Annotated in this window: 51 protein-coding genes and 1 riboswitch (2 of these 52 cut by a window edge); of the genes, 29 read left to right on the top strand and 22 right to left on the bottom strand. The window is 70.1% G+C overall.

Annotation, left to right across the window (positions count from 1 at the left end):
• On the bottom strand, positions 1-526 hold the 5' portion of the coding sequence (locus LF262_RS11895) for a FadR/GntR family transcriptional regulator (protein ID WP_235780603.1). 179 nt of this gene lie to the left of the window's left edge; only the first 526 of its 705 coding nucleotides appear in the window; the start codon lies at positions 524-526; the stop codon falls past the left edge of the window.
• 223 nt (positions 527-749) lie between these two features.
• On the opposite strand from LF262_RS11895, the gene LF262_RS11890 reads away from it, so the two are divergent.
• From LF262_RS11890 to LF262_RS11875, 4 genes are all read left to right on the top strand, one after another.
• Positions 750-3,635: an FAD-binding and (Fe-S)-binding domain-containing protein gene (locus LF262_RS11890; RefSeq protein ID WP_235780602.1), complete on the top strand. Its 2,886-nt coding sequence runs from the start codon at positions 750-752 to the stop codon at positions 3,633-3,635.
• Between the two features lie 91 nt (positions 3,636-3,726).
• Entirely contained in the window at positions 3,727-4,662 is a 936-nt protein-coding gene (locus tag LF262_RS11885) for a (Fe-S)-binding protein (protein ID WP_235780601.1), read from the top strand.
• The gene (locus tag LF262_RS11880; protein WP_235780600.1) at positions 4,659-6,176 is read left to right on the top strand and encodes a lactate utilization protein B; all 1,518 of its coding nucleotides are present in this window, start codon (positions 4,659-4,661) and stop codon (positions 6,174-6,176) included. The genes LF262_RS11885 and LF262_RS11880 overlap by 4 nt, the downstream gene beginning before the upstream one ends.
• Complete coding sequence (locus LF262_RS11875) at positions 6,173-6,826, top strand: LutC/YkgG family protein (RefSeq protein ID WP_235780599.1); 654 nt, start codon at positions 6,173-6,175, stop codon at positions 6,824-6,826. The genes LF262_RS11880 and LF262_RS11875 overlap by 4 nt, the downstream gene beginning before the upstream one ends.
• A gap of 35 nt (positions 6,827-6,861) precedes the next feature.
• Here the strand turns inward: LF262_RS11875 and LF262_RS11870 are convergent, their stop codons facing one another.
• The 6 genes from LF262_RS11870 to LF262_RS11845 form a co-directional block, all read right to left on the bottom strand.
• A complete protein-coding gene (locus LF262_RS11870) occupies positions 6,862-7,692 on the bottom strand; it encodes an ACT domain-containing protein (RefSeq protein WP_235780598.1) in 831 nt (276 codons plus the stop codon).
• 110 nt (positions 7,693-7,802) lie between these two features.
• Positions 7,803-8,348: an NUDIX hydrolase gene (locus LF262_RS17230; protein ID WP_372462770.1), complete on the bottom strand. Its 546-nt coding sequence runs from the start codon at positions 8,346-8,348 to the stop codon at positions 7,803-7,805.
• Between the two features lie 4 nt (positions 8,349-8,352).
• On the bottom strand, positions 8,353-9,480 hold the full coding sequence (locus LF262_RS11860; RefSeq protein WP_235780596.1) for a hypothetical protein: 1,128 nt from the start codon (positions 9,478-9,480) through the stop codon (positions 8,353-8,355).
• A gap of 88 nt (positions 9,481-9,568) precedes the next feature.
• The gene (locus tag LF262_RS11855; protein WP_235780595.1) at positions 9,569-10,768 is read right to left on the bottom strand and encodes a cation:proton antiporter; all 1,200 of its coding nucleotides are present in this window, start codon (positions 10,766-10,768) and stop codon (positions 9,569-9,571) included.
• Between the two features lie 6 nt (positions 10,769-10,774).
• Entirely contained in the window at positions 10,775-11,257 is a 483-nt protein-coding gene (locus LF262_RS11850) for a cation:proton antiporter regulatory subunit (protein WP_235780594.1), read from the bottom strand.
• Between the two features lie 67 nt (positions 11,258-11,324).
• Entirely contained in the window at positions 11,325-12,704 is a 1,380-nt protein-coding gene (locus tag LF262_RS11845; RefSeq protein WP_235780593.1) for an MFS transporter, read from the bottom strand.
• 105 nt (positions 12,705-12,809) lie between these two features.
• Here LF262_RS11845 and LF262_RS11840 point away from each other — a divergent pair, with 105 nt between their 5' ends.
• The 6 genes from LF262_RS11840 to mnhG are packed head-to-tail and all read left to right on the top strand — an operon-like array spanning position 12,810 to position 19,197.
• Positions 12,810-15,878 (top strand): Na+/H+ antiporter subunit A, encoded by a 3,069-nt coding sequence (locus LF262_RS11840; RefSeq protein ID WP_235780592.1) that lies wholly within the window; start codon positions 12,810-12,812, stop codon positions 15,876-15,878.
• Entirely contained in the window at positions 15,875-16,381 is a 507-nt protein-coding gene (locus LF262_RS11835; RefSeq protein WP_235780591.1) for a Na(+)/H(+) antiporter subunit C, read from the top strand. Before LF262_RS11840 ends, LF262_RS11835 begins: the two co-directional genes overlap by 4 nt.
• On the top strand, positions 16,378-17,952 hold the full coding sequence (locus LF262_RS11830; RefSeq protein ID WP_235780590.1) for a Na+/H+ antiporter subunit D: 1,575 nt from the start codon (positions 16,378-16,380) through the stop codon (positions 17,950-17,952). The genes LF262_RS11835 and LF262_RS11830 overlap by 4 nt, the downstream gene beginning before the upstream one ends.
• A complete protein-coding gene (locus LF262_RS11825) occupies positions 17,949-18,536 on the top strand; it encodes a Na+/H+ antiporter subunit E (protein WP_235780589.1) in 588 nt (195 codons plus the stop codon). Before LF262_RS11830 ends, LF262_RS11825 begins: the two co-directional genes overlap by 4 nt.
• Positions 18,533-18,811 (top strand): MrpF/PhaF family protein, encoded by a 279-nt coding sequence (locus LF262_RS11820; RefSeq protein WP_268933816.1) that lies wholly within the window; start codon positions 18,533-18,535, stop codon positions 18,809-18,811. Before LF262_RS11825 ends, LF262_RS11820 begins: the two co-directional genes overlap by 4 nt.
• The gene (gene mnhG / locus LF262_RS11815) at positions 18,808-19,197 is read left to right on the top strand and encodes a monovalent cation/H(+) antiporter subunit G (RefSeq protein ID WP_308190530.1); all 390 of its coding nucleotides are present in this window, start codon (positions 18,808-18,810) and stop codon (positions 19,195-19,197) included. Before LF262_RS11820 ends, mnhG begins: the two co-directional genes overlap by 4 nt.
• A gap of 134 nt (positions 19,198-19,331) precedes the next feature.
• Here mnhG and LF262_RS11810 read toward each other — a convergent pair whose 3' ends face one another.
• Entirely contained in the window at positions 19,332-19,592 is a 261-nt protein-coding gene (locus LF262_RS11810; RefSeq protein WP_235780588.1) for a DUF4235 domain-containing protein, read from the bottom strand.
• Positions 19,593-19,684: 92 nt separating this feature from the next.
• A riboswitch (TPP riboswitch) is annotated at positions 19,685-19,824 on the top strand.
• Positions 19,825-19,865: 41 nt separating this feature from the next.
• Here LF262_RS11810 and LF262_RS11805 point away from each other — a divergent pair.
• The 6 genes from LF262_RS11805 (at position 19,866) to LF262_RS11780 (ending at position 26,429) form a co-directional block, all read left to right on the top strand.
• Positions 19,866-20,465: an ECF transporter S component gene (locus tag LF262_RS11805; RefSeq protein ID WP_235780587.1), complete on the top strand. Its 600-nt coding sequence runs from the start codon at positions 19,866-19,868 to the stop codon at positions 20,463-20,465.
• A 10-nt stretch (positions 20,466-20,475) separates the two neighbouring features.
• A complete protein-coding gene (locus LF262_RS11800) occupies positions 20,476-22,020 on the top strand; it encodes an ABC transporter ATP-binding protein (protein ID WP_235780631.1) in 1,545 nt (514 codons plus the stop codon).
• Positions 22,017-22,847: an energy-coupling factor transporter transmembrane component T family protein gene (locus LF262_RS11795; protein ID WP_235780586.1), complete on the top strand. Its 831-nt coding sequence runs from the start codon at positions 22,017-22,019 to the stop codon at positions 22,845-22,847. Before LF262_RS11800 ends, LF262_RS11795 begins: the two co-directional genes overlap by 4 nt.
• A 287-nt stretch (positions 22,848-23,134) precedes the next feature.
• Positions 23,135-23,518 carry a VOC family protein gene (locus LF262_RS11790; RefSeq protein ID WP_235780585.1) on the top strand — a complete coding sequence of 128 codons (384 nt, stop codon included), beginning with the start codon at positions 23,135-23,137 and terminating at the stop codon, positions 23,516-23,518.
• A 112-nt stretch (positions 23,519-23,630) separates the two neighbouring features.
• Positions 23,631-25,172 carry a UDP-N-acetylglucosamine 1-carboxyvinyltransferase gene (locus LF262_RS11785; RefSeq protein ID WP_235780584.1) on the top strand — a complete coding sequence of 514 codons (1,542 nt, stop codon included), beginning with the start codon at positions 23,631-23,633 and terminating at the stop codon, positions 25,170-25,172.
• Between the two features lie 189 nt (positions 25,173-25,361).
• The gene (locus LF262_RS11780; RefSeq protein ID WP_235780583.1) at positions 25,362-26,429 is read left to right on the top strand and encodes an NADPH:quinone reductase; all 1,068 of its coding nucleotides are present in this window, start codon (positions 25,362-25,364) and stop codon (positions 26,427-26,429) included.
• 140 nt (positions 26,430-26,569) lie between these two features.
• On the opposite strand, the gene LF262_RS11775 is transcribed toward LF262_RS11780, so the two are convergent.
• Positions 26,570-27,067: a glutathione peroxidase gene (locus LF262_RS11775; RefSeq protein ID WP_235780582.1), complete on the bottom strand. Its 498-nt coding sequence runs from the start codon at positions 27,065-27,067 to the stop codon at positions 26,570-26,572.
• Positions 27,068-27,240: 173 nt separating this feature from the next.
• Positions 27,241-28,467: an FAD-dependent oxidoreductase gene (locus LF262_RS11770; RefSeq protein ID WP_235780581.1), complete on the bottom strand. Its 1,227-nt coding sequence runs from the start codon at positions 28,465-28,467 to the stop codon at positions 27,241-27,243.
• Positions 28,468-28,617: 150 nt separating this feature from the next.
• Here LF262_RS11770 and LF262_RS11765 point away from each other — a divergent pair, with 150 nt between their 5' ends.
• Positions 28,618-30,840 carry an ATP-binding protein gene (locus tag LF262_RS11765; RefSeq protein ID WP_235780580.1) on the top strand — a complete coding sequence of 741 codons (2,223 nt, stop codon included), beginning with the start codon at positions 28,618-28,620 and terminating at the stop codon, positions 30,838-30,840.
• A gap of 93 nt (positions 30,841-30,933) precedes the next feature.
• Here LF262_RS11765 and LF262_RS11760 read toward each other — a convergent pair whose 3' ends face one another.
• From LF262_RS11760 to LF262_RS11735, 6 genes are all read right to left on the bottom strand, one after another.
• A complete protein-coding gene (locus tag LF262_RS11760) occupies positions 30,934-32,022 on the bottom strand; it encodes a DUF2891 family protein (protein WP_235780579.1) in 1,089 nt (362 codons plus the stop codon).
• A gap of 13 nt (positions 32,023-32,035) precedes the next feature.
• Complete coding sequence (locus tag LF262_RS11755) at positions 32,036-32,392, bottom strand: 5-oxoproline transporter, DUF979 family subunit (protein WP_308190532.1); 357 nt, start codon at positions 32,390-32,392, stop codon at positions 32,036-32,038.
• A gap of 132 nt (positions 32,393-32,524) precedes the next feature.
• Entirely contained in the window at positions 32,525-33,205 is a 681-nt protein-coding gene (locus tag LF262_RS11750; RefSeq protein ID WP_235780577.1) for a GntR family transcriptional regulator, read from the bottom strand.
• A gap of 32 nt (positions 33,206-33,237) precedes the next feature.
• On the bottom strand, positions 33,238-35,004 hold the full coding sequence (locus tag LF262_RS11745) for an acetyl/propionyl/methylcrotonyl-CoA carboxylase subunit alpha (protein ID WP_235780576.1): 1,767 nt from the start codon (positions 35,002-35,004) through the stop codon (positions 33,238-33,240).
• Positions 34,997-36,964 (bottom strand): 5-oxoprolinase subunit B/C family protein, encoded by a 1,968-nt coding sequence (locus tag LF262_RS11740; protein ID WP_235780575.1) that lies wholly within the window; start codon positions 36,962-36,964, stop codon positions 34,997-34,999. The genes LF262_RS11745 and LF262_RS11740 overlap by 8 nt, the downstream gene beginning before the upstream one ends.
• A 47-nt stretch (positions 36,965-37,011) precedes the next feature.
• Entirely contained in the window at positions 37,012-37,767 is a 756-nt protein-coding gene (locus tag LF262_RS11735) for a LamB/YcsF family protein (RefSeq protein WP_235780574.1), read from the bottom strand.
• A 239-nt stretch (positions 37,768-38,006) separates the two neighbouring features.
• Between LF262_RS11735 and LF262_RS11730 the strand changes: the two genes are divergently transcribed.
• Together LF262_RS11730 and LF262_RS11725 are read left to right on the top strand one after the other, a co-directional pair.
• A complete protein-coding gene (locus LF262_RS11730) occupies positions 38,007-39,269 on the top strand; it encodes an MFS transporter (protein WP_235780573.1) in 1,263 nt (420 codons plus the stop codon).
• A 65-nt stretch (positions 39,270-39,334) separates the two neighbouring features.
• Positions 39,335-40,123 (top strand): putative hydro-lyase, encoded by a 789-nt coding sequence (locus LF262_RS11725; protein ID WP_235780630.1) that lies wholly within the window; start codon positions 39,335-39,337, stop codon positions 40,121-40,123.
• A gap of 3 nt (positions 40,124-40,126) precedes the next feature.
• Here LF262_RS11725 and LF262_RS11720 read toward each other — a convergent pair whose 3' ends face one another.
• On the bottom strand, positions 40,127-42,769 hold the full coding sequence (locus tag LF262_RS11720) for an ATP-dependent DNA ligase (RefSeq protein WP_235780572.1): 2,643 nt from the start codon (positions 42,767-42,769) through the stop codon (positions 40,127-40,129).
• A gap of 45 nt (positions 42,770-42,814) precedes the next feature.
• Here LF262_RS11720 and LF262_RS16960 point away from each other — a divergent pair, with 45 nt between their 5' ends.
• Both LF262_RS16960 and ku read left to right on the top strand, forming a co-directional pair.
• Positions 42,815-42,943, top strand: a complete 129-nt coding sequence (locus tag LF262_RS16960) for a hypothetical protein (protein ID WP_268933815.1) — start codon at positions 42,815-42,817, stop codon at positions 42,941-42,943.
• 103 nt (positions 42,944-43,046) lie between these two features.
• Positions 43,047-43,964 carry a non-homologous end joining protein Ku gene (ku, locus tag LF262_RS11715; RefSeq protein WP_235780571.1) on the top strand — a complete coding sequence of 306 codons (918 nt, stop codon included), beginning with the start codon at positions 43,047-43,049 and terminating at the stop codon, positions 43,962-43,964.
• Positions 43,965-44,114: 150 nt separating this feature from the next.
• Here the strand turns inward: ku and LF262_RS11710 are convergent, their stop codons facing one another.
• Positions 44,115-44,966 (bottom strand): Rieske (2Fe-2S) protein, encoded by an 852-nt coding sequence (locus tag LF262_RS11710; RefSeq protein ID WP_235780570.1) that lies wholly within the window; start codon positions 44,964-44,966, stop codon positions 44,115-44,117.
• Positions 44,967-45,100: 134 nt separating this feature from the next.
• Here LF262_RS11710 and LF262_RS11705 point away from each other — a divergent pair, with 134 nt between their 5' ends.
• Both LF262_RS11705 and LF262_RS11700 read left to right on the top strand, forming a co-directional pair.
• Positions 45,101-45,367 (top strand): hypothetical protein, encoded by a 267-nt coding sequence (locus tag LF262_RS11705; RefSeq protein WP_235780569.1) that lies wholly within the window; start codon positions 45,101-45,103, stop codon positions 45,365-45,367.
• 42 nt (positions 45,368-45,409) lie between these two features.
• The gene (locus LF262_RS11700) at positions 45,410-45,685 is read left to right on the top strand and encodes a hypothetical protein (protein ID WP_235780568.1); all 276 of its coding nucleotides are present in this window, start codon (positions 45,410-45,412) and stop codon (positions 45,683-45,685) included.
• Positions 45,686-45,717: 32 nt separating this feature from the next.
• Here LF262_RS11700 and LF262_RS11695 read toward each other — a convergent pair whose 3' ends face one another.
• Together LF262_RS11695 and LF262_RS11690 are read right to left on the bottom strand one after the other, a co-directional pair.
• Positions 45,718-46,380: a response regulator gene (locus tag LF262_RS11695; RefSeq protein ID WP_235780567.1), complete on the bottom strand. Its 663-nt coding sequence runs from the start codon at positions 46,378-46,380 to the stop codon at positions 45,718-45,720.
• Complete coding sequence (locus LF262_RS11690; RefSeq protein ID WP_235780629.1) at positions 46,377-48,119, bottom strand: ATP-binding protein; 1,743 nt, start codon at positions 48,117-48,119, stop codon at positions 46,377-46,379. Before LF262_RS11690 ends, LF262_RS11695 begins: the two co-directional genes overlap by 4 nt.
• 210 nt (positions 48,120-48,329) lie before the next feature.
• Between LF262_RS11690 and LF262_RS11685 the strand changes: the two genes are divergently transcribed.
• From LF262_RS11685 to LF262_RS11675, 3 genes are read left to right on the top strand one after another with little or no spacing between them, the layout of a single operon-like run.
• A complete protein-coding gene (locus tag LF262_RS11685) occupies positions 48,330-49,160 on the top strand; it encodes an ABC transporter ATP-binding protein (protein WP_235780566.1) in 831 nt (276 codons plus the stop codon).
• A 5-nt stretch (positions 49,161-49,165) separates the two neighbouring features.
• Entirely contained in the window at positions 49,166-50,065 is a 900-nt protein-coding gene (locus LF262_RS11680; protein ID WP_235780628.1) for an ABC transporter permease, read from the top strand.
• A 2-nt stretch (positions 50,066-50,067) separates the two neighbouring features.
• A complete protein-coding gene (locus LF262_RS11675) occupies positions 50,068-51,123 on the top strand; it encodes an ABC transporter substrate-binding protein (protein WP_235780565.1) in 1,056 nt (351 codons plus the stop codon).
• Between the two features lie 206 nt (positions 51,124-51,329).
• Here the strand turns inward: LF262_RS11675 and LF262_RS11670 are convergent, their stop codons facing one another.
• Together LF262_RS11670 and LF262_RS11665 are read right to left on the bottom strand one after the other, a co-directional pair.
• On the bottom strand, positions 51,330-52,103 hold the full coding sequence (locus tag LF262_RS11670; protein WP_235780564.1) for an SDR family NAD(P)-dependent oxidoreductase: 774 nt from the start codon (positions 52,101-52,103) through the stop codon (positions 51,330-51,332).
• A gap of 19 nt (positions 52,104-52,122) precedes the next feature.
• Positions 52,123-52,971, bottom strand: coding sequence for a sugar phosphate isomerase/epimerase family protein (locus LF262_RS11665; RefSeq protein ID WP_235780563.1), 849 nt, complete (start codon positions 52,969-52,971; stop codon positions 52,123-52,125).
• Between the two features lie 176 nt (positions 52,972-53,147).
• On the opposite strand from LF262_RS11665, the gene LF262_RS11660 reads away from it, so the two are divergent.
• The 3 genes in view from LF262_RS11660 to LF262_RS11650 are tightly spaced (at most 23 nt apart) and all read left to right on the top strand, a layout consistent with a single transcriptional unit that may run on beyond the window.
• Positions 53,148-54,488, top strand: a complete 1,341-nt coding sequence (locus LF262_RS11660) for an MFS transporter (RefSeq protein ID WP_235780562.1) — start codon at positions 53,148-53,150, stop codon at positions 54,486-54,488.
• Positions 54,489-54,511: 23 nt separating this feature from the next.
• On the top strand, positions 54,512-55,462 hold the full coding sequence (locus LF262_RS11655) for a transketolase (protein ID WP_235780561.1): 951 nt from the start codon (positions 54,512-54,514) through the stop codon (positions 55,460-55,462).
• Positions 55,459-56,166, top strand: partial view of a transketolase family protein gene (locus tag LF262_RS11650; RefSeq protein ID WP_235780560.1) — the 5' portion only. 300 nt of this gene lie beyond the right edge of the window; only the first 708 of its 1,008 coding nucleotides appear in the window; its start codon is at positions 55,459-55,461; its stop codon lies beyond the right edge, outside the window. The genes LF262_RS11655 and LF262_RS11650 overlap by 4 nt, the downstream gene beginning before the upstream one ends.

Genomic DNA, 56,166 nt, shown 5'->3' with positions numbered 1-56,166 from the left:
CGCGCATTGACTCCATCATCGTGCTCACCACTACGTTGCCGGCGAGGGCGCTGAGCGCCACGTGGAACTGGGCATCGAGGAGCGTGAAGATCTGCGAGGGCAGCGCGTCGTCCTCCATCGCGTCGAGGAGGCGCCGGGCGTCGTCGAGCTGCTCGGGGGTCCACGGCGCGGCGGCGGCGTGCTCGAGTGACCAGGTCTCCATCATCATGCGCGCCTCGACCACGTCCTTGAGCGGCAGCCCGCTGCTCGCAACGTGCATGCGCAGGGCCACCCCCAGAGCGGAGGACGGGTCCGAGACGACGATCGTCCCCGAGTTCGGCCCGGATCCGGTCGCACTGCGGACTATGCCCATGACCTCGAGCGAGCGGATCGCGTCGCGCACGGACGCCCGCGAGATCCCGAACTGCTCCGCAAGCGCGCGTTCTCCGGGCAGCCGGTCTCCAAGCTTGAGCGTCCCGGAGCGGAGGCTGTCCTCGATGTGGCGCAGCACGACGTCGTGGGCGCGGTGCGTGGCGGATTCAGACATGGCTCAATCTTGCCCCACGCGGGGAACGTCGGCGGCACGACGCGGGCCCCGCCCCGGGCGCGCGGCGGAACCGGGGTGAGGGCGTTCCGCGCTGGGACCGCGTTCTACGGGAGCTCCATCCGAGCACCGGCGTGGACTGGAGGAACACGAGCGCGCTCCACTTGTGACGAGTAGCACAAATGTGGTGTCATGAGGTCCGACCACATGTTTCGGAAGGACCCCCATGACGAAGCGCACAACGACGAGCGCCCACCCCGGCGGCCCAGCCCACCCCAGCCCGAGGGCCACCCCAGGCCAAGGACCCCTGTTGGCGCAGGAACTCGCAGCCGCGATCGGTGCTGAATCCGTGACGACGCGGCCACTCGACCTGCACGCCAAGGCCCACGACGCCTCGCACTACCTCCTCGTTCCCTCGGTGGTCGTGTCTCCCCGGACCGACCGGGATGTGGCCGCCCTCCTTGCCACGGCCGCGCGGCACGGCACCCCTGTGACGTTCCGCTCGGGCGGCACGAGCCTCTCCGGGCAGGCGATTACCGCCGGGCTGCTCGCGGACACCCGCCGAAACTTCGGCGGCATGGAGGTGCTTGACGGGGGAGCACGGGTCCGCGTCCAGCCCGGCGCCACGGTCCGTTCCGTCAACGCCCGCCTCGCGCGCCACCACCGGGCGCTCGGCCCCGACCCGGCGAGCGAGATCGCGTGCACCATCGGCGGGGTCGTGGCCAACAACTCCTCCGGCATGCACTGCGGCACCCAGGCCAACACCTACCGCACCCTCACGTCCATGCGGTTCGTCCTGCCCTCGGGAACCGTCATCGACTCCGGTGACCCCGCGGCGTCGTCCGTATTCGCCGAGCGAGAACCCGAGCTGCACGATGGGCTGGCCCGGCTGCGGAGGCGCATCCTCGCCTCCGGCGACTCGGTGGCGCGAATCCGCCACTTGTTCTCGATGAAGAACACCATGGGCTACGGGCTCAACGCGTTCCTGGACTTCGAGAACCCGCTCGACATCTTCGTCCATCTCATCATCGGCTCCGAGGGGACCCTCGCGTTCGTGGCCGAGGCCGTGTTCGCCACAGTCGAGGTCAAGCCGCAGGTCGCGGCCGGGCTCCTTGTCTTCCCCGGCGTCCGCGCGGCCGCCGCCGCGATTCCCGAGCTCGTCGCCGCCGGGGCGGACACGGCCGAGCTCATGGACGCCGTGTCCCTGCGCGTCTCGTCCCGCCTGCCGGATTGCCCCGAGCAGATCCGTACACTCGAGCTCCCAGACCCGGCGGCCCTGCTCGTCGAGTTCACGGCGGGCAGCCCTGACGAGCTCGCAGACCGGACCGCGTCTGCGGACGCGCTGTTCGGGGGGCTCGGCCTCGCCCAGCCGGTCGCCATGACGCGCGATCCGCGAGAGCGTGCCGCCCTGTGGAAGGTCCGCAAGGGCCTCTACTCGACGGTGGCGAGCGCCCGGCCCTCCGGCACGAGCCAGCTCCTCGAGGACATCGCCGTGCCCTCCCCGGCCCTCGCGGACACATGCCACGACCTCGCGGGGCTCCTGGCGCAGCACGGTTACCGGGACCCCGTCATCTTCGGCCACGCCAAGGACGGCAACCTGCACTTCATGCTCAACGAGGACTTCTCCACCGGGGACACGCACCGGTACGAGGAGTTCACCGAGGAGATGGTGGACCTCGTGCTCGGCGCTGGTGGGACGCTCAAGGCCGAGCACGGCACGGGCCGCATCATGGCGCCCTACGTGCGCCGCCAGTACGGCGACGAGCTGTACGAGGTCATGAAGGAGGTCAAGCGCCTCGCTGACCCGCGCGGCGTCCTCAACCCGGGAGCCGTCCTCTCCGACGACCCCCGCTCCTACCTCGCGGACCTCAAGGTGACGCCCACGGTCGAGGAGGAAGTGGACCGGTGCGTCGAGTGCGGCTACTGCGAGCCCGTGTGCCCGTCCCGCTCGCTCACGCTCACCCCACGCCAGCGCATCACTCTCCGTCGCGACGCCGAGCAGGCCCGCGCCGAGGGCAACGAGGAGCTCGCCCGGCAGATCATGGACGGCTACGACTACTCCGGAGTCTCCACCTGCGCCGTGGACGGCATGTGCGGCACGGCCTGCCCCGTGGGGATCAACACCGGCGATCTGGTCCGCCGCCTGCGCGCCGAGGCCGCGGGCCCTGTCGAGTCTGCCGTGTGGAACGGCGCGGCGCACGCCTGGAACGCGGCGTCCCGGGCGGGGGGCGCGGCGTTGAGTGTTGCCAAGGCGCTGCCGTCCGCGCCCATCGAGGGGACGACGCATCTGGGGCGGAAGCTGTTCGGCGAGGGGCTCCCCGCGTACGACGGCGGCCTCCCGGGCGGCGGCGCGGCCCGTCCCCGGCGGCGGGACGAGGCTGCCGAGGCAGTGCTGTTCGCCGCCTGCATCGGCACAATGTTCGGGCCTGAGGAGGGCGGACATCCCGGTGGCGCGTCGGGGGCGTTCATGGACGTGTGCGACCGCGCGGGCGTTCGCCTGCGCACGCCTGAAGGCCTCGGCTTGATGTGCTGCGGCACGCCGTGGAAGTCCAAGGGCATGACGGCCGGCTGGGAGCACATGCGCTCCGTGGTGGTTCCCGGCCTCGTCGAGGCCACTGAGGGCGGGCGGCTGCCCATCGTCGTCGACGCCTCCTCGTGCGCGGAGGGGCTGGCGATCATGCTGCGCTCGGCCGCCGAGGGCTCGGGGCTGCGCGTCGTGGACGCGATCGAGTTCGCCGGGGGCCTCCTGCCGCGCCTGACCGTGCGCCGCCGGATCCCGTCCGTGGCGCTGCACCCGACGTGCTCGAGCACGATCGCCGGGACCACAGCGCAGCTCGCGGCGATCGCCGGGCACATCGCGGACGAGGTCTTCACGCCGGTCGAGGCCGGCTGCTGCGGCTTCGCGGGGGACCGCGGCCTCCTGCACCCCGAGCTCACGGCCTCGGCGACGGCGCCGGAAGCGGGCGGCCTCGCGGAGGCCGAGCGTGATCGGGGCGGTCGCTTCGCAGAGTACGCCTCCTCGAACCGGACGTGCGAGATCGGGCTGACCCGCGCCACGGGCCGCCCGTACCGCCACATCCTCGAGCTGCTCGCCGGGGCGACGAAGCCTTGAGTTCCGGCCCGTGACGGATCCCACACCCTATGTTATGGTCAGACCACATTTGCCCGCGGCGCCCGAAGCGCCCCGGCCGAGAGAGGACACCATGAGAATCGCGCTCTTCGCGACCTGCATCGTGGACGCGATGTACCCGAGCGTCGCGCAGGCAACGGTCGAGATCCTGGAGCGGCTCGGCCACGAGGTCGTGTTCCCCTCCGGGCAGGCCTGCTGTGGCCAGATGCACGTCAACTCGGGCTACTTCCCCGAAGCGCTCCCCGTCGTGGCGAACCATGTGCGCACGTTTGAGGCCGGCTTCGACTCCGGGGAGTACGACGTCGTCGTCGCCCCCTCCGGGTCATGCGTGGCCTCGGTGAAGCACCAGCACGCAATGGTCGCGGACTGGGCGGTGGAGCACGGCACGAAGGGCGCCGATTCCACCCTTGCGGGGCGCGCCGACGCCGTGGGCGCCCGCACCTACGAGCTCGCCCAGCTCCTCATCGACGTCCTCGGCGTCACGGACGCCGCGGCCCAGCTCGGCTCGTACCTCCCGGGCACCATCACGTACCACCCGTCCTGCCACGGCATGCGACTGCTCCACCTCGGGGACCGCCAGCGCTCGCTGCTCGCCACAGTCGCCGGCCTCGAGGTCGTGGACCTACCCGAGGCGGAGCAGTGCTGCGGGTTCGGCGGCACCTTCTCGATCAAGAACGCGGACGTCTCCTCCGCCATGCTCGCCGACAAGGTCGCGAACATCTGCGGCACCGGCGCCGGCGCGTGCGCGGGCGGCGACGCGTCCTGCCTCATGCACATTGGCGGCGGCCTCCATCGCGAGGGGCGCACCGCGCCGTCCGGTCGCCCTGTGCGGACCATCCACCTCGCGGAGGTGCTCGCCTCCACCCGGGAGAACCCGCTCAGGTGGGACGGCGAGCTCGCGCTGGCCGGCACGCCCTCGCGGGCCGACAGCCCAGCGCAAGGCGCACGATCTGCGCCAGGGGGAGCGGCGCCGTCGTCCGTCTCCACTGCTACAGGAGGCACGCGATGACCGCCGTGGACCTGGGAATGCCTGCCCTGCCCCCGCGCGGCTTCGGCAACATCTCCGAGACTGAGCCGTTCCCCGCCGCCGCCCACCGCGAGCTCGACAACACCCAGATGCGCGCCAACCTGCGCCACGCGACGCACACGATCCGCGACAAGCGCCTCAGAGTCGTCTCCGAGCTCCCGGACTGGGAGGCTCTGCGGGACGCCGGCTCGGCGATCAAGAGCGAGGCCATGGCGCGCCTGCCCGAGCTGCTCGCGCAGTTCGAGGAGCAGTTCACCGCGCGCGGCGGGACGGTTCACTGGGCGCGGGACGCCGCGGAGGCGAACCAGATCGTCGAGCGGCTTGTCCGGGAACGCGAGGCCACCGAGGTGGTCAAGGTCAAGTCGATGGCCACGCAGGAGATCGGACTCAACGAGTACCTCGAGGAGCGCGGCATCGCCGCGTTCGAGACGGACCTCGCGGAGCTCATCGTGCAGCTCGGGCACGACAAGCCGTCCCACATCCTCGTCCCGGCGATCCACAAGAACCGGACCGAGATCCGTGACATCTTCCTGCGCGAGATGCCGGACGTCGACCCCTCCTTGACCGATGAGCCGCGGCGCCTGGCGATGGCGGCCCGCGCGCACCTGCGGCGCAAGTTCCTCTCGGCCCGCGTGGCCATCTCGGGGGCGAACTTCGGGATCGCGGAGACCGGTACCCTCGGCGTGGTCGAGTCCGAGGGCAACGGGCGCATGTGCGTGACGCTCCCGCAGACGCTCATCACAGTGATGGGGATCGAGAAGATCCTGCCGCGCGCCGCCGATCTCGGGGTGTTCATGCAGCTGCTGCCGCGGTCCTCGACCGGGGAGCGCATGAACCCGTACACGTCGCTGTGGACCGGGTCGACGCCCGGCGACGGCCCTTCCGATGTGCACGTGATCCTGCTCGACAACGGCCGTACCCGTGCGCTCGCCGACCGCCACGGGCGTTCTGCCCTGCACTGCATCCGCTGCTCGGCGTGCATGAACGTGTGCCCTGTCTACGAGCGGACCGGCGGCCATGCCTACGGATCCACCTATCCCGGGCCCATTGGTGCGATCCTCTCGCCGCTGCTCACCGGTGTCGAGGCCGAGGAGAACAAGTCGTTGCCCTATGCGTCGTCGCTGTGCGGGGCGTGCTTCGATGCGTGCCCCGTCAAGATCAACATCCCGGAGATCCTCGTGCACCTGCGCGGGGAGGACGTCGAGTCGCGGCGGTCGCGGCCCGGTGCGCGGCGGCTGCCGTCGCAGTTCGACCTCGCCATGGCCGGCGCGTCCTGGGCGATGTCCGACGGCGCGCGCATGGGCGTGCTCGAACGTGGGCTTCCGCTGGGGAAGGTTGCCGCGGGCCGCGACGGGGTGATAGGGAAGCTGCCCGGCATCGGCGCCGGCTGGACGCAGAGCCGGGACATCCCGGCGCCGCCTGCGGAGTCGTTCCGACAGCAGTGGAAGAAGCGTGACACGTCCGATGGAACGCCCGCAGAAGGGGAGACCAAGTGAGCGCCCGCGAGGACATCCTGGCCAGAATCCACGTGGCCCTCGCCACCGGCGCCGAGGTCACCCCTGCGGGGCCTGAGGTCACCCCTGCGGGGCCTGAGGTCACCCCTGCGTACCGTATCGCCTCGGGTCTCACCGAGGATGAGCTAGTCGCCCGGCTCGTCGATCGTCTCGAGGACTACAAGGCCCGGGTCGAAGTCGTTGAACACCAGGCACTCGCAGAGGCGATCCGCATCCGCCTCGAGGGCAAGAACTTCGTGGCACCCCATGGCCTTCCCGGCGAGTGGCTCCACCCGACCATTGCCGAGAACGCGCTGGCCGATTCGCGGGAGGCGCCACTCGGCGTCGAACGTCTCGACGCCGTCGACGCGGTGCTGACCAGTTCCGCGGCGAGCATTGCCGAGACCGGAACGATCGTATTGGACGGGTCGCCCGATCAGGGCCGGCGCGCAATCTCCCTTGTGCCGGACCACCACGTGTGCATTGTGCCGGGGGCGACGATTGTGGGCACCGTGCCGGAGGGGTTCGCGCGCCTCGACATCACCCGGCCGCTCACGCTCATTTCGGGACCGAGCGCCACGAGCGACATCGAGCTCGAACGAGTCGAGGGTGTCCATGGGCCGCGGATGCTGGACGTGCTGATCGTCCGTTAGGCCTGACGTGGCGCGTGTACGAGGTGATCTCGGCGTCAGGTGGCGCGCTGGTGCTCGACCACTTCAGCCAGCTCGGCAAGCCGGGCTGCCCGGGCCTCCTCGGCAGGAGTGAACGGGACGCCGGGCCGGATGAGCACGAGCGGCGCGTCCCACGGGGTCGGCACCTTGAGCACGGTCCGGGCGGCGTGCCAGGCATCGGGCACCACCCGGTCCGCGGGCACGCGCTGCGCCGCGAGCAGCTCCGCGGCCGCGAACGGCAGCTCGGCAGGCATGGCCGCGACCCGTGCGGCGAGCGAGAGCGCCCGCGTGGGACCGTCGACGAGGGCAAGAGGCGTGGTGGGCCAGACCCGCGCGCCCTCGCCGCCACCGTCGCCGAGGGCGTCCAGCAGGTCGGCCTCGGTCAGCCCTCCAGGGGCCGAGAGGACCAGCTCGTCGACCACGCCGCCCCGCACGGGCTGCGCTTGGATCGTGAGGATGTTGACCCCCAGCCCCGCGAGCGCATGCGTGAGATGCTCGAGGGCGCCGGGGGAATCCGCGAGAGTGGCGCGTGCGCGCCACAGGGCGGGGGCGACGTCGAGCTCGCGCCGCCTCCGCAGCGCCGGTGCGTGCAGCCACGAGCGGAACAGCCGCCGTGCCCCGGGCTCCGCCACCCAGATGACGAGCGCGGTCGCGGTCACCGCCAGCAGCAGCACCTTCACCACGAGCGGCCAGCCGGTCGCGACCACGAGGGCGTGCACCGCGAGCTCGATCGGGAGCATCGCTGCCACATTGGCGAGCGTGAGTCTGACCTTGGGCGGCTCGGGGTACCGGCCGCACACATCGCAGGCCAACTCGGACGGCGGGGGCGCATGCGTGAAGGTGCTCATGCCATTATCCAAGCCGGGCGGTGTTTCGCCTCGATTGCAGGGGCGTTTAAGTCCGACGCCGCGTGGCTGGGTTCGCGGGTCGGCGCCGGAGCCGTGCCCCGCTGGTCGTTCTACCGAGAGCTCAGGACGAAGGACACGGCGGCTAGCGTGTGAGCGTCGCGGATCGTGTCCCGCGCGACCAGCCCAGCAAGGTCCTCGAGGGGCACCCAGCGAAGCTCCTCGATTTCGCCATCTCTCGGACCTGCTGGTTCCCCGTCTGCAACTTCCACCCACACGACCCCGACCCGAGAAGGGTAGATGGACGAGTCGAGGATGTAGCTGCCCAGGCTGTGAGCGGAGAGTGGGCGCAGGCCTGTTTCCTCGACGAGCTCGCGGACGCCCGCGGTGACGCTGGCGTCCCGGCAGTTCGCCAACTGGTCTCCAGGCTCACCGAATCCCCGGGGGAACTCCCACAGTTCCTCAGCGGCAGCCAGACGACGGCTCCGCACCAGCACGACCGATCTGTTCCGATGAGCAACGACCACCGCACCCGGCTGCCCCCTTTGGACAACAAGCCGGTGCACCGGGTACTGCAAGGCGTGTCCGACTTGGCGCTGGAACTCGATGTGGGGCGGCCCGTTCCAGGTATAGACGGCTTCAAAGGCCTGCGGCTCCATGCGCTCAGACTCCTCTGAAGAACACGACGTCCATGTGCTGTTCGACCTTGAGCAGCGAGCACAGGATCTTGACGTCGCTCCACGGCATTGTGGCCAGAGCGACCGCTGCGAAGGCGAGCCATGGCCCGCTCAGTCCGAAGAAGTCGACGGCGAATCCCGGGATCGCGGTGACGATGGCAAAGAGGGCAAGTGTCAGCCTCAGGTAGCCCGCAATCTTGACCGATTGCCGATTCGGTGCCGTGAGGACGGCGAGCGAGCTGAAGGCGACGCCCCGCAACCGTGCGGTGGTCGGGTCGTCTCGGAGGGCGGCTTGCGCCGTGCCGAGGGTCGAAAGGGCGAGTGCGAAGGCGCCGGCTGTGCATTCCTTCATCGTGTCGGCGAAGTTGCTCGGTATCCTGAGGACTATCGACTCCGAATTTCCCTGTTCGCCGGCCGCGCTGGCATCGCCGGAGAGCTTTATCCAGTTCGCCCTATTCCACCGTGCTATGTGCTGGGAATAGTTGCGGCTCCATTCCTCATGGAGCGTGGCCAAGTCTTCCGAACGCGCCGAGTTTTCCTCGGGATCGTCCAGGGACCCGAGGGCCGTTCTTTCCTCGGCCATGATCCTGACGTAGGAACTCCTGGAGGCGACCTTCGAGACCCTCTGGAGCAGGTCGACGCTCGCAGGGTGCTGGAGGCCCGGCTGGATGCGCTCATCTTCGAGCCTGAACTCACGCACATTTTCACCGACCCGCTCGTAGTCCATCGTTCCGCTCTCGGTGGCGGCCACCCAGGGTTCCCATTTCCCACCTAGCGCGTGCATCGATGCATATCCTGATGGCCGTGCCAGAGACTGCCAGATGAAGTGCGGATCCTGCCGCTTCCTGGCGAGGGACGAGCGGAGGTCCTCGCCGATCCCCGTCACTGTCAGCGGAAGCGCGGTGGGGGCGAGCCCCAGCTGGGCGGTGACCCCGTGAGGGCCCAAGCGAAGGAAATACCATCCGTCCAACAGCATCGACTCGGTGATCAGCACTCTGCCCGAGAGCGCGAGCGCTATCCGGAGCATGCCCGTCAACTCTGCAATGGCGGCTGACGGCGATGCCGCACGCTCAAGCGTGTCCCACTGCGCCAGACTGTCGAATTCGGCAATCATGATTCTGTCGAACAAGGTTTCACGGCCTCTCTGGTGGTCTTCGGGCGGGTGGGTGCTCTGCTCCGGTCGGTCCGTGACCGGATGCCTGTCAGCTCAGCGGTCCAGACCGGGAGGGGACGGCGCGCCGGCGGGGCTGCCGGATGGCCTTCACGAGCGGCTCGACGAATCGGGCCGCTAGCGGTCCGAGGACCGCCATCAGGAGCACGTAGGCGGTGGCCATCGCCGCGAGCTCCCCGTTGACGGCGCCGGTGGCGACGGCTAGGCCTGCGATGACGATCGAGAATTCGCCCCGCGCGATGAGGGCGGCGCCCGCGCGCGCCCTGCCGGGGACGGCCACGCCGGCGCGGGCCGCGGCCCACCAGCCCGTTGCGAGCTTGGTCACCGCCGTGACGAGGGCCAGCAGGAGCGACCAGCCGAGCACGGGCGGGATGGTGGTCGGGTCCGTGTTCAGGCCGAACGCGACAAAGAAGATCGCGGCGAAGAGGTCCCGCAGCGGTTCCAAAAGGCGGGAGGCGAGGTGCGCGGTGGTGCCCGAGATGGCAATTCCGAGCATGAAGGCCCCCACGGCTGCGGAGACCTTCATCGCGGAGGCGAGGCCTGCCACGAGCAGGGCGAGGCCGAGCACGTTCAGCAGGAACACCTCCGAGTTCTCGCTGTGCACGGCCTTGGAGACGTGGTGCCCGTGCCGGAGCGCGACGACGAACACGAGGGTCACCACCACGAGCGATATGCCTACGGTCTGCAATCCACCGAGGAAGCTCACGCCCGCGAGGGTGGCCGTGAGGACTGGCAGGTAGATGGCCATCGCGAGGTCCTCGAACACGAGCACGGCCAAGATCGTGTGCGTCTCGCGGTTGCCGAGCCGCCCGAGGTCTGTGATGACCTTCGCGACGATCCCCGAGGACGATATGTACGTCACGCCTCCCATGACCAGTGCCCCGACGCCACCCCACCCGAGCAGCAGCGCCAGGCCGGCCCCCGGCAGGAAGTTCAGCACGAGGTCCACGACGCCGGCCTGCCACGACTTCTTGAGCCCCGTGAAGAGCTCCTGTGCCGTATATTCCAGCCCGAGCATGAGCAGGAGGAGGATGACGCCGATCTCCCCGGAAAGATGCGCGAAGTCCCGCACACCGCCCAAATCGATGAGCCCTCCTGCCCCGAACACGAGCCCGCCGATGAGGTAGAGCGGGATCGGCGACATGCCGATCCGTCCAGCGAGGCGCGCGAGGAGGCCGAGGGCGAACACGACCGCCCCGAGCTCGATGAGCGTGAGTGCGAGTGGGTCCATCGCGGCTCAGCCGTTGCGGAGGATCCGGGCGGCCTGGTCGAGGCCGTCCTGGGTGCCGACGGCAACGATCAGGTCGCCCGCGCGGAGCACGACGTCGGGTCCCGGCGAGGCGAGGACCTCGCCTTCGCGCATGATCGCCACGATCGAGACGCTCGTCCGGGTGCGGATCTGGGCCTTGCCCATGGGCTGGTCGCGGAAGGGGGATTCGGCGCCGATGTGGAACTGGCGTGTCGAGATGCCGGGGAGATCACGGTGCTCTTCGGCGAGCTGCATCACGATCCGCTGACCGCCGAGAAGGTTTCCGAGCGTCGTGGCCTCCTCGCCCGTGAGGGGGATGCTCGCCTGGCACGTGTCCGGATCGTCCCAGGCGGAGACGATGAGCTCGGTCTCGCCGTCCCGGTGGGTGACGACGCCGAGCCTGCGCCCCGACTGCGTCATGAAGTCCTTGCGGACCCCGAACCCAGGAAGGTCAGTCTCGTCAACGTTCATGGCTCAACTCTAGTGGCGGGTGGGCTGGCGCACGACGGCGAGCGGCCGCCGTCGTGCGCCCGTCCGCTCACGCTGGCGGAACCACCGCAGTGGCCACCCGCGCCGGCGGCTTGACCGGCAGGAGCACGAGGAGCCCGGCCAGCAGGACAGCCATGATCCCGACGATCCCCCAGCGCTGGGCGCTCCCGGGGGCGACGAACGGCGTGGCGATAGTGATGCACAGGCTGAACAGCGCGGGCGCGAGGAAGCTCACGGCGCGGCCGGTCGTGGCGTAGAGGCCGAACAGCTCGCCGGCCTCGCCGTCCGGTGCAAGCCGCGCGAGGTAGGCGCGGGCCGCGGACTGGGCTGGCCCTACGAAGAGGCATAGGAACAGGCCGAAGACCCAGAAGGTGAGCCCGCCGGTCCACAGGAATCCGCCGAGGTGGTACTCGGCGTTCCCGAGTGCGAGTACGGCGCCGGCCGCGACGAGGAGTCCCACCAGCGAGCCGACGATGACCCGCTTCGGCCCCAGCCTGTCGTCGAGGAAGCCGCCAGCGATCGCGCCGAGGGCCGCGACGACGTTGCCGAAGATCGCGAAGAAGATGACCTGCGAGAGGGTGAACCCGAACGTGCCCGCCGCGATGACGCCGCCGAACGTGAAGACGGCGGCGAGCCCGTCGCGGAAGATGGCTGAGGCGGCGAGGAAGTAGATGGTGTGCGGGCTGGTCTTCCAGATCGCGCGGATGCGGCGGAAGAGGAGCCCATAGGAGGCGATGATCCCGAGGCGTGCCGCGCGCTGCCGGGGCACCTCGGGCACTGCGAACATGACGGGCAGCGAGAACAGGACGATCCAGGCCATCGAGAACAGCGCAACGAGACGGATGTTCAGCGACTCGTCGGTGGAGGCGCCGAACCAGTGGAATGCGGGCTGGACGAAAAGGGCCAGGACCAGCAGCAGCGCCACGATCCCGCCGAAGTACCCGGCCGACCATCCGAGCCCGGAGATCCGCCCGATGGTCTTGGGGGTGGCGATCTGCTCGAGCATAGCGTTGTAGTTCACCCCTGCGAGTTCGCTGAACACGTGGCCCGCCGCGAGGAGCGAGGCACCGTACAGGAGGAACTCAGGGTGCGGGTACGCGAAGAAGCACAGCCCCGTGAGCAGCGCGACCACCCCGGTGTGGATGCCGAGCCACAGCTTCCTGCGCCCACCGGCGTCCGAGCGCTGGCCGGACACCGGCGCGAGCAGCGCGATCCCCAGCCCCCCGACCCCCAGTGCCGCGCCGAGCACGGCCGAGGCGTGGTCCTCGCCGCCGAATGCCTTGGACGTGAGGTAGACGGTGAAGACGAACGTGGTCATCACGGCGTTGAATGCGGCGGATCCCCAGTCCCAGGAGGCCCACGCGAGGACCTGTCCGCGGCGCACAGGGCGGCCGTGCCGTTCGAGCTCGGAGACGCCGGACGCGTGCATACTCAGAACTTTATCGGTTGATAGACTTCTGGGACTGAACCCAACTCTTTGTGCCGCCACACCCAACGCATAGACAATTGAACCTTCAACCGAGCGGAGTCCTTTGTGCTGCCAGTACTCGCCCTGCATTTCGTGGTGGCGGCTGGCTCGCCGTGGATCTTCCGACGGGTGGGGCGAGGGGCGTTCTTTCTCCTCGCCGCGGTCCCGGCCGCCTCGCTCGTGTGGCTCGCCTTCCAGCACACTGCGGCGTACGACGCCGGCCCGGCGGCCTCGGGCGCGGCAGGCGCCGGGGGAGTGCCGCAGGCGGCGCGCGGCATCATGGAGTCCTGGGACTTCATCCCGACCCTGGATGTGCAGATCGCATTCCGGCTCGACCCGCTCGCCTGGGTGCTCTGCCTGCTGGTCCTGGGCGTGGGAGCGCTTGTCCTGCTCTACTGCGCCCGCTATTTCAATCGGGACGACGAGGGCCTGGGCGGGTTCGGCGGACAGATGCTCGCGTTCGCCGGCGCCATGTTCGGCCTCGTCACCGCTGACGACCTGATCGCCCTGTTCATCTTCTGGGAACTCACCTCCGTCCTGTCGTACCTGCTCATCGGGTACGCCAATGTCCGCCTCTCCGCGCGGCGCTCGGCAATTCAGGCCCTCATCGTCACGACGGCGGGGGGCCTCGCGATGCTGGTTGGGCTGATCCTCCTCGGCGAATTGGCAGGAACGTACCGCGTCTCCGCGGTGCTCGAGAAGGCGCCCGCACTCGTCGCGGACCCCGCCACGGCAGGCCCGGTCGCGGTTGGCGCGGTGCTCGTGCTCGTGGGCGCGCTGAGCAAGTCCGCCCTCGTGCCGTTCCACTTCTGGCTCCCGGCCGCGATGGCAGCGCCGACTCCGGTCTCCGCGTACCTGCATGCGGCCGCGATGGTCAAGGCCGGTGTGTACCTCGTGGCGCGGCTTGCCCCCGGCTTCGCGGGGACCGCCTACTGGCAGCCCGTGGTCCTTGGCGTCGGGCTCGCAACGATGCTGGTGGGTGGGTACCGGTCGCTGCGGCAGACGGACATCAAGCTCATCCTCGCGTTCGGCACCGTCAGCCAGCTCGGGTTCCTGATCGCCGTCGTGGGCCTCGGCACACCCGCCGCGGCACTGGCCGGCCTCGCGATGGTCGTGGCCCATGCCCTGTTCAAGGCCGCGCTGTTCCTGGTGGTCGGGATCATCGACCACCAGACGGGCACTCGCGATCTCCGTCGCCTTTCCGGCGTCTACCGCCACTCCCGGGTGCTTGCCATCACCGGTGCGCTCGCCGCGGCATCCATGGCGGGCCTGCCCCTGTTCGGCGGCTTCGTGGCGAAGGAAGCGGTCTTCGACGCGTTCGCGCACGCTCCGCTCGGGGACGTGTGGGGCGGCGTCGTGCTGGTGGGGTTTGCCGTCGGCTCTGCCGTCACCGTCGCGTACAGTACACGGTTCGTGTGGGGCGGGTTTGCCCGCAAGCGCGGCGTACCCGACACCCCGTTCACGCCCATCACCCCGCTCTTCGTCGCGGCCCCGGCCGTCCTCGCGCTCGCGGGCCTCGTCTACGGCCTCTGGCCCGCGCCGGTAGACGCCTGGGCGGCCCCCTACGCGGCGGAAGTCGCGGCGGGCGCGGCCGCGGCGACGCACGACGCCGCAGGGTCGGCTGCCGCTGGCCAGGCTGTGGTCCTGCACCTGGCGGCATGGCACGGGCTCGGCCTCCCGCTCGCGCTCTCGGCGGCCGGATGGGCTCTCGGCGCGATCCTCTTCTGGGCGCGGGATGCGGTGGGCCGCGCCCAGGACCGCCTCCGTGCGCCCGTCGACGCCGAGCGAGGCTACCGCGCCATCGTCGGCGCTGTGGACGATGCGGCCATCTGGGTCACCGGCCGCACCCAGCGCGGTTCACTGTTCTTCTACCTCGCGGTGATCCTCGGGGTCGCGGCACTGGTGCCGATCTCAGCGCTCATCCTCGGCGGGGTCGCGCTCCCAGCGCCCGAGCGGCTCAGGGTCGTGGACCCGGGTTCCCCGCTCACGCCCGTGATCGGCCTCGCCATCGCTGCGGGTGCCATTGCGGCGCTCAGGGCGAACAAGCGTTTTCTCGCCGTGCTCATGGTCTCCATCACCGGCTACGGGATCGCCCTCATCTTCGCGCTGCAGGGTGCGCCGGACCTTGCCGTGACCCAGATGCTCGTCGAGACGATCGTGCTCGTCGCGTTCGTCCTCGGCATGCGCAGCCTCCCGCCGCAGCTGCGGGACCGCACGGGCGGGAAGTACCGCGCCGTCCGGATCGCCGTCGCCGTGGTCTTCGGCGCCGTCATGGTGATCGTGGGCCTCGTCGCCATGGACGCGCGCATTGCCGAGCCCGTGTCGCTCCACTTCCCCGACCTCGCGTACACGGGCGGGGGCGGGCTCAACATCGTCAACGTCACCCTCGTGGACATCAGGGCCTGGGACACCTTCGGGGAGATCTCCGTGCTCGCGCTCGCGGCAACGGGAGTAGCAAGCCTGATCTTCATCAGGCACAGCGGACGCGGGCTCGGCGCCACGGCGGACGTTGCGACCGGGAGCGTCGGCCGGACGCGCGGCGTGGCGGCCGAGTCCCGGGGGGCGGCCGAGCTCGCCGTCGCCCGCAGGTTCGCGACCATCGCGCGCGATGCATGGCTCGTGGCTGGGCGTACCCTGGCGCCCGAGCGGCGCTCGATCATCTTCGAGGTCATCACGCGCCTCACCTTCCACTCGATGGTCGTGTTCTCGGTCTACCTCCTGCTCGCGGGGCACAACTTCCCGGGCGGCGGCTTCGCGGGCGGCCTCCTGGCCGGGCTCGCGCTCACCGTCCGCTACCTCGCCGGCGGCCGCTTCGAGCTGCACGAGGCGGCCTCCGTGAGCCCCGGTGTGCTCCTCGGCGCGGGCCTCGGCACGGCGGCGCTCGCGGGTGTGATCCCGCTCTCCCTCGGAGGCCAGGTGTTCCAGAGCGCGATCCTCGAGCTCTGGCTCCCGGTGTTCGGCGCCGTCAAGTTCGTGACCTCGACCATCTTCGACATCGGTGTGTACCTCGTGGTCGTCGGGCTCGTCGTCGACGTCCTGCGCAGCCTCGGGTCCCGCATCGACGAGCACCTCGAGTCCGCCGAGCATGCGGCCCACCACGGCGCGCGCATCGAACACGAAGGAGCAGAGCAGTGACCGTGAACCTCACCCTGGCGATCATCGCGGGGCTGCTCTTCGCCACCGGCATCTACCTGCTCCTCGAGCGCTCCCTCACGCGCGTGCTGCTGGGCCTCATGCTCCTGACCAATGGCGCCAATGTCCTGCTCCTGGCCACGGGCGGCGCGGCAGGGCCCGCCCCGCTCATCGTCAAGGGCACGGACCCCTCCGCGTACAACGATCCCCTTCCGCAGGCCCTCATCCTGACCTCGATCGTGATCTCGTTCGCGGTGACAGCGTTCATGCTCGCCCTCATCTACCGGACATGGCAGCTCGGAAGGATCGACGTGGTCGCGGACGACATCGAGGACCGCCGGGTCGCCGCCCAGGCCAGCTGGGACGCGGAGGACGACGCCGATGTCCCGGCGGACCTGTCCGAGTTCCCCAGCCCCGAGGCGGCGGCGGCAGCAGACCACGCGGCCCTGTCCACCCCCAGTCCGAGAGCCCACGCGTCCCAGCGGAAGGAGGCCGCGCGAGAGTGAACATCGCCAGCCTGGCGCCGCTCGCCGTCGCCCTTCCCATCTTCGGTGCCGCCCTCGCGTTCCTGCTGCTGCGCCAAGAGCACGCCCAGCGGACCGTCACGATCTCAGTCCTGACCCTGACCCTCGGCCTCGAGTGCCTCCTCCTCGTCTCCGTGTGGGACGGCGGCACAACGGCCGTGACCCTGGGCGGATGGGCGCCGCCGTACGGGATCACGATGGTCGTGGACCAGTTCTCCTCGCTCATGCTCGTCATCTCGACGACCGTGAGCCTCGCCGTCCTCGTCTACGCGACGGGCCAGGGCATGGCCGACGGCGACAAGGACGGCCCCGTCTCCGTGTTCCACCCCAGCTACATGATCCTCGTCGCCGGCGTCTCCAACGCGTTCCTCGCCGGGGACCTCTTCAACCTGTACGTCGGGTTCGAGATCCTCCTCACCGCGAGCTACGTGCTCATGACCCTCGGCGGGACCGGGCCGCGCATCCGTGCGGGGGTGACGTACGTCGTCGTGAGCGTGGTCTCGTCGCTGCTCTTCCTCGTCGCGATCGCCATGGTCTACGCGGCCACCGGCACGGTCAACATGGCGGACCTCGCCGTCAAGCTCGGCCAGCTCGACCCCGGCCTGCAGACGGTCCTGCACTCGATGCTCCTGGTCGGCTTCGGGATCAAGGCGGCCGTCTTCCCCCTGTCCTTCTGGCTCCCCGACTCCTACCCGACCGCGCCAGCGCCGGTCACCGCCGTGTTCGCCGGCCTGCTCACCAAGGTCGGCGTGTACGCAATCATCCGCACGGAGACGCTCCTCTTCCCCGGGGACGCCCTCAACGTCCCACTCCTGGTCGTGGCGCTGGCCACCATGGTGGTCGGCATCCTCGGCGCCCTTGCGCAGACGGACATCAAGAGGCTCCTGTCCTTCACCCTGGTGAGCCACATCGGCTACATGGTGTTCGGCACCGCCCTGAGCTCTGTTCTAGGCCTGGCCGCCGCGGTGTACTACGTGGTTCACCACATCACGGTCCAGACCTCGCTGTTCCTCGTCGCGGGGCTCATCGAGCGGCGCGGCGGATCGTCCTCCATCGATCGGCTTGGCGGCCTCGCCAAGCTCTCGCCCCTGCTCGCCCTCCTGTACTTCCTGCCCGCCATGAACCTCTCCGGCATCCCGCCGCTGTCCGGATTCCTCGGCAAGCTCGGCCTCCTCCAGGCCGGCGTGCGGCTCGGGACGCCGCTCGCGCTCGTGCTCGTCGCGGCAGGCGTCGTCGTGAGCCTCTTGACACTGCTCGCGATGGCCCGTGTGTGGAGCAGAGTGTTCTGGCGCCGGCCCCAGGACGCCGAGGCGCCCGCGCCGGCGCTCTTGGCTCCCCCCGCGGCCACCGCCCTGCCCAAGTCGATGGTCGGCGCGACGGCGGGGCTCGTGGCGGTGGGCCTGGCGCTCACAGTGTTCGCCGGGCCGCTGTTCCGCCTCAGCGAACAGGCCGCCCAGGAGATGCTCGACCGGGCCGGATACATCTCCGCAGTCCTCGGCACCGAGGCGGCCCACGCCGCCCGGGCGCCCGCCCTACCGGGAGGCCACCGATGATGCGCCCCAAGGCTTCCCTGCGGGTCGAGCTGCCGCTGCTCGTGTGGCTCGTCGTGGTGTGGGGCGCGCTGTGGCAGGACCTCTCGGCTGGGAACCTGCTGTTCGGCGCCATCTTTGCGCTCGTGGTCACGCGGCTGTTCTACCTGCCGCCCGTTGAGCTGAGCGGCCGGTTCAACGTGCTGCATGCTGTGCGCTACGCGTTCGTGTTCGTCTGGCACGTGATCGTGGCCAGTATGCAGCTCATCTGGCTCGCCGCCGTGAAGGGCCCGCACATCCGCAGCGCCGTCGTGGCCGTGCCCCTGCGCAGCCATGCGGACCTCATGGTGACCGCCACGGGCCACGTGATCTCACTCGTGCCCGGCTCCCTGGTCGTGGACGTCGACCGGGCCAACGCCACCCTCTATGTCCACTACATCAATGTCAATGACGCGGCTGATGCTGAGCGCGTGCGGCGAGAGGTGCTCGCGGCCGAGGCCGAGCTCATCCGAATCATGGGCACCAAGGAGGAACTCGAGCTGGTGAACGAAGAACAGCACCTCGAGCGGATGCTGTCCGCGGAGCCGGGCGAGGGAGGGCGGCGATGACTGGCGCAGTGATGGGCTGGGTCCTGGTGATCTGCGGTGTCCTGCTCTCCCTCTCAGCCTTCGGGGCGATCATCCGGATGATCCAGGGCCCCGCCCTCCTTGACCGAGTCCTCGCGGCGGACGTCCTCCTGGCCGTTGTGGCCGCCGGCCTCAGCGTCGACATGGCCGCAAACCGGCACACCAACCACCTCGCGCTCGTCGTGGCGATCACGCTCATCGGCTTCATCGGCTCGGTGACTGTGGCGCGGTTCGTGCATGAGAGGAGGCGCCCGTGAGCGCCGAGGCGCTGGACGCCGTCCTCACGTGGACAGTCGGAGTGCTCATGGTGGCCGGATCGGCCATGTCCCTCGGGGCTGCGATCGGCCTGCTGCGCTTCCCGGACCTCATCACGCGCATGCACGCCGCTACGAAGCCGCAGGTGCTCGGATCCCTCCTCCTGCTCACGGCTGTGGGGCTGCAGTTGCGGGCGTGGTCGCTCGTGCCTGCGCTGATGGTCGCGTGGATCTTCCAGCTGCTAACCGTGCCGGTGTCCGCGCACATGGTCGGCCGGGCAGGCTACCGGACCAAGCACTACGACCGCTCGCGACTTTCAGTGGACGAGCTCGAGGAGGTTGTGGCCCGCGTCGAACGCGGCCCTGGATCCGAGGACGGCGCTCCCTGACCATCTGGCGGCCGCCGCAACCCGACCGCCCGTTGAGCAGGCGTGCGACGCGACACGCCGCCGTTCCGGTCGACGCGCCGGTATCGCGCGCGCAAAGCCGGTCGGAATCCACCGGAGGTGACCCCCAGACGGAATCAGGTGAGCTCGGGGGTCTTCTTGAAGTTCGCGATAGCGCGCTGCGTGTAGCGCTGCGTGAGCGTCTGGATCACGGCGCCGACACCGGCCGAGACGAGTGCGAACACGAGCGTGTCCCGCAGGCTCTCCTCGAGGTTGGTCGCGTCCTTGGGGGGCGTGTTGCCGGTGCTCTTCTCCCACACGAAGTCCACGAGCTTGGTCGCCACGATGCCGGCGCCGATGCTGATGGCAGTGCCAAGGAGCTTGATGAGGATGCTCATGCTGGCCAGCCTAACGCGAGCACGCACCGATTGGCGCCGCACATCCCGCCGCGCCCGGATACTCGGGGGCTGACACCGCGTAGACTGGGGGACACAAACGACAGGGGAGCGTCGCCCCCACACCGGCAAGCGTGCCGGGCCGCGGGAGCATGGGCGCTGAGAGTGCGGTATACCGCAGACCCTCGAACCTGCTCCGGCTAGTACCGGCGAAGGGAGTCGAGATTCTCAAGGCAGCGTCGACTGCCCTCCCCTCCTGAATACAGGAGGACATCAATGTCTGGAACCATGCGCAAGGCGCCGGGACGGAAGAGCTGGCGCGTCGTCGACATCGTGGTGGCCGCCGTCGTCTCGGTGGCGTGCGGCGTCATCTTCTGGCTCTGGGACCAGGGCTACGTGGGCGTGCAGGCGGCCACGGCAGCGTTTGCCCCTCTCGGGGGCCTGTATGCCGGCGGCTGGGTGATTGCCGGCGTGCTCGGAGGCCTGATCATCCGCAAGCCCGGCGCAGCGCTGTTCTGCGAGATCCTCGCTGCGGTGGTCGAGGCGCTCCTCGGCTCGCAGTTCGGCCTCGCGGTGCTGCTCTCGGGCCTCGTCCAGGGTGTTGGCGCGGAGATCGGGTTCGCGGTCTTCCGCTACCGCCGCTGGAACCTCGGCGTCGCGCTGCTCGCCGGCGCGCTCTCGGGCCTGGCCCTGGGCGTCTCCGAGGTGATCATCTACTTCCCCGAGTGGGAGTTCGGTTGGCAGGCGGTGTACGTGGTCCTAGCCGTCATCTCCGGCGCGGTGATCGCCGGTCTGCTGAGCTGGCTCGCCGTCAGGGGCCTCGCGAAGACGGGCGCACTCTCCGCGTTCGCTGCCGGGCGCGCCGCGGACGTCTGACGTGTCTGCAATGGGGCCTGGCACCGGCCCTGCCGGTGTGAGGGCCCGCGGCTGGGGGTGGCGGCACGCGGGCCGCAAGGCCTTCGCCGTCCACGGCCTGGACCTGGACATCGCCCCGGGTGAGCGCGTCCTGCTCCTCGGCGCGTCCGGCGCCGGCAAGTCCACGCTCCTCCACGCGCTCGCGGGGGTGCTGGGCGCGGCGGAGGAGGGGGAGGAGCACGGCGAGCTCACGGTCGACGGCGTTCCCGCGCCCGAGGCCCGCGGCCGCGCCGGCCTCGTCCTGCAGGATCCGGACGGGCAGATCGCGATGGCGCGTGTGGGCGACGAGGTCGCGTTCGGCTGCGAGAACCTCGCCGTGCCCCGCGAGGAGATCTGGCCTCGCGTGCACCGCGCCCTCGACGACGTTGGCCTCGCGGTCCCCCTCGGCCACCCGACCTCGAACCTCTCCGGCGGCCAGAAGCAGCGCCTGGCCCTCGCGGGCGTGCTCGCCATGGAGCCCGGCCTCGTTCTCCTGGACGAGCCGACTGCCAACCTCGACCCGTCCGGCGTCACCGAGGTCCGCCGGGCCGTGCGCCGCAGCCTCGACCGCACCGGAGCCACGCTCGTGGTCGTCGAGCACCGGGTGTCGGTGTGGGCGGAGCTCGTGGACCGGGTCGTGGTGCTCGACCCGTCACGCGGACCGGCATCCGGGGGGCTCGCCGCCGACGGCTCACCCGGCGCCGTGCTCGCCGATCCGGACGCACGACGCCGCCTCGCGGCCTCCGGCGTCTGGGTCCCGGGATGGCACCCGCTCACCGGGGAGGCCGCGGCGGTCACCCTTCGAGACGAACGGGACCGGCCCGGTGCCGGGGACGGTGCCGACGCTGGACTGCTCGCCGCGGGAGGGCTCGCCGTCGGCCGTACCCGGAAACACGCCGTGGTGACAGGGATTGACCTCACGCTGCGTGCGGGCCGTTCGGTGAGCGTCACCGGGCCGAACGGCGCGGGGAAGTCCACGCTCGCGCTGACGCTGGCCGGGCTCCTGCCCACTGTGGGCGGCCGGCTGGAGGCGCTGCCTCCGCTCGCGGTCGGAGCCGGCCCGAGCCCTCACCGGTGGCGATCGAGCGAGCTTGTCACCCGGATCGGGAGCGTGTTCCAGGAGCCCGAGCACCAGTTCCTCACGCCGCGCGTGATCGACGAGCTCGAATTCGGGCCGCGTCGGGTGGCCGGCCTCGGGGAGCGCGAGGTGCGTGCCGCCGTCGACCCGCTCCTCGAGCGCCTGCGCCTGTCCGCACTCGCGGGTGCGAACCCTTTCACCCTCTCCGGTGGGGAGAAGCGGCGGCTCTCGGTGGCCACCATGCTTGCCACGAGCCCCCGGATCCTCATGCTCGACGAGCCGACGTTCGGCCAGGACATGCTCACGTGGGCGGAGCTCGTGCGGCTGCTCGCGGAGCTCCTCGGGCAGGGCACCTCCCTGCTCGCCGTCACCCATGACGAGGACTTCACCGCTGCCCTCTCCGACTCCGTGTACCGGGTGGACGGCGGCCGCGGGGCGCCCGTGGGGGCCGCTGCATGAGCGCCTCGAGTGCCGACCTCGGTATCCTCACGCCGGACGTCGCCAATTCGCCGCTGGCCCGCGCCAACCCTGTCGCCAAGCTCGCTGCGGGGCTGTGCATCACGGTCGCACTGCTGTTCAGCGTTGACTGGGTCTCGGCGTCCGTGGCGCTCGCGTGCGAGCTCGCGCTTGTGCCCATGCTGGGCGTGCGGCCCGGGACACTGCTCAGACGAACGTGGCCGTTGGTCGTCGCGGCCGCGCTCGCCGCGTATTCGACCGCGCTGCTCGGGGCCAAGACCGGGCAGGTGTGGCTGCAGCTCGGGCCCGTGACGATGACCGAGCACTCGGTGCTGGCCGGTGCGGCGATCGGCCTGCGCGGCCTTGCGATCGCGGTCCCGGGCGTGTTCCTCCTGTTCTCCACCGACCCGACGGACCTCGCCGACGGGCTTGCGCAGAAGCTGCGCCTGCCCAGCCGGTTCGTGCTCGGCGCGCTCGCCGGGATGCGGCTCGTCGGGCTCCTCGTGGACGAGTGGCGCACCCTCGGGCTCGCCCGGCGTGCCCGCGGAGTGGGGACCGGGCACAGCCCCGTCGCCCGGTTCCGGGCGTTCCTGGGGCAGGCCTTCGCGCTGCTCGTGCAGGCGATACGCCGCGCCACCCGGCTCGCCGTCGCGATGGAGGCCCGCGGATTCGGGGGGACGGTGGACGGGAAGCCCGCGCCGCGCACCTGGGCCCGGGAGTCCAGCTTCTCGCGGCTCGACGCCTGGGTTGTCGCAGTCGGTGTGGGCATCGCCGCGCTCGCGGTCGGTGCGGCCGTTCTGGCGGGGACGTGGAACGTGGTCTGGGGGTAGCGCGCGGTGTGGCCCGCGGGGTTCGGCTAAATTCTTTGGGGGGCGGATCCTGTGTGCGGGACTCCCCAGGTCTTGTGCGGAACTCCCCAGTTTTCAGTTGACCTCGGGGGCGACATTCCGACGGGTGGCCCGACTCGCCGCGCATTGAAGGTTGAAGCTGGGGAGGAGGGCACGCGCACCCGCCGGGCGCACGACGGCGACCACTCGCCGTCGTGCGCTCTGGTGCCCCGGCCGCGGCGGTGGGATCGTTGCTGCGGGAGGAACCGACCAACCGCAAGGAGCCCACGATGTTCCAGCCCACAGACTCGTTCTCCAGCTTCAGCGTCGACGACGTCGAGAAGGCCCGCGCGTTCTACAGCGGGACGCTCGGCTTCCAGGTCGCCGACCAGATGGGCGGCCTGCTCATCACGGTCCCCGGCGGACAGGTCGTCTACGCGTACCCGAAGCCAAACCACGAGCCTGCGACCTTCACAGTGCTGAACTTCCGCGTCGCCGACCTCGACGCGGGGATCGCCCAGATCGAAGGCCTCGGGATCAGTCTCGAGAAGTACCCCAGCACCCCCGACATGCCGCTGGACGAGAAGGGCGTGCTGCGCGACCCGGAGACCGGGAACGGCATCGCCTGGTTCAAGGACCCGGCCGGGAACGTCCTCGCGATCATGGCAGGGTAGCGCACCCGGTTTATCTCACCAAAACCGGTTACTTGTTGGTCTAGACCGCTTTTTGGGCCATGTAAGCGCTTGATTTGAGGTTGCATATAGCACCTGTGATATTTTTGGACCCATGGCACAACAGACTGCTGAGACCGTTGGCGTCCTCCTGCGTGAGGTCCGCTCCCACAGGGGCTGGACTCAGGGACAGCTCGCCTCCGAACTGGGGACCAGCCAGAGCGCGGTCGCGCGCATGGAGCAGGGCAAGCAGAACCTAAGCCTGAGGATGATCCAGCGGATCGAGGACATCCTCGGCCAGCGGATCGTCAACGTCGGGCCGCCCAAGATGACCCATCTGCGGGTCGAGGGCGGCCACCGCCTCTCCGGTGCGGTGGACGTCAACACGTCCAAGAACGCCGGCGTCGCGCTCCTGTGCGCGTCCCTCATCAACCGCGGCACCACTACCCTGCGCCGCCTCGCCCGCATCGAGGAGGTCAACCGGATCGTCGAGGTCCTGACCTCGATCGGTGTCGAGTGCAGGTGGCTCCCGACCGACGACGGCGAGCAGCCCCGAGACCTGCAGGTCCGCCGCCCCGCCGTCCTGAACCTCGAGGGCATGGATGTGGAGGCGGCCCGCCGCACCCGCAGCGTGATCATGCTCCTCGGCCCGCTCCTCGATGAGCGAAGCGAGTACAAGCTTCCCTATGCCGGCGGCTGCGACCTCGGCACACGCACGGTCGAGCCCCACATGCAGGCCCTGCGCCAGTTCGGCCTTGACGTCGAGGCGAGCGCCGGTTTCTACACCGTTCGCGCCCCCGAGGCCGACTCCGCCGACCGTACCTTCGTCCTGACCGAGCGCGGCGACACGGTCACGGAGAACGCGATCATGGCCGCGGTGCACCGTGAGGGCCTGACGGTGATTCGCAACGCGAGCCCGAACTACATGGTCCAGGACCTCTGCTTCTACCTGCAGGGCCTCGGAGTGGAGATCGAGGGGATCAGCACCACCACCCTCCGGATCCGCGGCAAGGCGCGCATCGACGTCGACATCGACTACTGGCCCTCCGAGGACCCAATCGAGGCGATGAGCCTCATCACCGCCGGGATCGTGACGAATTCCGAGGTCACCGTGCGGCGCGTGCCGATCGAGTTCATGGAGATCGAGCTCGCGACCCTCGCCACCATGGGGCAGCAGCTCGAGGTCTCGGGTGAGTACATGGCCCGCAACGGCCAGACCCGTCTCGTGGACGTCACCGTCATCCCGTCCGAGCTGCACGCCCCGACGGACAAGATCCACCCCATGCCCTTCCCCGGGCTGAACATCGACAACCTGCCGTTCTTCGCCGTCATCGCCGCGAACGCGTCCGGCCAGACCATGATCCACGACTGGGTGTACGAGAACCGTGCCATCTACCTCACCGAGCTCAACCGGCTCGGTGCGAACGTCCAGCTCCTCGACCCGCACCGAATCTATGTCAACGGGCCCACCAAGTGGCGCGCGGCAGAGGTTGGCTGCCCGCCCGCGCTGCGGCCGGCCGCCTGCATCCTCCTCGCGATGCTCGCCGCCCGCGGAACGAGCGAGCTCCGGAACATCTACGTGATCGAGCGCGGCTACCAGGACTTGGCCGAGCGGCTCAACTCGATTGGCGCCAAGATCGAGTACTTCCAGGACTGACCCGTGACCTTGAGGGGTCATGTCCCTAGGTTGAGGGGTCATGTCCCTGTGAACTGCTCCCTGGAAGTTGGACTGAAGATTTCAGTTCCGATCTCCAGGGAGCAGTTCAGACCCACTCCCTAGGGATATGACCCCTCATCGTTGGGACATGACCCCCTGACGCGGTGCTCGGTGGGGGAGGATGGGGGCATGGCTGACACTTCCAGCGCTCCGCAGATCCCCAGCGCCCCCGGACAGACCTACCGCGCGGTCCAGTATCGCGAGACCGGGCCCTCCTCGGTCCTGACCCTGCGCGAGCGTGAGCTCGCCGAACCGGGCGAGGGCCAAGTTCGCGTCCGGATCGCGGTGGCGGGCGTGAACCCCACCGATTGGAAGGCCCGCGCTGGCGGCACCTACCCCGGCGCCCTCGAGAGCTGGCACGTGCCCGGCCAGGATGCGGCGGGGACGGTCGACGCCGTCGGGCCCGGTGTCTCCGGCCTCGAACCGGGGCAGCGGGTCTGGCTCTGGGACGTCGCCTATGGCGGCACCGAGGGCACGGCCCAGGAATATGTGAACCTGCCGGCGGAACACGCCCAGGCCCTCCCGGATGCCGAGTCCTTCGACACGGGCGCGTCGCTCGGCATCCCCGCCCTTACGGCCCACCGCGCCCTCACCTCGAGCGAACAGGGCCCCGCCCGCCTGGGCCGAGGTGCGCTGGCCGGGAAGACGGTGCTCGTCACCGGCGGGGCCGGTGCCGTTGGGCATGCGGCGATCCAACTCGCCAGATGGGCCGGCGCGCAGGTCATCGCGACGGTAAGCAGCGACGAGAAGGCGGCGCTCGCGCGGGCGGCGGGGGCCGGCGTCGTCCTCAACTACCGCGAGCAGGACGTCGCAGCGGAGGTGCGCCGTGTGGCGCCGAAGGGCGCGGACGTGATTGTGGAGGTCAATGCCGCCGCGAACATCGGTGCCGATCTCAAGGCCGTGGCGCGCGGCGGGACCGTCGCGATCTATGCCGCCACCGGCGACGAGACGCTCACCCTGCCCATCCGCACCTCGATGGGCCTGAACGTCAGACTGCAGTTCATCCTCACCTACACCGTCACGGACGCGCAGAAGCACGACGCCGTAGCCGCCGTCGGCGCCGCGCTCGCCGACGGCGCGCTGCGGGTCGGAGAGGAGCACGGGCTTCCGTTGACTCGGTTCCCCCTCGCGGAGACCGCCGCTGCCCACGACGCCGTCCAGGCCGGGACGATAGGGAAGGTCCTCGTCGACGTGTGAGCCGCCAGCAGCGCCGCGTGGCAGGCGGTTGGCGCGAAGGTGTGCCTCGCGCGTCGCGCGGGGGGCCTGTCTATGCCGTCATCATGTCGGCGTGAACGGCGCCGAACCGGGGGGAGGGAACCGCGGTCGAAGAGGCCTGGTCAATTGTCCACGGCGCCGCTCGACAGCGCGCTCTCGATGAGGGCGACGATGGCTGCGTCATCCGGGAGGGTCTGCGGGCGGAAGCGGTGCACCGCGCCGCTCGGCAGCACGAGGAACTTCTCGAAGTTCCACTGGATGCGGCCGGCCCTGCCCGCGGAGTCGGGCGTCTTCGTCAGTTCGCGGTAGAGCGGGTGGGCGCCGCGGCCGTTGACCCAGACTTTGCCCATGATCGGGAACGTGACACCCCACGTCGCCGAGCAGTACTGCCCGATCTTCTCAGCGTCGCGGTACTCCTGGAGGAACTGGTTGCTCGGGAACCCGAGCACCGTGAAGCCGCGCTCGCCGTACGCCTTCTGGAGTTCCTCGAGCGCCTTGTACTGCGGCGCGAGGCCGCACCTGCTGGCCACGTTGACCACGAGCCGGACCTTGCCCGCCCACTCGCCGAACGTCGTCCTGCGGCCATCGAGTGCTGTGAGCTCGATGGTGTCGAGTTCCACGCGTTCCTCCCTCTCCCTATTCCCATCAACGAACATTCCGCCGCAAGGGTTCATCCCCGCGGCTGTTCGATTGTCGGGGGGCCGAAGTAGCGTAGCTCAAGGCCGAGCCCGTGAGGCGTGGCGGCGGTTCCGCGATGGTCCTGAAACCGTCGCCCTGACCTCCTGAGGGATGACTACGCGGCCGAGGCCGCATGGGGTGCGGCGTCGGCCCGGGACACATCGGGCCCGGTGTCCAGGAGGCCGGAGAACCCGAGGGCCATCTTTGACGGGACTGCCGTGCGGGAGAGGACCCGAAGTGCAAGGTTCCGGAGCGGCTGGGCAGGCGGTGGAGCGTAGAACATGCGGTTCATCCGGTTGGTCGCGGCGATGACGCCCTGGGCGGCAGCCTTCCGATGCGCGGCATAGGTGTCGAGGATGGTTTCGCTGCGGTGTGGGGAACCCCCGTCGGCCAGGGCGCTGTCCACGGCGGCAGCTGCGTAGAAGGCGTCCCGGATCCCGAGGTTCATGCCCTGGCCCGCTGCCGGGCTGTGCGCGTGTCCAGCATCGCCGGCAATCAGCACCCGTCCGGCGCGGAACGTCGAGGCGAGCCGATGGCGATACTGGAAGTGCGAGGTCCACACTACGCTGTCGATCACGAGGCGCCCCCCGATGGAGGCTGGGCGCGGACCGCGTGCGTCCAAGAAATCCTGGAGCTCGTCGTCGGATGGCGCAGTCCGTTGTGCCGGGGCGTTGACGACGAGACGCATGAGGCCTCCCGGCAGCGGTGCGAGTACGGCAAGGCCCGCGGGCCCCATGGTGGCGTTGATGTACTCGAAGTCTGCAGGACCCGACAGGATCACGTCGGCCAGAATCATGTTCTGGTCGTCGAACGCCTCTGCTCCGGTGTCCTCGTAGCTGACCCCGATCGCCTCGCGCACGGTACTGTGCATGCCGTCAGCCGCGACGAGGTAGCGGCCGCGCACCGAGGATCCGTCTTCGAGCACGGCTGCAACACCGGCGTCGTCCTCCACGACCCCCCTCGCGCGCCCGGCGACGAAACGAACGCCGCCCTCATGTGCCCGCGCGCGGAGGATGGCCTCGGTGCGTGGCTGCGGGAGGCTCGCGGTGAAGGTGAAGCGGCTCGGTAGGTGGTCATTGCTCATGCGGGCCAAGACCCTGCCGGGGCTGCGGAACTGCATACCACGGATCCGCAGGCATTCGCCCAGGATCGCGTCCGTACAGCCAAGGCGCTCAAGTACCTCAAGCGTTCCCGGGTGCACGGCGAGGGCGCGCGTGCCAGCGGTGCGGTCTTCGCCCGCATCAATGACAACCGCCGTCCTCCCTATCGTCTGCAGCGCGACGGCGGCCGCGAGCCCCGTGGGCCCGGCGCCGACGACGACGGCGTCATGACAAGCAGTCATGGTGAGTTCCTTCCCTGAGGGCAGTGCGCCCGGTTTCGTCTCTGGCCATGACGCTACGCGCGCCCTGATGCGCGTACATCGGTGGTACCACCCATGCGGTACCCATCGATCCGTGTGGACATGGTCCGGGGCGGCCCAGATACTGGCCCTATGACAACGGCAGCTGCGCCGCCGGCTCCGCGGGCGCGGGTTCCTGCCCCCGCGAGCAGCTTTGTCGGGCGGGAGGCTGAGCTGGCGGAACTCGCCGGACGCCTGGCCTCGGGGCGCCTGGTCACGCTGACCGGCCCGGGGGGTGCCGGCAAGACGCGTCTGGCGGTCGAGGCCGTCCGCCTCGATCCGCTCCTGGCCGCGGATGCCGTCTTCGTGGATCTCACGCGCGTGGGCGCTCGGGCCGCAGTCGCCTGCGCGACAGCAGAGGCCGCGGGGCTCCGTGTCCCGGAGGACGCGGCGCTCGATGCGCTCGTCTGGTCGCTTGACGGGGGTGGGCCCGCGCTGATCGTCCTCGACAATGTTGAGCATGTCCTCGACGAGACGGCGGCATTTGTCGCGCACCTGCTCGAAGAAGCGCCCACTGCGCGCGTCCTCGCGACGAGCCGGCGGCCCCTGCGCGTCTCTGGGGAAGAGGTTATGCCCGTCGGCCCGATGGACGACGAGGACGCCCAGCGGCTCTTCTGGGAGCGCGCGCGCTCCGTGCGGCCCAGCCTGCCGGACGCACCGGAGTCCCGGGCCGCCGCCCGCGACCTGTGCGCCAGGCTCGACAGGCTCCCACTCGGGCTCGAGCTCGCGGCGGCCCGCATGACCGTCCTCACCCCGGCCGAGATGCTCCCGCTCCTCGAGCGCCCCTTCCCGGTGCTCGCCTCCGGCTCTGCTGCCGTGCCCGAACGGCACCGGTCCCTGCATGCCTGCATCGCGTCGAGCGTCGACACGTTGGGGGACCGCGAACGTGCCGTGTTCGAAGCGTTCGCAGTCTTCGCGAGCCCGTTCGGTACGCAGGCAGCATCCGCGGTTGCCGGGGCCACGCTCGAGGATCTGGAGGACCTCGTCGGGCGCTCGCTGGTCCACGCGGGCGTCGACGGTTCCGGTGGGACCGTGTTCCGCCTCCTCGAAACGCTGCGGGACTACGCGCGGGAGGGCCTCGAGTCGAGTGGCCGGCTCCGTGACGCGCGACGCCGGCACCTCGACTGGCTGCTGGCCGAGTTCGGCGCCGACCAGGTCCCGACCATGCTCGAGGCCACCACGCGGGCCAGGGCCGGGGACAGGCTCCTCCCCGACCTGCGCGCGGCCCTCGACTACGCGGCAGAGGCCGATCCGGCGGCCGGGCTGCGACTTTTCTCCGCATCCCGCGACATTTGGTTCCGCAGGGCCCAGAGCGAGGGGCTCGCCCGCGTCAACGCGCTCCTGGAGCGGCACCCCGACCCGGACGAGTCGCGGGCCGGTGCGCTCGTGGCGGCTGAGGTGCTGCACAATGCGTTTCAGGAGACGGACGCTGTGGAGCTGTGCGCGGCGGAGGCACTGGCGATCTTCGCCGAAGGGTCACTGCCCACGGGCACGGCTCTGCATTTCCAGGCGGTGGGCCGGTTCCTCGCGGGTCACTTCGCCGAGGCCCAAGAGGCCGCCCGTGCCTCGTACCGGGTCTTCGTGGAGCACGGCGACGTGGCCGGCCAGAGCAGGGCCCTCGGCTCAGTGGGCACTGCGGCGGTTGCGGCAGGGGAGTACGCCGAGGCCCTTCCGGTCCTCGCACGGGCGCTCTCCCTCGCCGAGGCGGGCGGAGACGTGTGGAGCCAGGGCCAGCTCCTGACCTACACCGGGCTCGCCGAGACGAGCCTCGGACGTGTGGCAGACGGCCGCGCAAGCCTCCTGCGCGCCGTCGACCGCTTTGCGCGCATCGGGGACATCTCCCTTCAGGGGATCGCACTCGCCCGGCTCGCTGCGCTTGCGGTGCGCAAGGCGCCCGCGACGGCGGTGCGCGCTGCCGCCGCGGCTAGCCGCCGCGAGGGTGCGGGAGGAAAATACCATTCGATCACGCGCGCTGACTTCGACGAGGTCCGCACCGCCGCCGAACGTCTCCTCGGCCGTAAGGCGATGCGCGAGGCTTGGGAGGCGGGAGAGCGTCTGACGTTCGCCGAGGCCGCCGCGGCACTCAGCGCGCTCGACGGCGGCGCCTCCACCACGGGCGGCCTCTCTCCCCGCGAGCAGGAGGTCGCGGAGATGGTCCGCCGCGGTCACACCAATGCCTCCATTGCGGTCAGGCTCGGTCTCTCCGAGCGCACGGTCGAGCACCATGTGGCACATATCCTGGCCAAGCTCGGGCTGCGGAACCGCGCGTCCCTCGCCGGGTGGGTGGCGCGGCGCGGTCAGGACGCCGATGGTTGAGCACGCCGGGCTGCCGCCCGGTGGTGGAGGACAAGGGCAACAAGCCCGACGGCCGTAACCGCTCCGAGGCGGCGGTCGTGGCGGCGATGCCGGTCAGCGGTTCTCGAGGGCGCCGATCGACTCGGCCGCATCCCAGGCGAAGCTCGCGAGCCAGTGCGTGGACATGAAGTCCCCGCTGTCGAGGCCCCGGAGTCCCGCGGCGAAGAGCGGCTGGACGGCCGCCGCGAGCACCGGCGCTGCCGAGCCGACGGCGGAGAGCGAGCCATCGGCGTCGTGCGCCCTGAGGACGGCGACTATCCGTGCCAGCTGCCCCGAGCGGGTCAGGTTGAGCCCGTGGAGATGGACCATGTAGCCGTCGGTCTCGTCTGAGACGCCCACAGGGGTGAGCATCCGCGAGCCGGTGCCGAGGCCCGGGAGGAACCGCCCAAGCCACGCGGCGAAGTCTGCGGGGGAGAGGACGCGGGCCATGAGGTCAGCCTCGGACAGGCCAGCCGAGAGGAAGTCCTGGCCCGACAGCTCCCACTCTGACGGCCAGCCGGAGTCGTCGGCGAACCAGTGCCGGGCGGCAGCCTCGCACGCGGCCGCGGCATCGTCCTGGCGCAGCACGCGGAACGCGTCCACGAGCCACGCGAGCCCGAATGCCGAGTTGGTGTGCAGCCCGTGGCGCACCGGGTACTCGGCCCTGTCCAGCCACGCGGAGACCAGACCCGCGACCGTGTCCACGCACCCGGCGAGGTTCGCGCCCCAGGCGCGCAGGCCGGCGTCGTGCGAGGAGGCGCACGCCGCGGCGAGCCGGACCAGCCACGCCCACCCGTACGGCCGCTCCCACGTAGGGTTCGCCGCGAGGTACGCGGCCTCGACCGAGAGCTTCTCAGCAGCCAGGTTCGCCCCGAGGGCGTCCCGCAGCCGATCCGCGGCGGCGGCGTCGAGCCGGCCGGAGTCCAGGACGCTCACGCCGAGCCAGTGCATGTGCACGCACGAGTGCCAGTCGAAGGACGTGCCGAACGCGGGGTGCAGCTCGTGCGGCATGGCCGTGTCCTCGGCCGAGCGACGCACGTGGTGCGCCGCGTAGGGGTAGGGGCGGGCGAGGTTGTCGAGGACGACGGCGGCACAGCGGCTTGCAGCGTCAGGGAACAGTGCCTCAGGGAACAGAGCGTCTGGGAACAGGGCTTCGTGGTCCATGGATTCCCTCCTCTCAGTGGAACGCGAGGAAGTACATGAGGGCAGTGTTGACCGCGAGAAGCGGGATTGCGGTCCCAACCTGCGCGGTGATCACGCCGTACTTGTTCTTCATCTCGAGGAGGGCAGCGGGCACGAGGTTGAAGTTCGCTGCCATCGGCGTGCACAGAGTGCCGCAGAAGCCGGCCAGCACGCCGATCGCGACAACGATCGCGGGGGTGCCGTGGAACTCCTGGACCAGGACGGGCCAACAGATCGCCGCTGTCATGATCGGGAACGCAGCGAAGCCGTAGCCCGTGAGGATTGTGAACAGGAACATGCCCACGCAGTATACGATCACGCCCGCCGCGAGGGAGCCGGGGGTCGCTGTGATCTAGAGCATACCGGTTTGTTCAACAATCGAGCAAGAGTTTTGTTGAACAATATTAGGTATGGCTCACGGGATGTGCGTCATGCCGGCCAAGACGTCCCCCTGGCCCTGCGACTGTCCAGTGGGACGCGCCGGTCAGGCGGCGGCGAGAGCGTCGAGGAGCTGGCGCTCGGCGGTGTCGAGGTACTCGGCCATAGCCTCGGCGGCCTTGGTTGCGTTCCCCGCCTCGAGGAGCTCGAGGATCCTCGCGTTCTCCTCGACGTACGGCGCGTGGAAGCGCGGGTCAGCGCCCATGGTCGAGAACACGAGCCGCATCTCGGCAAGCACCTGCTCCATGAGCTTGTCGAGGCGCTCGCTCCCGGCTCCTCCCACAAGGGTGCGGTGGAAGTCCTGGTTGGCGCCGGCCATGGCGACCACGTCGCCAGCCTCGGCGGCTGCGCGGGCCCTGTCCACGATCGCGGCGAGCTGCTTGGTGGGGTGCTCGGGGGCCCACAGCAGCGCACCCGGCTCCAGGAGGCGGCGGACCCGGTAGATCTCCTGGATGTCCTCGCGAGTCGGATGCGAGACGAACACGCCCCGGTTGGGGATCCGCGTCACGACCCGTTCCGTGCTGAGGGTTGCGAACGCCTCGCGGAGGGTGTTCCGGGAGACGCCGAGTGCCTCCCGTAGCGCCTCCTCGGCGAGCTTCGCACCTGGCGCGAGCCGCCCGTCGGCGATGGCCTGCCGCAGTTGCGCCGCGACCCACTGGCCCGTCTCGGCGTGCTTCGACTTCCCGGCCGCGGTACGAAGGCTGGGCAGGATCGCGTCGGTTGTCATGGTTCCAGCCTATCCAGCCTCAGAGGCCCCTCTCAGTCGCCGACGATGGTGGTCAGGACAGTGCCGGGTGCCACGGCGGCCCCGGTGGCCGCGCCGTGCTCGCCGACTGTCCCGGAACGGTGCGCTTGGACGGTCGTCTCCATTTTCATGGCCTCGAGGACGACGACGCCGTCCCCCGCCTCGACTGCCGTACCCGGCTCCACGAGCCACTTGACCACCGTGCCGCCCATCCCGGAGGTGAGGTCCGCGGCGGTGGCCGCAGCGCCGGAGGAGGCCGCGCCGTCGTGCGCCGAGCCGGCATGTGCGCGGGCGCCTGTCCCGAGGCCCGCGAGCAGTTCGGCGGGCAGGCCGAGCGTGACCCGCTTGCCGTCGAGGTCGATCGCGAAGGTGCGGCGCGCGCCGTCGTGCCCGGCGGGGGCGGTGAACTCAGGGCTCGCAGCGAGGTCGCCGGCGAACTCGGACTCGATCCACGTGGTGTACACGCCGAACGACTCCGCGCCGTCCTCCGCGGCGAACGCCGGGGAGCCCACGACGGCCCGGTCGAACGGGAGGACCGTGGGCAGGCCCTCAATCTCGAACTCCCGCAGCGCCCACCGCGCACGGCGCAGGGCCTGCTGGCGGTCCGCGCCCGTGACCACGAGCTTCGCGAGGAGCGAGTCGAACTGGGCCGGGACGGTGAAGCCCTCGCGGACGCCCGAGTCGACCCGGATGCCCGGGCCCGTGGGCGTCGCGAACCGCGTCACCTTCCCGGGGGAGGGCAGGAAGCCCCGGCCGGGGTCCTCGGCGTTGATGCGGAACTCGATCGAGTGCCCGCGCGGCTCAGGGTCCTGAAGGACCGGCAGCACGCCGCCGTCCGCGATGTGCAGCTGCGCCGCCACGAGGTCGACCCCGGACGTCTCCTCCGTGATCGGGTGCTCCACCTGCAGCCGCGTGTTGACCTCGAGGAAGCTGACCGTGCCGTCCGCGCCCAGCAGGTACTCGACCGTGCCCGCGCCCACGTAGCCGGCCTCGCGGCAGATGGCCTTGGCCGAGGAGTGGATCCGCGAGCGCTGATCGGGGGTGAGGAACGGCGCGGGCGCCTCCTCGACGAGCTTCTGGTAGCGGCGTTGGAGCGAGCAGTCCCGGGTGCCCACCACGACCACGTTGCCGTGGGTGTCCGCGAGGACCTGCGCCTCGACATGCCGCGGCCGGTCCAGGAACTTCTCCACGAAGCACTCCCCGCGGCCGAACGCCGCCTGTGACTCCCGCACGGCCGACTCGTAGGACTCTTCGATCCCCTCCATGGACCGTGCCACCTTCAGTCCTCGGCCGCCGCCGCCGTGCGCCGCCTTGATCGCCACCGGAAGGCCGTACTCCTCGGCGAATGCCCGGACCTCGGCAGCGGACTCGACCGGCGCATTGGTGCCCGGGGCGAGCGGCGCGCCGGCGCGGACCGCGACCTCGCGGGCGCTGACCTTGTCGCCGAGGAGGCGGATGGTCTCCGGGGAGGGGCCGATCCACGTCAGCTCCGCGTCCGAGACGGCCTGCGCGAACGTCGCGTTCTCGGACAGGAAGCCGTAGCCGGGGTGCACAGCGTCTGCGCCGGAGCGCCGCGCCACGTCCAGGATCTTCTCGATGTCCAGGTACGTCTCGGCCGGGGAGGTGCCGCCGAGCGAATACGCCTCGGTGCAGGCTGCGGCGTGCGGGGCGTCCGCGTCCGGGTCCGCGTACACGGCGACGCTCTCGATGCCCGCATCGTTGCACGCACGGGCAACGCGCACGGCGATCTCGCCGCGGTTGGCAATGAGGACTCTACGCATGGGGGGTTCCTTCCGAGGTACCGGCATCCCGGGTCTGCGGGCTCTGGGAGCTCTGAGGGTTCTGGGGGTTCTGGGGGACGAAGCGCACCTTCGCGCCGGGGGGCAGCTGGGCGGCCAGATCGAGATCCGCGCTCACGACGACGCCGATCACCGGATATCCGCCGGTCACCGGGGCGTCGGCGAGGAACAGCACGGGCAGGCCGCTCGCAGGGACCTGGATGGCACCGCGCACGGTCCCCTCGCTCACGAGCTCCCCCTCGCGGGAGCGTGCCAGCGGCGTGCCGTCGAGCCGCACGCCGACGCGGTTGGACTGGGGCGTGACGGTCCACTCCTGCTCGGCGAACGAGGCGAGGGACTCCTGGGTGAACCAGTCCTGCCGCGGCCCGGGGATGACGCGCAGCGCGGTGACGGCATTCCCTGGTGCGTTGCCTTCGGTGCTCTCGCCCGATGCGCCGGGCAGCGGCGGCGGGACCTCCGGGAAACCGACTACGTGGGCACCCCGTGGGGGCAGCACCGCAATCGTGTCCCCGGCGGCCAGCGGTGCCGGGCCGATGCCCGAGAGCGAGTCCGCGCTCGCGCTGCCGAGCAGGTGCGGCACATCGAACCCCCCGCGCACCGCGACGTAGGTGCGCAGGCCCTGCGTCGGGGCGCCCACGGCGAGCGTCTCGCCGGCCAGGAGGGCGAACGGGGTATCGAGGGGCGCCTCCCGCACCGCCGGCCCTTCCGTTGCGGGGTCATGTCCCTGCGTTGCGGGGTCATGTCCCTGTGTTGCGGGGTCATCGGCGGTCGATGGCGGGGTCTCTGGTCCACTCGGGCGGGCCGCGGTGGTGATCGTCAGTGGTACCCGAGCGCCCGTGACGGCGATGACCTGGTCCTCCGCCGCGCGCAGCTCGAGCCCGCCGAAGAGCGACTCGAGCCCCGCGGCGCCGGCGCCGTTGCCAACGATCCGATTGGCCCGCCGCAGCGCGCCGCGGTCCAGTGCCCCGGCCGGGCTCACGCCGAGTGCTGCGCGGCCGGGCCGGCCCAAGTCCTGAACCGTGGTCTGCAGGCCCGGACTCACGACGACGAGCCCAGACTTGGCGGCCCGGCCCACCTCGGAGCTTCCCTCGCCGCTCTCGGAAGGGCCGCCTTCTGCTGGATGCGAGGGCCTCTGGGCCGGTTCAACTCGCCGTGGGCCGGAGGACGCGGGAGCGGATGCTGCGGCGTCGGATGCAGAGGCGTCGGATGCCGCCGTCGGAGCGGTGGAGACGGTCGCGGACTCGCGCACCGGGGCGAACTGCACCCTGTCGCCGGGCTGGACAAGCGCGGGCTCGTCGCGACCGAGGTCCCACATGGGTGCGTCGGTCCGCCCGATCAGCTGCCAGCCGCCCGGCGACTCCCCGGGATAGACGGCCGAGTAGGTACCCGCGACGGCCACGGAGCCTGCGGGGACCGCCGTGCGGGGCGAGGTGCGCCGCGGAACGGAGGGCGCGGCGTCGTGCGTCAGGTAGGTGAACCCGGGCGCGAAGCCGCCGAACGCGGCGTCCCACACGGCCTGGGTGTGCGCCGCGACGAGGCCTTCGGGGGAGAGGTCGGCGAGCCGGGCGGCCTCGTCGAGGTCGGCGCCGTCGTAGACGGTCTCGATGCGCACGAGCCGCCCGGGGGCCCGCTCGGCGGGGTCGAGCTGCGCGGGTCGGAGGGCTCGCACGTAGGCAGCGGCTCGCGCGAGTTCCTGCCCGGAGGGGGCGACGATGAGCACCGTGGTCGCCGCCGCGACGACGTCGACGACGTCGATGTCGCCGGCGTGCTCGGCCGCGGCGAGCTGCGAGGTGAGAGTGAGGACCGCGGCGAGGGAGCGGAGCTCGACGAGGACGGCGCGGTCCCCGGCGGGGCGCAGGCCCACGATGGGGTGCGCGGGCTCAGCGTTCCGGGTTTCAGCGTCCTGGGGCTCGCCGGCGGCGCGCCCTACCGGTGCCCTCATCGTGACACGGTGGTCCGCGGCCCGCCGCGCTACGGTAGATCGGCGCTTCACGCGAAGCTCGCGATCTCGACGCCGGCGGCCGTGATGGCCTCGCGGATCCTTGCTGCCATCTCCACGGCACCCGGGGTGTCGCCGTGGACGCAGATGCTGTGCGCCTCGAGGGTGACGCGGGTGCCGTCGATCGCCTTGACCCCGCCGTCGAGGATGCGCAGGACGTGCTGGACGATCGCGTCGACATCGTGCAGCACTGAGCCGGGCTCGCGGCGCGAGACGAGAGTTCCCTCCGGGGTGTAGGCGCGGTCGGCGAACGCCTCGAAGACCGTCCTCAAGCCCGCCGCCTCGGCCGCACGCTGGATCTCGGAGTTGGGCAGGACGAGCAGTGGCAGGTCCGGCGCGACCTCGGCCACCGCCTTCACGACGGCCTTCGCCTGCGCCTCATGGTGCACGATCGCGTTGTACAGGGCGCCGTGCGGCTTGACGTAGCGCACGTCGGTGCCTGACGCGCGGGCCAGCCCCTGGAGCGCGCCGATCTGGTAGATGACCTCGTCGGTGAGCTCGTTCGCCGGCACGTCAATGAAGCGACGGCCAAACCCGGCAAGGTCGCGGTAGCCGGGGTGCGCACCGACCACCACGCCGGCGTCCGCGGCTGCGAGGCACGTGTGGCGGATCTGGCGGGGATCCCCCGCGTGGAAGCCGCACGCCACGTTGGCGCTCGAGACGCTGGTGAAGATCGCGGCGTCGTCGCCGAAGGTCCAGTTTCCGAACGACTCGCCGACGTCGCTGTTGAGGTCGATGCTTGCCATGAGTGATCTCCGTCTCAGGGGTATGTGTATCCAGCATGCATCACCTGGCCATATTGTTCAACAATAATTTTCGGCGCTCCACGACGATTCCGTGAACTGGGTCACGGAAATCCCTAGACATATTGTTGAACAAACCTCTACGCTGGTGGGACCTCGGGCGATGACGCAGTGGCGCCGCCCGGCAAGCAGAGTCGAACAGAGTCCCCCGGGCGTCCGCCCCAAGATCCGTGAGGTTTGCCATGTCCCATCTCGAGAACCAGACCAGTGAGGATACTGGGCGCTTCGCCTGGTACCGCACCCTCGGGGAGCGCGGCCGCAAGGCCTGGCTCGGTGCCTTCGGCGGGTACGCCCTCGATTCCTACGACTTCCAGGTGCTGCCCCTCTCGCTCGTCGCGATTGGTGCCTACTTCCACATCTCGACCGGCGAGGCCGGCCTCTTGACGACCGTCACGCTCGTCGTCTCGGCGGTCGGCGGTGCGTTGGCCGGGATCCTCGTTGACCGGATCGGACGCACCAAGACCCTCATGATCACCGTGGGGACGTTCGCCCTGTTCACGGTCCTGTGCGGCTTCGCCGGCAGCTTCGAGCAGCTCCTGGTGTTCCGCACGCTGCAAGGCCTCGGGTTCGGCGGCGAGTGGGCCACGGGCGCCATCCTCGTGGCCGAATACGCGAAGCCGAAGTACCGTGGGCGTGCTGTGGCGTTCATCCAGAGCTCGTGGGCGGTCGGGTGGGCGCTCTCTGTCCTCGCCTACACCTTGGTCTACAGCCTCGTGCCGCCGGATACCGCCTGGCGCGTGCTCTTCTGGACCGGTGCGCTCCCGGCCCTCCTGCTCCTGTTCCTGCGCCGGAACGTCAAGGACGCCGACGAGGCCACGGAGCGGCGGCTCTCGAGCGAGAAGCGCGGCAGCTTCCGTGAGATCTTCACCGGAAGCCTGGGCCGCACCACGTTCTTCGCCGCGCTCCTGGCCACGGGAGTCCAGGGCGGCTACTACACCCTCGCCTCCTGGATCCCGACCTACCTCAAGGTGGACCGGGGCCTCAGCGTCGTGGGCACCGGCGGCTACCTGACCTTCCTCATCTCCGGGGCCTTCATCGGGTACGTCTCCGGCGGGTACCTCACCGACCGCCTCGGCCGGAAGAAGACCTTCCTGCTGTTCTCGGTCCTCTCGGCGCTGATCATCTTCGCCTACGTCAACATCCCCGCTGGTGCCAGCACGCTGGTGCTCATCCTCGGCTTCCCGCTCGGCTTCTTCATGTCCGCGATCTTCAGCGGGTTCGGCTCGTTCCTGTCCGAGCTCTACCCCGCCCAGCTGCGCGGGACAGGCCAGGGCTTCACGTACAACTTCGGCCGGGCCGTCGGGGCGTTCTTCCCGACCCTCGTGGGGTTCCTCGCCACGACGCTCGGCGTGGGCGGAGCTATGGTCTTCGGTGCCGCGGGGTACGGCATCGCGGCGCTGGCACTGCTTGGCCTGCCTGAGACGAAGAACCGCGAACTCGCCTGATCAATCACACCAATCAATCCACCGAACAACTCCACCCACCGAAGAAGGAGCCAGCTTTGACGACCATGGACCTGGTCCCGCAATCCACCACCCCGCAGCAGGCCAGGGCGGCGTTCCGCGGCGGTCTGGCGGTACCCACTTCAGGGTGGGCCACCGGGTACACGCAGCTGAACATGATCTCGGTCCCCGCCGACTGGGCCTACGACGTCCTGCTGTTCTGCCAGCGCAACCCGAAGCCATGCCCCGTCCTAGACGTGACAGACCCGGGATCGACGACGACGGCGCTCGCCTCCGAGGCTGACCTGCGCACCGACATCCCCCGCTACCGGGTGTGGCGGGACGGCCGCCTCGACGGGGAGCCCGCCGACGTCGTCGACGTGTGGCGCGAGGACCTCGTGACGTTCCTCATCGGCTGCAGCTTCACCTTCGAGTCGCCGCTGGTGGAGGCAGGCATTCCCCTCAGGCATGTTGACCAGGGAAGGAACGTCTCCATGTACCGCACGAAGATCGCGTGCCGCCCTGCGGGCCGGATGCACGGACCGATGGTCGTCTCGATGCGGTACATTCCCGAGGACCTTGTTGACACGGCCGTCCGGCTGAGCGCCCGCATGCCCGCTGTCCACGGGGCCCCGGTCCACGTGGGCGATCCGCGGGCTCTGGGCATTGCCGACCTCGCCCACCCCGACTACGGGGACGCGGTCACGCCCGAGTCAGGCGACGTCCCCGTCCTCTGGGCCTGCGGAGTCACCCCGCAGGCGGCCCTGCTGGCGTCCAAGCCACCCTTCGCGATCACCCACGCACCCGGCTACATGTTCATCAGCGACGCCCCCGACGCCGAGTACCTCATCCCCTGAACCTCACACGCTCAGGACCACGTCCGCAGGGTCCTTGTCCGGACGCCACCCGCGCCACACCGGGTGCCGGAGCCTCCCGCCGGAGGTCATCTCCGAGTACGTGACCTCGCCCACGAGCTTCGGCCTCACCCAGTGAGCATCCCGCGCGTCGGCGGCCGGAACGTCTTCGAGCGGCGACGTCTTCCGCTCGAGGGCGTGCAGGCGCCGCGCGATCTCGGCGAGCATGCCCTCGGTGAAGCCCGAGCCGACCCGCCCCGCGTACGCCAGCCGCCCGGCGTCGTCAGGGATGCCCAGGAGCAGGGAGCCGATCGTCGCTGCCCGGCTCCCGTTGCCCTCCCGCCAGCCGGCGACGACGACTTCCTGGGTCCGCTCGTTCTTGATCTTGACCCACGCGCCCGAGCGGCGGCCCGGCTCGTACCGGGTGCCAAGGCGTTTGGCCACGATGCCCTCGAGGCCGTGCTCGGCCGAGGCGGCGAGGACGTGCTCGGCGTCGTCACGGGCGCCGCTGGCCGCACCGAACAGCGGCGAGAGCTGGGCGTTCTCCGGCAGGCCGCCCTCGGCGAGGAGCTCGAGGGCCGCACGGCGCTCGCGGAACGGCAGACGGGTGAGATCCCTGCCCTCGTACTCGAGGAGGTCGAACAGCACGATCCGCACGGGGACCTCGCGGCGGGCCCGCTCGACGTCGGCGGGGCGGGTCAGGTTCATGCGCTGCTGGAGCAGCCCGAAGTTGGGCCGGCCCCGTCCATCGAGAGCCACGATTTCGCCGTCGAGCACTGCGGGGCCGAGCTCGATGAGCGCACCCAACTCGGGGTACGTGGCCGCCTGGTTGATCCCCTTGCGACTCAGGAGGCGGAGCGGCTCGGCACGGGCGTCCACGATCGCGCGGATCCCGTCCCACTTCATCTCGAACGCCCACTCCTCGCCCCGGACGAGCGCCGCTGTTCCGGTCTGGGCGAGCATGGGCTCGGGCGCCGGGCCGATCCGCGCTGACCCCGCCTCGGCGTCAGGCGACTCGGTTTCGCGCGCACCGGATGTTGCCCCGGCCGACGCGCCCGCAGCGCCCCTGGTGGTGGTCCGCCAGTGCCCCTTCGCCTGGTCCTTCATGAGGTGCGCGAGCCAGTTCTCCTTGCCGGAGCTCCCCTCGCCGGTCCGGATGAGTGCGAGCCGCACCCCCTCGCCCGTGTGCCCCAGCCCCTCCGCGACCGACTCGAGGCCCCCTCCCGGCCGTCCGTGCAGCACCACGACGATCTCGTCCTCGCGCCACTTCTCCGCCTCGTACGTGCCGGTGTCCCACACGGACATCTCGCCGGCGCCGTACTCGCCCGTGGGGATGGATCCGGAGAACGTGAGGTATTCGATCGGATGGTCCTCGGTGTGCACGGCGAGATTGTTCCGACCGGTCGTGGTGGGGATGCCCTTGGGGATCGCAAACGACGCCAGCACCCCCTCTCGCTCGAGCCGCAGGTCCCAGTGCAGCCGGCGCGCGTGGTGCTCGTGGATCACGAAGGCATCGTCGGCGCCCGCTGTCGGGGCCTGGAGCGGCACGGGTTCCGGGGTCTTCGCGGCGTCCCGCTTGGCCCGGTAGTCGGTGAGGCGGTCGCCTTCCGCGTCGCCTCGCGCAGAGAGCGCGGACGACGGCGCGCGGTCCCCGCCGTCGTCGTCCTCCCCGGAGGAGCGCGAGCCGCCGCGGCGAGCACCGGCAGTGGCGCGTGAGCGCGGGCGGGATGACCGGCCGGCGTCGTGCGCCTCGGGCAGTGCAGGCGGGTGGAGGGGGGCGAACAGGTCGCCGAACGTCTCGAGGCGGTCGGCCATCTCGTTGTAGCGCACATGTGCTAGATCAGGGGAGCTGATCTCCTCCCACGTCCGGGGCGCGGCGACCATCGGCTGGAACCGCCCGCGCATGGAGTAGGGCGCGATCGTGGTCTTCTGTCCGCTGTTCTGGCTCCAGTCCACCAGGACCCGCCCCGCGCGGAGGGTCTTCTTCTGGTCCGCGACCACGAGGTCCGGGTGGTCCGCCTCGAGGGACTTCGCGAGCTCGCGGGCCACGGCGGAGACGGCCTCCCACTCCTGGCGGCCGTCGAGCTTCGCGTAGAGGTGGATGCCCTTCGAGCCCGAGGTGACGGGCACGGAGAGGAGGCCCATGTCGTCGAAGATCGGTTTGACGAGCTGTGCGACCTCGACGCACTCGGGCAGGCCGGCGCCCGGGCCGGGGTCGAGGTCGATCACGAGCCGGTCGGGGTTGATCATCGTGTCCGTCGTGACCGCGCGCCACTGGGGAACGTGGATCTCGAGCGCTGCGATCTGGGCGAGCCAGATGAGGGTCGGGAGGTCATTGACCAGCGGGTACGAGTTGACCGAGTTGCGGTGGTGGAGCGTCACGCGCTCGACCCACTCCGGCGTGGACTTGTCCAGGTTCTTCTGGAAGAACACCTCGCCGGGCTCCTCCTCCGTGCCCACGCCGTGCACCCACCGCTTGCGGGTCGCGGGCCGGTCGCGGACGGCCGGGATCATGACCGGGGCCACCATGCGGTAGTACTCGATGACATCGCCCTTGTTAGTGCCAGCAGCCGGATACAGGACCTTGTCCAGATTGGACAGGCTGATCCGGCGGCCCTCGACCTCGATGGTCGCGCGCTGAGCTGCCATGCGGCTACCCTCCCATGGGCTCCGGTTCCGGAGGAAGATGTCCCCATGGATCTACCCGTGATGCCGCCGGTCGAACCGATGCTCGCCAAGCCCGTCAAGGAGATCCCCGACGTGGGCCACGCCAAGGTGACGGCCCCGCACGACGTCCGGAAGATCCTGCGCACGGACTTCTGAGCTCTGCCCCAACGCCGTTGACTGGCCGAAAGCCTCGCCGAAAGCCTCGCCGGGCGGGGGTTGCGGCTATCCAAGCCCGCGAATGTGCGGTTCACTTAGGCACATGCGTTCTATCTGGAAGGGCGCCATCAGCTTCGGCCTGGTCAGTGTGCCCGTGAAGGTCTACAGTGCCACCGAGGACCACGACCTCAAGCTCCATCAGGTCCATGATCGGGACAAGGGCCGCATCCGCTACCAGCGCCGCTGCGAGGTCTGCGGAGAGGTGGTCGAGTTCGCGGACATCGACAAGGCCTACGAGGAGGGCGGCCGCACGGTGGTCCTCACCGACGAGGACCTGAAGTCCCTGCCCGTGGAGCGCAGCCGCGAGATCGAGGTGGTCGAGTTCGTCCCGGACGATCAGATCGACCCCATGTACTTCGAGAAGAGCTACTACCTCGAGCCCGAGAAGATCGGCGCCAAGCCATACCAGCTCCTCCGTGAGACCCTCGAGCGGACCGAGCTGACAGCTGTGGTGAAGTTCGCCCTTCGGCAGAAGTCCCGCCTTGGGGCGCTGCGGGTGCGCGGGGACGTCATGGTCCTGCAGGCGTTGCTCTGGCCCGACGAGGTCCGCGAGGCCGCGTTCCCGATCATCGAGGACACTGAGGTGAAGATCTCCGACAAGGAGCTCAAGATGTCCTCCTCGCTCGTGGAGAGCCTCTCGGCGGACTTCGAGCCCGAGCAGTTCGCTGACGAGTACCAGGAGCAGCTGCGCCAGCTTGTCGAGGCCAAGCTCGCCAAGGGCGACGCCGTAGATACCGAGGAGACCTTCGGTGCGACGGCCGAGGAGGGGGAGGGCGCCGAGGTCCTCGACCTCATGGAGGCGCTGCGGCGCAGCGTTGAGTCGCGGCGGAAGTCGGGTGGCGATAAGGCGGGGACAGTCAAGGCGGGGACAGGCAGGGCGAAGAAACCTGCGGACGACGCCGAGGCCGCACCTTCCGAGGAGAAGGCGCCTCCCAAGCGGCGGACCCGCAAGACCGGCTGAGCTGGGCGAGACCGCTGGGCTCGGCGGGACGCCGGCCACGGATGGCTGTGCCTTCCTGCTCAGTCGGCTGCTTCGGTGGGGGTCCTGCGCGGCGTGTCACAAGCGGCACGCCGGGCAGGGCCGGCCAGAACGAGCAGGAGCGTACGGGAGCTAGCGCCGGGCCCTCAGCTGAACGCGCCCGTCCTCGACCCGCGCCTCATAGCTGGGCTCCGGCGCGCTCGCGGGCCCGTGAACCACGCCGCCGTCGGCGAGCCGGAAGGTGCTGCCGTGCCACGGGCACGTCACGCAGCCGTTCTCGAAGGTGCCCTCGTTGAGCGGGCCGCCGGCATGCGTGCAGGTGGCGTCGAGCGCAACCAGCCGGCCGGCGTCGTGCGTGACGAGAACGGGAACACCATCAAGGTCCACCACGCTGGGGCCGTCCGGTGCGAGATCGCTCGCCGGACCGGCATCCTGCCAATCGCCGGGGCCCTCGTGCCAGGCGGTCCGGTTCACGCGCACGCCCTTGCTGAACGCGAGGTGGCCGCCGAGGTAGCCGCTTGTCAGCAGGATGCCGAGGCCCAGATACGCGAGCCCGCGTCCGGCGCCGCGGGCGCCGGCCTTCCTAGCGGCGAGCGATGCGCCGTAGAAGCCTAGGGCGGTGACGTTGAGGGCAGCATGCGCGACGCCGACTCGGCTCACGGCACCAAAAGTATCGGACCAGTCGTTGAGGCCAGACGCGGCGGTCGGGACCGCGACGACCAGCCCTGCGGCGACCAGGACGTCGGCGGCGTGCTCCGAGGACTCACCGCCCACGGTGTCAAGGAGCGAGGCCATGCTCCACGCTCCGATCGGCAGGTCCGTGAGGACCGGATGCAGGGGATGGCCGGTCGGGATGCCGCTGAGCAGGTTGCGCACCACTCGCGGCTTGACGAGTGCCTGGGTGGCTTTCCGGAGCGGATCGGCGAGGGCATCGAGGGCGGGCCAGCGTTCGAGCCGGCTGACGGCGTCGTCCAACAGGTTCACGGGACTCTCCTGCATGCTGTAGCGGGCGCTATGACTCTGGTGACTTACCCGCGTAGATCCCCTTCACGCAGGCATGCATGGCAGACGTGGGCCGCGGGGTTTGGGCGCTTGTCGCCGCCGGTACACTCGCCAGCATGAGCGAGAGCGAGAACGCGGGTGCGCATCCGGTCCCGGACGCTTCACGCCACGGAGGGCGCGAGCGCCCACTGCGCCCCGAGGGCCAGTTCACGGACGGGGAGTATGACGTCGAGCCGGCCGGACAAGGCGAAGCGGTCGCCGGGGGCTCCCGGGAGGGCGGAGAACCGGCCTACGGGCCCGCCGTCGGTGCGCCCATCAGACAGCCGGGCCAGTACACCGATGGTGACTTCGACACCGGTGCGGACGCCGGGACCCAGGAGTAGCGGATGGGATTGGATCCCGATGGGAGCGGGTAGCGGTGCCGCATGACTGAGAACACCAGTGAGCCCGAAGAGCGCGAGTACAAGACCGGCAATCCGGACGACGAGCCGCGTGACTCCGGCGATCAGGCCAACGACATCCGCTTCAGCGAGGAGGAGCAGCTCATCCGGGAGCAGTCCCGCGGCAACATGCCGCAGGAGGACGACGTACCCCGCAACTACGCGGACATCGACAAGGCGATGGCTGGCATGGATGTCCCGGACGCCGAGCTGAACAGCGACGCGAGCGACAGCCCGCCGTACCACGGCCAGGAGCACTAGCCCTCACGGGCGTACGACGGCGCGTGCTCGACTCAGTCGCGACGCGGACTGTAGCGGTGCTCGGGACGGCCTGTGGTGCCGTACCGGAGACCCATTTCCACCGCGCCCTCCTCCACGAGGGAGGACAGGTGCCGTTGGGCGGTGGCACGGGAGATCCCGACTGCGGCGGCGACGTCGACCGCGGTCAGGGGCGTCGGCGCAGCCGTGAGCGCGTCCAGGACGGCGCCCTCCGTCACGGTCCGTGACTTGGTGAGCTGCACGGTCGCGGGCAGGAGGTGCCGCCGCGCGCGGTCGAGGGTGTCCTGGGTGAGGTCCGGAGAAGAGGTCATGAGCCGCCGGTAGCGCGAGTACCCGCGCAGCCGGTCGGCCAGCTGCTTCTCGGCGAACGGCTTCACGAGGTAGCCGGGCGCCCCGCGGCGGAAAGCCCGGGCAATCGCCGAGGCGTCGGTGGCGGCGCTGAGCACGAACGTGTCGACGCCGAGATCGGGAAGGATGTCGATCCCGCTCGCGTCCGGGAGGAACACGTCCACGAGCGCCAGATCGGGGGAGAACGCCCGGACGGCCTCGAGGGCGGCCGCGGCAGTGCCCACAGGAGCCAGTGCGGTGAAGCCAGGCGCGGCACTGACATATTCGGCGTGGAGCCGGGCGACCCGGAAGTCGTCGTCGACGATGAGGACCCGCAGGCTGCTGCTCATGCCATGACCTCCTCGCCACTGAGGTCCAGCACGCCGGGCAGGCGCGCGCAGAAGACCGCGCCCGGGCCGCCTGCCGTTCCGGGGGAGAGGACCCAGACGTCGCCGTCGAGGCTGCGCGCGATCTGGCGGGACAGAGCCAGCCCGAACCCTTCGCCCTGCCCGATCCGCCCGGCACGCCCCGTGGGACCCGTCGAGTACCCCTCGGCGAAGACCTCCTCCTGGTCGGCGTCCCCGAGCCCGTCGCCCGAATCCGAGACCGTCACGTACAGGGTGGGGCCGTCGCTGAGGACCTCGACCTCGGCCCACGCGGCGGCCCCGGCGGCCCCGTCGGCGCCGTCGGCGCGGGCCCCGCGGACTGCGGCAGCGACCGCGTTGTCCACGAGGTTTCCCAGCACCGTGGTGACGTTCTGCGGGTCGGAGACCCGGCCTTCGAGAAGCGTTGCGGCACCGAGCCGCAGTGGGACCCCCATCTCCGCTGAGCGCATGGCCTTGGCCCCGAGGAAGGCCTGCAGGAACGGGTCGTCGAGCCTGCCGGCGAAGTCCACGGGGTACTTGAGGGGCCCGGACCCGAGCGCCTCCTCGAGGTAGCGGGTGGCCTCGTCGTGCTGGCCGATCCGTAGGTATCCCGAGATGGCGTGCAACCGGTTCGCGAACTCGTGCCGCTGGGCGCGCAGGGCGGTGGAGAGGGCCCCCACGGCATCGAGTTGCCGGCTGAGGGCCTCGACATCGGTGCGGTCTCGCACCACCACCACCCACCCGAGCTTGCGCTGGCCACGAGTGACGCGCTTGGCCGTCACGATGAGGACCGAACCCCCGACGACCACCTGCACACCTGGGAGGGCGTCGCCGTCGTGCGCTTCCAGGAGAGCCAGCACGCGGGGAGGCAGCCCCAGCTCGGCCAAGGTGCGCCCGGCCGGATCGCTCAGCCCGAGGAGGCGCCGGGCCCGATCGTTGCACAGGGTGACTCGCCCATCCTCGTCGACCCCGATGACCCCCTCACTGACCCCGTACAGCACCACGGCCTGGTCCTGGACGAGCTCGCCCACCTCGGCGGGCTCTAGCCCCAAGGTGTCGGCGCGCAGGCGGCGGCTCAGCAGCGCTGTCCCCGTCGCGCCGATCACGACGGCGAGCGCGGCCACCGCCAGGATCGGTGCAATCGCACCGTTGAGGGCCTGGGCGACGTCGTCGGTGGAGAATCCGACGCTCACCTCTCCCACCACGGTGCGCCCGTCCGGAGACCAGACGGGCACCTTGGCCCGCACCGAGGGGCCCAGCGTTCCGGTCGCGAGCGAGGTGCTCTCCCTCCCCGCGAGCGCCTCCTCGGGGCTCGTGGAGACGGTCTCGCCGAGCCGCGCCGGGTCGGGATGGGACCACCGCTTGCCGCGCTGGTCGGTGATGACCACGAACAGGGAGTCGGTGCGGTCCCGCAGCGCCTCGGCGATCCGCTGCACTGCGCCGTCGCGGAGGGCGGCGTTCGACGGCGTGCTCCCGCCGTCAGCGGCGTCGGTGAGGGTCTTCTGCACGGTCTCCTCCACTGCGACGCTCTGGGCGACAGCGAGGGCCTTAGACCCGATCTCGGCAACGAGCCGCTGGTAGGACAGCCACCCGTAGATGCCCGCAGTGAGCACCACGACGATCACGACGACCCCCAGCTGGAGGGCCATCATGCGGGTCGAGAAGGGCAGCCCCCTCCTAGTGGGAGCCCGGCGGTCGCCGGGCACCGGCACCACGGTGTCCATTGCGTGCACACGCCTCACAGTAGGGGTGGCACGGCCGGTGCGCCAACGCGGCGTTGAGCAGAATGCGCACAAGGGGAAGAACGAGCTCATCGGTGGCAATGCGGCAAAGCGAGACAGGGCCTCAGGCCGCTCCGTAGCGTCTGTGGCGCAGACCACGTGGCCCTCGCCACACAGCCCCTGGCCAAGAGCCCAGCAGACAAAGGAGTCACCATGGCTTCCCCCGCGCCGCCCCTCATCGAACTGAGGTCCGCCACCAAGAGATTCCCCAAGAACGGAGGCGGAATCCACACCGCCATCCGGGACGTGACCCTCTCAATCGCGCCCGGCGAGTTCGTCGCCGTCGTCGGCCCCACCGGCTGCGGCAAGTCCACCACCCTGTCCCTCATCTCGGGCCTGGCCCCCGCCTCGGAGGGCGAGACCTACGTGCGGGGCGGCCTTGTCACCGGGATCCCTTCCGGCATCGGGTACATGTTCCAGGCCGACGCGACGCTGCCGTGGAAGACGGTCCTGGACAACGTCGCGTCCGGTCCCGAGTACCGGGGGGCCTCGAAGTCCAAGGCCCGCGCGAAGGCCCGCGAGTGGGTCGAGCGGGTGGGGCTCGGGAAGTTCGAGTCGTACTATCCGCACCAGCTCTCGGGCGGCATGCGCAAGCGCGTGGCGCTGGCCCAGACCCTCGTCAACGAACCCTCGATCATGCTCATGGACGAGCCCTTCAGCGCCCTCGACGTCCAGACGCGCCAGCTCATGCAGCAGGAGCTCCTGCGGCTCTGGGGCGAGAGCGACGCCGCGGTCGTGTTCGTCACCCACGACCTCGAGGAGGCCATCGCGCTCGCCGACCGCGTGGTCGTCATGACCGCGAGCCCCGCCACGATCAAGGCGGACTTCCGCGTGGACCTCGAGCGGCCGCGCAACGTCGAGGAGGTGCGCCTCACCCCCGAGTTCCTGGACCTGTACAAGCGCGTGTGGGACAGCCTGCGCGAGGAGGTCGAGATTGCCCGCGCCGCAGCCGGCAACCCCGTCCCGTCCCGAGGAGAGAAGTGAGCACCATGACCACCCTGCCCCTATCCACGGACACGGCTCACGACAGGGACGCCGGCTGGCTTAGCGCCGAAAAGGAGGCCTCACTCCTGGCCGGGGCGAGGAAAGCCAAGCGTGCCGCGGCGATCCGGGTGTGGGGGCTGCGCGCCCTCATCGTCGCGATTTGGCTCGGCTCGTGGGAGATCACCGCGACCTTCTTCATCGACGAGTTCTTCTACTCCAAGCCCTCGCTCATCTGGGGCCGGCTCGTCCAGTGGTTCACCTCCGGGACGCAGTTCGGCTCGGTGTGGGAGAACATCGGCTACACCGTCCTCGAGGCCACCATGGGCTTCGCCATCGGCACGGTGGCCGGGATCGTGCTCGGCGTCCTGCTAGGCCGCAGCCGGTACATGGCCCAGGTGTTCTCGCCGTTCATCAAGGCCGCCAACGCCGTGCCCCGCATCGTCCTCGCAGCGCTGTTCATTATCTGGTTCGGCTTCGGGATCTCCTCGAAGGTCGCCACAGTGGTGGTGCTCGTGTTCTTCGCCGTGTTCTTCAACGCGTTCACGGGTGCCCGCGAGGTGGACGGCAACGTGGTGGACAACGCCCGCATCCTCGGCGCCAGCAAGCGCAAGATCCTCACCTCGATCGTGCTGCCGAGTGCCACGACGTGGATCCTCTCCTCCCTGCACACGGCGTTCGGCTTCGCGCTCATCGGCGCGATCGTCGGCGAGTACGCCGGTGCCAAGCACGGCATGGGAATGCTCATCGCCAACGCCCAGGGCACGTTCGACTCGGCTGGCATCTACGCGGGCATGATCATCGTCACCGTCGTCGCGCTCCTGGCCGAATCCCTCATCACCGCACTAGAGAACAAACTCCTCACCTGGCGCCCGTCGCAGGCCCAGGGGCACACGGAAGGAATCTGAGAATGAACGCCACTTTCAAGCGCCGCGCAGCGCAGGCGGGGGCAGCGCTGCTCGCCGTGGGCCTCGCCGCCGGGATCAGCGGATGCCGCGACTCGCGTGCCGCGGCGGTGGACTCCGCCGCAGAGCCGGAGATCAACATCATCGTGGGCGGCCTCGAGAAGGTCATCTACATGCCGGCCAAGCTCTCCGAGAGCCTGGGCTACTTCGAGAAGGAGGGCGTCAAGGTCAACCTCCTCGGCGAGCAGTCCGGCGCCACGGCGGAGAACGCGCTCCTGACCGGCAGCGCCCAGGCCGTGGTGGGCTTCTACGACCACACGATCGATCTCGCCGCCAAGAACCAGTGCATCACCTCGGTGGTCCAGCTGGCCAACATCCCGGGTGAGGCCGAGGTGGTGGCGGCGTCCAAGGCGGACATGATCAAGAGCCCGGCCGACTTCGAGGGCAAGAACCTGGGCATCACGTCCTTGGGATCCTCGACGGACTTCCTGACCCAGGCGCTGGCCGGGCAGGCCGGCGTCAAGAACTACACACCGGCCAAGGTCGGCGCGGGCCAGACGTTCCTGGCCGCGATCGACAACAACGGCATCGACGCCGGCATGACCACCGACCCGACCATTGCCCAGCTCACCGAGAGCGGCAAGGGCAAGGTCCTCGTGGAAATGCGCACCGAGGAGGGCACCCGCAAGTCACTCGGCGGCCTGTACCCTGCAGCGTCCGTGTACATGGCGTGCGATTTCGTGCAGAAGAATCCGAAGACGGTCCAGAAGCTGGCGAACGCCTTCGTGCAGACGCTGCGGTTCATCAACAGCAGCAGCCCCGCGGAGATCGCCGCGAAGATGCCCAAGGAGTACGCGAACGGCGGCCAGGCGCTGTATGAGAAGTCGATCAAGGACACCAAGACCATGTTCAACAGGGACGGCATCATGGACGCGGAGGGCGCCAAGAACGTGCTCCGCATCCTCGACAGCTACTCGAGCAACGTCAAGGGCAAAAGCGGCACCATCGACCTGTCCAAGACCTACACGACCGAGTTCGTGAGCAAGGTTCCGGCCCCGTAGCCACGGAACCAGAACGCCGCAACGCGGCACCCCCGCGCTCCGGGGTGCCGCGTTGCCGGTCGCACAGAACAGCAGAGCCCGGTCGACGGCGCGGACTGTGCAGCCACGGACTGCGGTGCCGAGCGCGCAGCTGCGGGCGTTGGCCTATCTGCCACGCCGTAGAGCACCCTGAACCGAGGGGCTGGCCTCGGCGGCGCCGGGTCGGATCAGTGGATGTGGCTGCCGCCGTTGATGTCCACGGTGGTGCCGGTGAGGTACGAGGCGCCGTCGGAGGAGAGCCACGTGATGACGGAGGCGATCTCCTCGGTGCTCGCGGTGCGGCCGAGGGGTATGTCACGCGCGATCGCGGCCTCCTGCTCGTCGGTGCTGCCCACACGGATGTTGGTGTCGACGGCGCCGGGAGTGATCGCGTTGACGGTGATCCCGGTCGGGGCGATCTCGCGTGCGAGGGCCTTCGTGAAGCCGAGGATCGCGGCCTTGGCGGAGGAGTAGGGGACGCGGCCGAACACGCCGCCGCCGCGCTGGGCGGAGACGGAGGACATGTTGACTATGCGGCCCCAGCCCGCCTCGATCATCGCGGGCAGGAACGCCTTGGTGACGAGGTAGGTGCCCGTGGCATTGACGGCCATGACGTTGTTCCACAGGGCCAGGTCCGTCTCGAGGAACGGCACGGGGGAGGTGATGCCGGCGATGTTCGCGAGTGCGCCGACCACGGGCAGGCGGCCCGCGGCGACCTCGGCCGCGACCGCGCTCTGGGCGGCGTCGACTGAGGTTTCGTCGGCGACGTCGATCTGGTAGCCGAACGCGGGGACGTTGAACTCGTTCGCGATGTCTTGGGCGGTCTTCGCGGACTTCTCGCCGTCGAGGTCCAGGATGACCACGCCCCAGCCCTCACGGGCGTAGCGGCGGGCGGTGGCGAGGCCGATGCCCTTCTCGGACGTGGCCCCGGTGAGGATGGCGGTGCGCTGGATGCTGCTCATGGTGATTCCTTCTGTTTCTCTAGATGAGGTCTGTGATGAAGCTCGCGGCCTTGGCGGCTGCCGCGGGCCGCTCGTCGTCGGCGAGGTCGTGGGCTTCGAGTTCGAGCGAGAAGTGCCCGTCGAAGTCCGCGGCGCGCAGCGCGGCGAGGGCGCCGGCGAAGTCCACGGAGCCGTTGCCGATGCTGAGATTGATGTTCCCCGGTACCGCGTCGCGGAGGTGGACGTGGGCAATCCCGTCCGCGTCCCTCGCCGTCAGCGCGGCGATCGAGTCTTCGGGCCGGCTTCCCGAGGCGACTAGGTGGGAGAGATCGACGACGTGCCGCACCCGGGTGCCCACGAGCCGGTCGGCGAGGGCGAGGGCGCGGTCGAGGGTCCCGCACAGGCGGTAGGAGCGCAGCGACTCGGTCCACAGCTCCACGCTGTACTCCGCCGCGTGCTCTGCGGCTGCGCCGAGCTGGGCGGCCACCGCGTCGAGGTCCTCGTCCAGGGAGCGGATCGGCTCGGGCCTGAGCGCGCCGCAGGGCAGGACGAGCGCCTTCGCGCCCACCGTCTGGGTGAGGGTGAGGAGCCGGTCGAGGTGCGCGGCGCGCTCAGGGGTGAACACGGAGTCGAGCGCCGTGCCGAAAACAATGTTGAGGTCGCCGATGTCCCCGTTGACCGAGCGGACTCGTAGCCCCGCCGCCGCGACCGCCTCGGCGACCCGATCGGCGTCGTGCGCAGTGAGCTCGAACGGCACGTGGTCGCACACGCCGGGGAGAGCACCCACATCGATCTCCTCGAAGCCAAGCCCTGCCACGGTGGCGAGGGCCTCCGCGAGGGGGAGGTGCCGAAAGCTGATCGACGAGCAGCCGAGCCGGTCGTGGAACATCAGTGGTCTTCCTTCGAGCAAGAGTTGTGATGTCAACCACGGTAAGGCTCCTGTTGTTGACAGTCAACCTCTAAAGTTGACTGTTGACATTGACAGGTGGTGCGCAGCACACTGGCATATCATGTCGACTGTCAACATGACGGCGGCAGCTAGAGAAACCTTCCGGAAGGAACGCAATGAGCAACGAGGCTCTGGCCATGCGCGGCCCGGTCCACGGCACGAAGGACGCCAAGCGCGTCGCCGTCGGCTCGGCTGTCGGGGCCGTCATCGAGACCTACGACTTCATCGGCTTCGGCACCGCCGCCGCCCTGTACTTCAACCACGCCTTCTTCCCCGGCGCGGATCCCGTCACGGGCACGCTCGCATCCTTCGCCACCCTCGGCGTCGGCTTCGCGGCCCGCCCCCTCGGCGGCATCGTGGGCGGCCACCTCGGCGACCGGCTCGGCCGCAAGCCTGTCCTCGTCGCCTCGCTCATCATCATGGGGCTCGCCACGTTCGCGATCGGCCTCCTGCCCACCTACGCGGCAGTCGGCGTCATGGCGCCGGTCCTGCTCGTCGCGGTCCGCATCATCCAGGGCCTCGCGTTCGGCGCCGAGTGGGGCGGCGCGATCCTCATGAGCTACGAGCACGCGCCCTGGCGGCGCAAGGGCGCCGTGACCGGCATCGTCCAGGCAGGCTTCCCTGTGGGCCTGCTGCTGGCCAACCTCGTGTTCCTGTTCAGCGTCCACCTCGGCGACGAGTGGGCCTGGCGCATCCCGTTCCTTGCGAGCCTCGCGCTCGTGATTGTCGGCCTCGTCATCCGCTCGAAGGTGCCGGAGTCGCCGGTGTTCGAGGACGTCAAGGAACGCGGCGAGATCGCCAAGTCGCCCATCGTCCAGGTGGTCCGTGAGGACTGGCGCAACATCCTGCGCGGCATCGGCCTGCGCATCGCCGAGACGGCCGGCTACGCCGTCTCTATCACCTACATGATCTCCTACATCAACTCCACCAAGCTCGCAGACAAGAACCAGACGCTCATCGCCCTGTGCATCGCGGCCGCGGTCGGCATCATCGCCACGTGGAAGTGGGGCGCCCTGACCGACAAGGTGGGCCGCCGCCCGGTCTACATCTGGTCCTGCGCGTTCGCCGTCGTGTTCGGCGTACCCATGTTCCTGCTCGTCAACACCGGCATGTTCCTGTTCATCATCGCCACGATCGTCATCGCCTACGCCGTGTGCCAGAACTCCCTCGCTGGCGCGCAGGGCGCTTGGTTCCCGGAGCTGTTCCAGGCCAAGACCCGCTCCTCTGGCGCCTCGCTCGCGTACCAGATCTCGGCCATGGTCTCTGGCTTCACCCCATTCATTACCACCCTCCTGTTCGTGAGCTTCGGCTGGCTCGGCCCGGCCCTCCTGTTCAGCCTCTACGGTGCGATCGGCCTGTGGGCTGCCCTGGCGACCCGCGAGACGTGGGGCCGCCGCGAGCGCGAGGCCGCTGAGCGGATCTCAGCCGAGACGCCCGAGCCTGCCAACTCCCTCTGAAGGACCCGAAGGACGTTTCACCGATGACTGCATCGACACTCGAACCACGCGCCGCGGCTCCTTTCCAGGAGCGCCGGGCCGCCGTCGAGGCCGCCGCCCACCGCATCCGCAAGCACGCCCTGTTCATGGGCGAGGTCCAGGGCCAGGGCTACGTGGGCCAGGCCCTCGGCGCCGCGGACATCCTCGCTGCCGTGTACGCGGACCAGCTCCGCTTCCGGCCCGAGGACCCCGAGTGGGAGGGCCGGGACCGATTCCTCCTCTCGACCGGGCACTATGCGATCGGCCTGTACGCCGCGCTCGCCGAGGCCGGAACCATCCCGGTCGAGGAGCTCGAGACCTACGGCTCGGACGGCTCGCGCCTGCCGATGTCCGGGATGTCTACCTATACCCCGGGCATGGAGATCTCGGGCGGTTCGCTCGGGCACGGGCTCACGGTCGCCGTCGGCCTCGCCCTGGGGCTCCGCTACCGCGGCAACTCCGCACGCATCATCAACTTCCTCTCCGACGGCGAGCTCGACGAGGGCTCCACGTGGGAGGCCGCGATGGGTGGCGCGCACCACCGCCTGGGCCGCCTCACCGCCGTCGTGGACATCAACGCCCTTCAGGCCGACGGCGCCACCGCGGGCGTGCTGCGCACCGAACCCGTGGCGGACAAGTGGGCCGCGTGCGGCTGGCGCGTGTTCCGCGTTGACGGCAACGACGTGGGCGCGCTCTTGGAGGCGTTCGACGCCGCCGGGTCGGGTTCCGAGGTGACGGACGACGCCGCCGGGCCGGGGGAGGGTTCCGGCGCACCCGCCGTCGTGCTCTGCGACACCAAGGTGGGCCGCGGGGTCCCGCTCCTCGAGACGCGCGAGAAGGCACACTTCATGCGCATCGAGGAGCACGAGTGGGCGATCTGCAGCGAGCAGCTCGAAGCCGGCTGGAACGCGCGGCAGGAACGCAGCCAGATGAAGGGCCGGGAGGAGAAGGCATGAGCACGGCAGCAGTGGCAACGGGCACAGCCCCGAAGTTGAAGACCTCGGCTATGATCGCCTCGTTCGCGGACCCGGGGCAGAAGGCCGACTCCGCGCCGTTCGGGCACGCCCTCGCGGCGGCTGCCGAGTCGGACGAGCGGATCGTCGGGCTCACGGCGGACCTCGGCAAGTACACGGACATGCACATCTTCGCCCAGGCCCACCCGGATCGGTTCTTCCAGATGGGGATGGCCGAACAGCTGCTCTTCGGCGCAGCTGCCGGCATGGCCGAGGCAGGGCTCGTGCCGTTCGCATCGACGTACTCGGTGTTCGCGGCGCGCAGGGCCTACGACTTCATCTGCCTCGACATCGCGGAGCCCAACCTCAACGTCAACATCGTGGGCGGCCTTCCGGGCCTCACCACCGGCTACGGTCCCTCGCACCAGGCCACCGAGGACATGGCGATCTTCCGCGGCATGCCGAACCTGACCATCGTCGATCCGTGCGACTCCGTGGACATCGCCCAGGCCGTGCCGCAGCTCGCCGCCTCGGACGGTCCCACCTACCTGCGCCTCCTGCGCGGCAAGGTGCCCACCGTCCTAGACGAGTATGACTATGAGTTCGAGCTCGGCAAGGCCAAGGTCCTCCGCGGAGGCCATGACGTCGTGTTCGTATCCTCCGGTCTCATGACCATGCGGGCGCTCCAAGCGGCGGCCGAGCTCGAG

It is taken from the genome of Sinomonas notoginsengisoli, from assembly GCF_021554725.1.
Taxonomy (GTDB): Bacteria; Actinomycetota; Actinomycetes; order Actinomycetales; family Micrococcaceae; genus Sinomonas; species Sinomonas notoginsengisoli.
This window is presented reverse-complemented; position numbering and strand designations above follow the sequence as displayed.

Excerpts from the sequence above, each read along its gene's own strand:
- LF262_RS11670 (WP_235780564.1), bottom strand. The coding sequence starts at position 52,103 with ATGAGCAGCATCCAGCGCACCGCCATCCTCACCGGGGCCACGTCCGAG.
- LF262_RS11750 (WP_235780577.1), bottom strand. The coding sequence starts at position 33,205 with ATGACAACCGACGCGATCCTGCCCAGCCTTCGTACCGCGGCCGGGAAG.
- LF262_RS11860 (WP_235780596.1), bottom strand. The coding sequence starts at position 9,480 with ATGATTGCCGAATTCGACAGTCTGGCGCAGTGGGACACGCTTGAGCGT.
- LF262_RS11740 (WP_235780575.1), bottom strand. The coding sequence starts at position 36,964 with ATGAGGGCACCGGTAGGGCGCGCCGCCGGCGAGCCCCAGGACGCTGAA.
- LF262_RS11885 (WP_235780601.1), top strand. The coding sequence starts at position 3,727 with ATGAGAATCGCGCTCTTCGCGACCTGCATCGTGGACGCGATGTACCCG.
- LF262_RS11725 (WP_235780630.1), top strand. The coding sequence starts at position 39,335 with ATGGACCTGGTCCCGCAATCCACCACCCCGCAGCAGGCCAGGGCGGCG.
- LF262_RS11790 (WP_235780585.1), top strand. The coding sequence starts at position 23,135 with ATGTTCCAGCCCACAGACTCGTTCTCCAGCTTCAGCGTCGACGACGTC.
- LF262_RS11820 (WP_268933816.1), top strand. The coding sequence starts at position 18,533 with ATGACTGGCGCAGTGATGGGCTGGGTCCTGGTGATCTGCGGTGTCCTG.
- LF262_RS11745 (WP_235780576.1), bottom strand. The coding sequence starts at position 35,004 with ATGCGTAGAGTCCTCATTGCCAACCGCGGCGAGATCGCCGTGCGCGTT.
- LF262_RS11810 (WP_235780588.1), bottom strand. The coding sequence starts at position 19,592 with ATGAGCATCCTCATCAAGCTCCTTGGCACTGCCATCAGCATCGGCGCC.
- LF262_RS11675 (WP_235780565.1), top strand. The coding sequence starts at position 50,068 with ATGAACGCCACTTTCAAGCGCCGCGCAGCGCAGGCGGGGGCAGCGCTG.
- LF262_RS11700 (WP_235780568.1), top strand. The coding sequence starts at position 45,410 with ATGACTGAGAACACCAGTGAGCCCGAAGAGCGCGAGTACAAGACCGGC.
- LF262_RS11690 (WP_235780629.1), bottom strand. The coding sequence starts at position 48,119 with ATGGACACCGTGGTGCCGGTGCCCGGCGACCGCCGGGCTCCCACTAGG.
- LF262_RS11760 (WP_235780579.1), bottom strand. The coding sequence starts at position 32,022 with ATGGACCACGAAGCCCTGTTCCCAGACGCTCTGTTCCCTGAGGCACTG.
- LF262_RS11870 (WP_235780598.1), bottom strand. The coding sequence starts at position 7,692 with ATGAGCACCTTCACGCATGCGCCCCCGCCGTCCGAGTTGGCCTGCGAT.
- ku (WP_235780571.1), top strand. The coding sequence starts at position 43,047 with ATGCGTTCTATCTGGAAGGGCGCCATCAGCTTCGGCCTGGTCAGTGTG.
- LF262_RS11665 (WP_235780563.1), bottom strand. The coding sequence starts at position 52,971 with ATGTTCCACGACCGGCTCGGCTGCTCGTCGATCAGCTTTCGGCACCTC.
- LF262_RS11825 (WP_235780589.1), top strand. The coding sequence starts at position 17,949 with ATGATGCGCCCCAAGGCTTCCCTGCGGGTCGAGCTGCCGCTGCTCGTG.
- LF262_RS11845 (WP_235780593.1), bottom strand. The coding sequence starts at position 12,704 with ATGCACGCGTCCGGCGTCTCCGAGCTCGAACGGCACGGCCGCCCTGTG.
- LF262_RS11795 (WP_235780586.1), top strand. The coding sequence starts at position 22,017 with ATGAGCGCCTCGAGTGCCGACCTCGGTATCCTCACGCCGGACGTCGCC.
- LF262_RS11685 (WP_235780566.1), top strand. The coding sequence starts at position 48,330 with ATGGCTTCCCCCGCGCCGCCCCTCATCGAACTGAGGTCCGCCACCAAG.
- LF262_RS11655 (WP_235780561.1), top strand. The coding sequence starts at position 54,512 with ATGACTGCATCGACACTCGAACCACGCGCCGCGGCTCCTTTCCAGGAG.
- LF262_RS11705 (WP_235780569.1), top strand. The coding sequence starts at position 45,101 with ATGAGCGAGAGCGAGAACGCGGGTGCGCATCCGGTCCCGGACGCTTCA.
- LF262_RS11695 (WP_235780567.1), bottom strand. The coding sequence starts at position 46,380 with ATGAGCAGCAGCCTGCGGGTCCTCATCGTCGACGACGACTTCCGGGTC.
- LF262_RS11890 (WP_235780602.1), top strand. The coding sequence starts at position 750 with ATGACGAAGCGCACAACGACGAGCGCCCACCCCGGCGGCCCAGCCCAC.
- LF262_RS11660 (WP_235780562.1), top strand. The coding sequence starts at position 53,148 with ATGAGCAACGAGGCTCTGGCCATGCGCGGCCCGGTCCACGGCACGAAG.
- LF262_RS11735 (WP_235780574.1), bottom strand. The coding sequence starts at position 37,767 with ATGGCAAGCATCGACCTCAACAGCGACGTCGGCGAGTCGTTCGGAAAC.
- LF262_RS11770 (WP_235780581.1), bottom strand. The coding sequence starts at position 28,467 with ATGACTGCTTGTCATGACGCCGTCGTCGTCGGCGCCGGGCCCACGGGG.
- LF262_RS11850 (WP_235780594.1), bottom strand. The coding sequence starts at position 11,257 with ATGAACGTTGACGAGACTGACCTTCCTGGGTTCGGGGTCCGCAAGGAC.
- LF262_RS11765 (WP_235780580.1), top strand. The coding sequence starts at position 28,618 with ATGACAACGGCAGCTGCGCCGCCGGCTCCGCGGGCGCGGGTTCCTGCC.
- LF262_RS11855 (WP_235780595.1), bottom strand. The coding sequence starts at position 10,768 with ATGGACCCACTCGCACTCACGCTCATCGAGCTCGGGGCGGTCGTGTTC.
- LF262_RS11680 (WP_235780628.1), top strand. The coding sequence starts at position 49,166 with ATGACCACCCTGCCCCTATCCACGGACACGGCTCACGACAGGGACGCC.
- LF262_RS17230 (WP_372462770.1), bottom strand. The coding sequence starts at position 8,348 with ATGGAGCCGCAGGCCTTTGAAGCCGTCTATACCTGGAACGGGCCGCCC.
- LF262_RS11880 (WP_235780600.1), top strand. The coding sequence starts at position 4,659 with ATGACCGCCGTGGACCTGGGAATGCCTGCCCTGCCCCCGCGCGGCTTC.
- LF262_RS11805 (WP_235780587.1), top strand. The coding sequence starts at position 19,866 with ATGTCTGGAACCATGCGCAAGGCGCCGGGACGGAAGAGCTGGCGCGTC.
- LF262_RS16960 (WP_268933815.1), top strand. The coding sequence starts at position 42,815 with ATGGATCTACCCGTGATGCCGCCGGTCGAACCGATGCTCGCCAAGCCC.
- LF262_RS11780 (WP_235780583.1), top strand. The coding sequence starts at position 25,362 with ATGGCTGACACTTCCAGCGCTCCGCAGATCCCCAGCGCCCCCGGACAG.
- LF262_RS11730 (WP_235780573.1), top strand. The coding sequence starts at position 38,007 with ATGTCCCATCTCGAGAACCAGACCAGTGAGGATACTGGGCGCTTCGCC.
- LF262_RS11800 (WP_235780631.1), top strand. The coding sequence starts at position 20,476 with ATGGGGCCTGGCACCGGCCCTGCCGGTGTGAGGGCCCGCGGCTGGGGG.
- LF262_RS11785 (WP_235780584.1), top strand. The coding sequence starts at position 23,631 with ATGGCACAACAGACTGCTGAGACCGTTGGCGTCCTCCTGCGTGAGGTC.
- LF262_RS11720 (WP_235780572.1), bottom strand. The coding sequence starts at position 42,769 with ATGGCAGCTCAGCGCGCGACCATCGAGGTCGAGGGCCGCCGGATCAGC.